This window comes from Roseateles sp., assembly GCF_039595295.1.
Taxonomy (GTDB): Bacteria; Pseudomonadota; Gammaproteobacteria; order Burkholderiales; family Burkholderiaceae_C; genus Roseateles.
This window is the reverse complement of the sequence record NZ_JBCNLU010000006.1, coordinates 57672-115342: the sequence shown is the minus strand read 5'-3', so window position 1 is coordinate 115342 and position 57671 is coordinate 57672. Positions and strand designations below refer to the sequence as shown.

Annotated in this window: 41 protein-coding genes (2 of these 41 cut by a window edge); 20 read left to right on the top strand and 21 right to left on the bottom strand. The window is 69.3% G+C overall.

The window, feature by feature from the left end:
• Positions 1–257 carry the 5' portion of a transglutaminase-like domain-containing protein gene (locus ABDW59_RS06725; RefSeq protein WP_343628783.1) on the bottom strand. Its footprint begins 517 nt before the window's first position, so 257 of the gene's 774 nt are visible here — the first part of the coding sequence; its start codon is at positions 255–257; its stop codon lies beyond the left edge, outside the window.
• 48 nt (positions 258–305) lie between these two features.
• Entirely contained in the window at positions 306–1880 is a 1575-nt protein-coding gene (murJ, locus tag ABDW59_RS06720) for a murein biosynthesis integral membrane protein MurJ (protein WP_343628782.1), read from the bottom strand.
• 127 nt (positions 1881–2007) lie between these two features.
• Between murJ and rpsT the strand changes: the two genes are divergently transcribed.
• Positions 2008–2304 carry a 30S ribosomal protein S20 gene (rpsT, locus tag ABDW59_RS06715; protein WP_067066702.1) on the top strand — a complete coding sequence of 99 codons (297 nt, stop codon included), beginning with the start codon at positions 2008–2010 and terminating at the stop codon, positions 2302–2304.
• Between the two features lie 72 nt (positions 2305–2376).
• Here the strand turns inward: rpsT and ABDW59_RS06710 are convergent, their stop codons facing one another.
• The 3 genes from ABDW59_RS06710 to ABDW59_RS06700 form a co-directional block, all read right to left on the bottom strand.
• Positions 2377–3195 carry an alpha/beta hydrolase gene (locus ABDW59_RS06710; RefSeq protein WP_343628781.1) on the bottom strand — a complete coding sequence of 273 codons (819 nt, stop codon included), beginning with the start codon at positions 3193–3195 and terminating at the stop codon, positions 2377–2379.
• On the bottom strand, positions 3195–4247 hold the full coding sequence (locus ABDW59_RS06705) for a M14 family zinc carboxypeptidase (RefSeq protein ID WP_343628780.1): 1053 nt from the start codon (positions 4245–4247) through the stop codon (positions 3195–3197). The genes ABDW59_RS06710 and ABDW59_RS06705 overlap by 1 nt, the downstream gene beginning before the upstream one ends.
• Before the next feature lie 225 nt (positions 4248–4472).
• Positions 4473–4820: a DUF3579 domain-containing protein gene (locus ABDW59_RS06700; RefSeq protein WP_343628779.1), complete on the bottom strand. Its 348-nt coding sequence runs from the start codon at positions 4818–4820 to the stop codon at positions 4473–4475.
• Between the two features lie 240 nt (positions 4821–5060).
• Here ABDW59_RS06700 and ABDW59_RS06695 point away from each other — a divergent pair, with 240 nt between their 5' ends.
• A complete protein-coding gene (locus ABDW59_RS06695) occupies positions 5061–6278 on the top strand; it encodes an aspartate aminotransferase family protein (RefSeq protein ID WP_343628778.1) in 1218 nt (405 codons plus the stop codon).
• Positions 6275–7237, top strand: a complete 963-nt coding sequence (gene argF / locus ABDW59_RS06690) for an ornithine carbamoyltransferase (protein ID WP_343628777.1) — start codon at positions 6275–6277, stop codon at positions 7235–7237. The genes ABDW59_RS06695 and argF overlap by 4 nt, the downstream gene beginning before the upstream one ends.
• A 118-nt stretch (positions 7238–7355) precedes the next feature.
• Here argF and ABDW59_RS06685 read toward each other — a convergent pair whose 3' ends face one another.
• Complete coding sequence (locus ABDW59_RS06685) at positions 7356–8168, bottom strand: transporter substrate-binding domain-containing protein (RefSeq protein ID WP_343628775.1); 813 nt, start codon at positions 8166–8168, stop codon at positions 7356–7358.
• Between the two features lie 266 nt (positions 8169–8434).
• Between ABDW59_RS06685 and ABDW59_RS06680 the strand changes: the two genes are divergently transcribed.
• The 3 genes from ABDW59_RS06680 to ABDW59_RS06670 are packed head-to-tail and all read left to right on the top strand — an operon-like array spanning position 8435 to position 11149.
• Positions 8435–9193, top strand: coding sequence for a metallophosphoesterase family protein (locus tag ABDW59_RS06680; RefSeq protein WP_343628774.1), 759 nt, complete (start codon positions 8435–8437; stop codon positions 9191–9193).
• 4 nt (positions 9194–9197) lie between these two features.
• Positions 9198–10814: a bifunctional serine/threonine-protein kinase/universal stress protein gene (locus ABDW59_RS06675; RefSeq protein ID WP_343628772.1), complete on the top strand. Its 1617-nt coding sequence runs from the start codon at positions 9198–9200 to the stop codon at positions 10812–10814.
• A complete protein-coding gene (locus ABDW59_RS06670; RefSeq protein WP_343628771.1) occupies positions 10814–11149 on the top strand; it encodes a YkgJ family cysteine cluster protein in 336 nt (111 codons plus the stop codon). The genes ABDW59_RS06675 and ABDW59_RS06670 overlap by 1 nt, the downstream gene beginning before the upstream one ends.
• A gap of 10 nt (positions 11150–11159) precedes the next feature.
• Here ABDW59_RS06670 and ABDW59_RS06665 read toward each other — a convergent pair whose 3' ends face one another.
• Together ABDW59_RS06665 and ABDW59_RS06660 are read right to left on the bottom strand one after the other, a co-directional pair.
• Positions 11160–12404: a tetratricopeptide repeat protein gene (locus ABDW59_RS06665; protein ID WP_343628770.1), complete on the bottom strand. Its 1245-nt coding sequence runs from the start codon at positions 12402–12404 to the stop codon at positions 11160–11162.
• 496 nt (positions 12405–12900) lie between these two features.
• Positions 12901–15861: an alpha-1,6-glucosidase domain-containing protein gene (locus ABDW59_RS06660; protein WP_343628769.1), complete on the bottom strand. Its 2961-nt coding sequence runs from the start codon at positions 15859–15861 to the stop codon at positions 12901–12903.
• A gap of 220 nt (positions 15862–16081) precedes the next feature.
• Between ABDW59_RS06660 and ABDW59_RS06655 the strand changes: the two genes are divergently transcribed.
• From ABDW59_RS06655 to ABDW59_RS06645, 3 genes are all read left to right on the top strand, one after another.
• Positions 16082–17905, top strand: a complete 1824-nt coding sequence (locus ABDW59_RS06655; RefSeq protein ID WP_343628768.1) for an alpha-amylase family glycosyl hydrolase — start codon at positions 16082–16084, stop codon at positions 17903–17905.
• A 166-nt stretch (positions 17906–18071) separates the two neighbouring features.
• Positions 18072–19946 carry a glycoside hydrolase family 13 protein gene (locus ABDW59_RS06650; RefSeq protein WP_343628766.1) on the top strand — a complete coding sequence of 625 codons (1875 nt, stop codon included), beginning with the start codon at positions 18072–18074 and terminating at the stop codon, positions 19944–19946.
• A 58-nt stretch (positions 19947–20004) separates the two neighbouring features.
• Positions 20005–20964: an amidohydrolase family protein gene (locus ABDW59_RS06645; protein WP_343628764.1), complete on the top strand. Its 960-nt coding sequence runs from the start codon at positions 20005–20007 to the stop codon at positions 20962–20964.
• A gap of 25 nt (positions 20965–20989) precedes the next feature.
• Here ABDW59_RS06645 and ABDW59_RS06640 read toward each other — a convergent pair whose 3' ends face one another.
• The 3 genes from ABDW59_RS06640 to ABDW59_RS06630 are packed head-to-tail and all read right to left on the bottom strand — an operon-like array spanning position 20990 to position 24922.
• Positions 20990–22417: a hypothetical protein gene (locus ABDW59_RS06640; RefSeq protein ID WP_343628763.1), complete on the bottom strand. Its 1428-nt coding sequence runs from the start codon at positions 22415–22417 to the stop codon at positions 20990–20992.
• A 25-nt stretch (positions 22418–22442) separates the two neighbouring features.
• Complete coding sequence (locus ABDW59_RS06635) at positions 22443–23765, bottom strand: PEP-CTERM sorting domain-containing protein (protein ID WP_343628762.1); 1323 nt, start codon at positions 23763–23765, stop codon at positions 22443–22445.
• Positions 23766–23818: 53 nt separating this feature from the next.
• Positions 23819–24922: a porin gene (locus ABDW59_RS06630; RefSeq protein ID WP_343628761.1), complete on the bottom strand. Its 1104-nt coding sequence runs from the start codon at positions 24920–24922 to the stop codon at positions 23819–23821.
• A gap of 260 nt (positions 24923–25182) precedes the next feature.
• On the opposite strand from ABDW59_RS06630, the gene ABDW59_RS06625 reads away from it, so the two are divergent.
• Together ABDW59_RS06625 and ABDW59_RS06620 are read left to right on the top strand one after the other, a co-directional pair.
• A complete protein-coding gene (locus ABDW59_RS06625) occupies positions 25183–26103 on the top strand; it encodes a LysR family transcriptional regulator (RefSeq protein ID WP_343628760.1) in 921 nt (306 codons plus the stop codon).
• On the top strand, positions 26096–27127 hold the full coding sequence (locus ABDW59_RS06620; protein ID WP_343628759.1) for a tripartite tricarboxylate transporter substrate binding protein: 1032 nt from the start codon (positions 26096–26098) through the stop codon (positions 27125–27127). Before ABDW59_RS06625 ends, ABDW59_RS06620 begins: the two co-directional genes overlap by 8 nt.
• A gap of 7 nt (positions 27128–27134) precedes the next feature.
• On the opposite strand, the gene ABDW59_RS06615 is transcribed toward ABDW59_RS06620, so the two are convergent.
• The gene (locus tag ABDW59_RS06615) at positions 27135–28112 is read right to left on the bottom strand and encodes a hypothetical protein (protein ID WP_343628757.1); all 978 of its coding nucleotides are present in this window, start codon (positions 28110–28112) and stop codon (positions 27135–27137) included.
• 238 nt (positions 28113–28350) lie between these two features.
• Here ABDW59_RS06615 and ABDW59_RS06610 point away from each other — a divergent pair, with 238 nt between their 5' ends.
• On the top strand, positions 28351–28887 hold the full coding sequence (locus ABDW59_RS06610) for a hypothetical protein (RefSeq protein ID WP_343628755.1): 537 nt from the start codon (positions 28351–28353) through the stop codon (positions 28885–28887).
• 4 nt (positions 28888–28891) lie between these two features.
• Here ABDW59_RS06610 and ABDW59_RS06605 read toward each other — a convergent pair whose 3' ends face one another.
• The 6 genes from ABDW59_RS06605 to ABDW59_RS06580 form a co-directional block, all read right to left on the bottom strand.
• The gene (locus ABDW59_RS06605) at positions 28892–30076 is read right to left on the bottom strand and encodes a hypothetical protein (RefSeq protein WP_343628753.1); all 1185 of its coding nucleotides are present in this window, start codon (positions 30074–30076) and stop codon (positions 28892–28894) included.
• A gap of 404 nt (positions 30077–30480) precedes the next feature.
• The gene (locus ABDW59_RS06600; protein ID WP_343628751.1) at positions 30481–31686 is read right to left on the bottom strand and encodes a cation:proton antiporter; all 1206 of its coding nucleotides are present in this window, start codon (positions 31684–31686) and stop codon (positions 30481–30483) included.
• Positions 31687–31832: 146 nt separating this feature from the next.
• Positions 31833–33356 (bottom strand): 4-alpha-glucanotransferase, encoded by a 1524-nt coding sequence (gene malQ, locus ABDW59_RS06595; protein ID WP_343628750.1) that lies wholly within the window; start codon positions 33354–33356, stop codon positions 31833–31835.
• An 85-nt stretch (positions 33357–33441) separates the two neighbouring features.
• A complete protein-coding gene (gene glgX / locus ABDW59_RS06590; RefSeq protein ID WP_343628749.1) occupies positions 33442–35595 on the bottom strand; it encodes a glycogen debranching protein GlgX in 2154 nt (717 codons plus the stop codon).
• Entirely contained in the window at positions 35595–37520 is a 1926-nt protein-coding gene (gene glgB, locus ABDW59_RS06585) for a 1,4-alpha-glucan branching protein GlgB (RefSeq protein ID WP_343628748.1), read from the bottom strand. The genes glgX and glgB overlap by 1 nt, the downstream gene beginning before the upstream one ends.
• A 16-nt stretch (positions 37521–37536) precedes the next feature.
• Positions 37537–40047 (bottom strand): glycogen/starch/alpha-glucan phosphorylase, encoded by a 2511-nt coding sequence (locus ABDW59_RS06580; RefSeq protein WP_343628747.1) that lies wholly within the window; start codon positions 40045–40047, stop codon positions 37537–37539.
• A gap of 267 nt (positions 40048–40314) precedes the next feature.
• Between ABDW59_RS06580 and ugpC the strand changes: the two genes are divergently transcribed.
• From ugpC to ABDW59_RS06555, 5 genes are all read left to right on the top strand, one after another.
• Complete coding sequence (gene ugpC, locus ABDW59_RS06575; RefSeq protein ID WP_343628745.1) at positions 40315–41415, top strand: sn-glycerol-3-phosphate ABC transporter ATP-binding protein UgpC; 1101 nt, start codon at positions 40315–40317, stop codon at positions 41413–41415.
• Positions 41412–42596, top strand: coding sequence for a maltose/maltodextrin ABC transporter substrate-binding protein MalE (malE, locus tag ABDW59_RS06570; RefSeq protein ID WP_343628744.1), 1185 nt, complete (start codon positions 41412–41414; stop codon positions 42594–42596). Before ugpC ends, malE begins: the two co-directional genes overlap by 4 nt.
• A complete protein-coding gene (malF, locus tag ABDW59_RS06565) occupies positions 42593–44284 on the top strand; it encodes a maltose ABC transporter permease MalF (protein WP_343628743.1) in 1692 nt (563 codons plus the stop codon). The genes malE and malF overlap by 4 nt, the downstream gene beginning before the upstream one ends.
• Positions 44285–44395: 111 nt before the next feature.
• Positions 44396–45286, top strand: a complete 891-nt coding sequence (malG, locus tag ABDW59_RS06560) for a maltose ABC transporter permease MalG (RefSeq protein WP_343628741.1) — start codon at positions 44396–44398, stop codon at positions 45284–45286.
• 100 nt (positions 45287–45386) lie between these two features.
• Positions 45387–46640: a hypothetical protein gene (locus ABDW59_RS06555; RefSeq protein WP_343628740.1), complete on the top strand. Its 1254-nt coding sequence runs from the start codon at positions 45387–45389 to the stop codon at positions 46638–46640.
• Here the strand turns inward: ABDW59_RS06555 and ABDW59_RS06550 are convergent, their stop codons facing one another.
• The 3 genes from ABDW59_RS06550 to glk form a co-directional block, all read right to left on the bottom strand.
• Positions 46641–46781, bottom strand: a complete 141-nt coding sequence (locus ABDW59_RS06550) for a hypothetical protein (protein WP_343628738.1) — start codon at positions 46779–46781, stop codon at positions 46641–46643.
• A 451-nt stretch (positions 46782–47232) separates the two neighbouring features.
• Positions 47233–50040 carry a TonB-dependent receptor gene (locus ABDW59_RS06545; RefSeq protein WP_343628737.1) on the bottom strand — a complete coding sequence of 936 codons (2808 nt, stop codon included), beginning with the start codon at positions 50038–50040 and terminating at the stop codon, positions 47233–47235.
• 356 nt (positions 50041–50396) lie between these two features.
• On the bottom strand, positions 50397–51431 hold the full coding sequence (gene glk, locus ABDW59_RS06540; RefSeq protein WP_343628736.1) for a glucokinase: 1035 nt from the start codon (positions 51429–51431) through the stop codon (positions 50397–50399).
• A gap of 457 nt (positions 51432–51888) precedes the next feature.
• On the opposite strand from glk, the gene ABDW59_RS06535 reads away from it, so the two are divergent.
• The 3 genes from ABDW59_RS06535 to ABDW59_RS06525 all read left to right on the top strand — a co-directional run.
• Positions 51889–53793: a glucokinase gene (locus ABDW59_RS06535; RefSeq protein WP_343628735.1), complete on the top strand. Its 1905-nt coding sequence runs from the start codon at positions 51889–51891 to the stop codon at positions 53791–53793.
• Between the two features lie 134 nt (positions 53794–53927).
• Entirely contained in the window at positions 53928–56180 is a 2253-nt protein-coding gene (locus tag ABDW59_RS06530) for a type I secretion system permease/ATPase (protein ID WP_343628734.1), read from the top strand.
• Positions 56177–57671: the 5' portion of an HlyD family type I secretion periplasmic adaptor subunit gene (locus ABDW59_RS06525; protein ID WP_343628733.1), read on the top strand. 29 nt of this gene lie beyond the right edge of the window; the window shows 1495 of its 1524 coding nt (coding positions 1–1495); the start codon lies at positions 56177–56179; its stop codon lies off the right edge, out of view. The genes ABDW59_RS06530 and ABDW59_RS06525 overlap by 4 nt, the downstream gene beginning before the upstream one ends.

Here is a 57671-nt window from a genome sequence, read left to right as displayed (position 1 = left end):
AAGCCGAGCTCGCCGTGGAAGTACTGGTTGAGCATGCGCAGCCGGTGGCTGGGCGGGGCGTCGGCCGGGAGGCGCTGACGCAGTCGCTCGCCCATCCGGTCCAGCTCCGCCATCACCTGCTGCACATCCAGTCGGGGCACGTCGTCCAGCGCGATCGCGGCGGCGGCTTCGGCGAGATTCAGCGAATCGTCGTCGGCGACCAGGGTCTCGAAATAGTCCAGCGCCGTCGGCACGGACCACTGCAAAGGCGAAGTCATGCGCCCGAGTCTACGCCCGGCAGACGGCCTCGCCGAGCGGTCCCAAGATCACCCGCGGCGGGCGAAGTGGCGCAGCTTCACGCCCAGCAACAGCAGCACGGTGAAGTACAGCAGCGCCGAGCCGCCCAGGCTCAGCGCCATCCAGCCGGCACGAACCAATTCGAAGTGGCCGCCCTTGCCGCCGGTCCAGTCGAAGTAGCTCGCCAGCCACCATTGCAGCGCGCCCATGGCGGCGCTCGCGATCACGACACGCAGCAGGAACATCGGCCAGCCGGCCTCCGGCGTGTAGCTGCCCAGCTTGCGCAGGCCGCGCAGCAGCAGGAAGGCATTCACCATCGCGCCCAGGCCGATGGACAGCGACAGGCCGGCCACGCCGACCTTGAAGCCGAACACGAAGATCGCGTTGCAGACCTGCGTCAGGATCAGCACGCCCACCGCGATGCGCACCGGCGTGCGCATGTCCTGGCGCGCATAGAAGCCGGGCGCGAGCACCTTGATCGACACCAGCCCCATCAGCCCCAGCCCGTAGCCCATCACCGCATAGGCCGTGTGGGCGACGTCCTCGGGCTTGAAGGCGCCGCGGTGGTAGAGCACGGCCACCAGCGGCTCGGCGAAGACCAGCAGCGCCACCGCGCAGGGAAGCGCCAGCAGCAGCGTCAGGCGCAGCCCCCAGTCCAGAAGGCCGGAGTACTTCTCGGACTCGCCCCTGGCGGTGCTCGCCGCCAACTGCGGGGTCAGCACCACGCCCAGCGCCACGCCCAGCAGCGCGATGGGGAACTCCATCAGCCGGTCCGCATAGGTCAGCCAGGAGGCGGCGCCCTCGCCCACCGAGATCGCGATCTGCGTATTGATCAGCAGCGAGAGCTGGGCCACGCCCACGCCCAGCAGCGCCGGGCCCATCTTGCGCAGCACATGGCGCACGCCCTCGTCGGCGCAGGCGCGGCGCAGGCCGGACCAGCCCAGCGAGAAGCGCGGCATCAGCCCGAGCCGGGTCAGCGCCGGAATCTGGATCAGGAGCTGCAGCACGCCGCCGATCATCACGCCGATGGCCAGCGAGTAGATGGGCGGATAGCCGTGCCGCTCCAGCACCGGCACCAGGCCGTAGCCGGCCGCGATCGACGCGACGTTCAGCAGCACCGGCGTGACCGCCGGAACGATGAAGCGCTTCCAGGTATTGAGAATGCCGGCCGACAGCGCCACCAGCGACATGAAGCCGATGTAGGGGAACATCCAGCGCGTCATGACCACCGCGGCCTCGTGGGTGTCTGCCCGCAGGCCGGCGCCCAGCATCCACACCAGCAGCGGCGCACCCACCACGCCCAGCACGCAGGTCGCCAGCAGCGCCCACAGCAGCACCGTGGCGACGGCGTCGATCAGATGGCGGGTGGCGTCGTCGCCGTCGCGGGCCCGGGCGGCGGCCAGCGCCGGCACGAAGGCCTGGGAGAACGCCCCTTCCGCGAACAACCGCCGCAGCATGTTGGGGATGCGGAAGGCGACGTTGTAGGCGTCGGTCATCCCGCTGGCGCCGAACAGCGCCGCGATCATCTGCTCCCGGACCAATCCCGTGATGCGGGACAACAGCGTGAACACCGAGACAACGGAGGCGGTACGCAGCAGATTCATGCGGGAAATTCTTGTGGGCGGGCCCGGGGGCGGTCGCGCATTATGGAGTCTCGGATTCGGGCAACTTGGATATTCGCTTGGCGCCTGCTATACTCGCCGTCTTTGCACCAACTGGATTCAGAACACAATGGCAAGCTCTTCCAAAGCCAAGAAGAAAACCGTGCGTCTGGCCTCGGGCCGCAAGCGCGCACGTCAAGACGTCAAGTTGAACGCCGCCAACTCGGCGCTGCGTTCGAAGTTCCGCACGGTCATCAAGAACGTGCAAAAGGCGATCGTCACGGGTGACAAGGCCAAGGCCGCTGACCTGTTCAAGACCGCCCAGCCCGTCATCGACTCGGTCGCCGACAAGGGCATCTTCCACAAGAACAAGGCGGCTCGTCACAAGAGCCGCCTGTCCGCCAAGATCAAGGCGCTGGCCGCCTGATAAACAAACCAGCTCTGGTGCAAGGAAAGGGCCCGCCTCGGCGGGCCTTTTTCATTTCACCCTCTCAAGAGCTCACAGCGGCATCGGCGCCGTGGTCTGGCCGACGACCTCGCGCACGTGCAGCCAGTCGGCGACATTGCGCGCCACCCATTCCCCATCGTCCAGGGGCAGGTCATGCCCGGCACGGGCATGCAGGCGCAGCGGCGCGCCCCAGGCACGACTGATCGCCTGCGAGCAGCGCCAATCCACCAGCGAATCCCCCTGGCTGCAGAGCAGCAGCATCGGCGGCTCCGGCTTGGCGACGCTGGCGCGGTAACGCGCGGCGGCGAGCAGCTGGCGCAGTGCATTGCGCTTGCGAACCGGATGCCGACGCTGGATGGACACCCAATCCTCGAGCACCCGTTCCGGCTGTTGCTGCAGCCGCGTGGTCATGGACAGCACCTTCGCTTCGCGCTGCCGCAGGCTGAGCCGCGTCAGGCTCAACATCAGCAGCGACCAATAATTCGACGGACGCAGCCGGCGGAAGAAAGCGCTGAACGGGCGCAGGCTGGTATTGATCAGCACGATCGCGGAAAGCTCGCCCGGGTATCGCGACGCCCATTCGCTGGCGACCATCGCGCCCAGCGACATCGCCAGCAATTGATAAGGGGGCGGCACGCCGCGGCGGCGCAACTCCGCACGGCAGTCTTCCATCATGTCCTCGACATGGGTGGGGCTGCTCTGGCGATGCTTGTCGCCGTTGCCCGGCAGATCGAGCAACTCCAGCCGCGCCCGCGGCTGCTGAATGCGCAGCGCCCGCAGCAGGCGGGCCGGGAAGTCACCCCAATGGGCGCTCTCGCGCGTCAACCCGCGCAGCAAGACCCAGGTCTGACCACCACCCTGCCCCTCCATCAATCCCTCCTGCGATACCACCTGATGAGCGCCTGTTCGCCGTGATCCAGACGCGACTCCGGTCCCGGCAGCCATCGGGCCGCACCTTGGGCGGCACGCGTCATGAAGTCCAGCCAGGACATGTGTCGACGCAACACGCGCCGCTGGCGATGCTCGATCAACGGATTGAACATGCCGTGCCGGGAGAGTAGCTGGCGCGGATTTTTCTTGACCCACAGCCATGACCCCATTTCGAGCGTCATCGGCAAAAAGACCCCTCGATCGAGGGTGAGCGATTCGTCGTACAGGTGGTCCCAGAGATCGCCGTGGGTCAGGTAATGCCGGCTCTGCGGCTCCATCAGATAGGGATGCGGGGACAGGCATTGGTCGAGCACCTCGCATAGCGCGTGGACCTCAGCCAGATGCCGCATCGGTTTGCGACTGCGCGCGTAGGGGAACCAGATGCGGTCGTGCAGGCCAAAGCCGGAATGGCAGTCGATGGTCAGCGAGATCGGGCGGCCCAGGAGCTCTTCGCGGACCAGGCGGCACAGGGCATCGCTCTCCGGTTGCAGGGGGGCGCCGACCGCGCCGCGGTACCAGGGCAGACGGCTGGACAGGCGCTGGCCGCCGACGAGGAAAGGGACCGGGTGTTCGGCATCCTGCGGCGCGTTGCGCATCAGGTCAACGCCGGCGGGGTTCGCGCGGGAGGCCATCAGCACGCCGCCTGGGTTGACCACGGGGAGGAAGACCAGCCGAAGCGATTCCAGCTGCTGATGCAGGCTCAAGTCCCAGCGCATGCGCCGCACCAGGCTGCCCAGGAAGGCCAGCACGACTTGCGCGCCGATGCGCTCCAGCCCGTGGACGCCGCCGACGAAGCCGATGCCGGGTACCTTGGGGTCGGGGTTGCCCATGGTCACTGCAACGACGGGGAGGTCGCCGCCGGCGACGCTGATCCGAGTGAGCTCTCGGGCGCGGACCAAGTCCCCGCCTTGGTCGATCAGGCGCCAGAGTTCCTGCAGTTCCGGCAGGACGGGCGCGACGCGAAGCGCAGCGGCGGCGGTGGAGACGGCCATGTCGGCGGCCTTGTCGGGGAGTCGGGGCGAACCGGCAAGGGTAGGCGCGTACGGGCGACTGGGCGATGGCTCGTTCGGGCTGGGCCGTGAGGCTCTGGTGGGCGACGGCCCTCTCCCCTCCCCCTCTCCCGCAAGCGGGCGAGGGAATGCGCTATCGCAAACGGACTGGCGAGGGGAGCGCGCGCTACCGCAAGCGGGCGCGCATGGCGCGAGGGGAACGCAAACTCAGACGGCGGGGCCGGGCTTGGGGCCGGTGCCGCCCTCGGGCAGCAGGCAGGCGTCCACGACCTGCAGCTTGTTGTCGCGGGCGAAGTTCATGACGAAGTCCCAAGCCATGGGCTCCACCGACTTCAGCGCCTCGTTGACGATGACGCACTTGACGCCGTTGACCACGCGCGGGACGCAGTAAGGGCTGTAGCCCAGGTACGCGTCGCGGCCGCTGCGGGTGCCGCCGGGGCGGAAGCAGGACATCGCACCCGCCAGACGCTCGGCCCAGTCGCTCGGACGGAAGGTTCGGCCATCCGTGGTGATGCCCTGGATGAACACTTCTCGCGGCTTGGGCTGCTCAGTCATTGGCTAATCGGCGATCTCACGCGTCCCGGCAAAACCGCTATTGTGCCTTGGATGTGTTGCGCCGCAGCACACATGGACTTCTGCTCGCCCGCTGGTAAGCGTGGCTGACATCACTGTCCAGGACGAATCTCCTCGGCTTCCAGGGTCGACCCGTAGAATCGTCCGCTCACGTCGACCAGGCGCCCGCCCCGCGGGGCACCCGCCGCATTTCCCCCACCCCTCCTCGACTCTGGAGACTTGATGAACGCCCCGGACTCCTCGTTCGCCGCCCCGACCGATCCCCATGTGATGCAGACCTACGGTCGCCTCCCCTTCGCGCTGTCGCACGGCGAAGGCCTCACGGTGTGGGACACGGCCGGCCGACGATACCTGGACGCGCTCTCCGGGATCGCCGTCAACACGCTGGGGCACAACCACCCCCGGCTGGTCGCGGCGCTGCGGGACCAGGTGGGCAAGCTGATCCACACCAGCAACTACTACCACGTCCCGCTGCAGGAGACGCTGGCGGCCAAGCTCTGCGAGCTCTCCGGCCTGACCAACGCGTTCTTCTGCAACTCCGGCCTGGAAGCGAACGAAGCGGCGCTCAAGATCGCCCGCAAGTTCGGCCATGACCGCGGCAACGACAACCCCGCCGTGATCGTGTTCGAGAAGGCCTTCCACGGCCGCTCGATCGCCACGCTGTCGGCCACCGGCAATCCCAAGGTGCAAGCGGGCTTCGGTCCGCTGGTGCCGGGCTTCGTCCGCGTCCCGCTGAACGACGTGGCCGCGATCGAGCAGGCCATCGCGCAGAACCCCAACATCACCGCGATCTTCCTGGAGACCATCCAGGGCGAAGGCGGCATCAACGCCGCGCACATGGAGTTCCTGAAGGAACTGCGCCGCCTGTGCGACCAGCACGACCTGCTGCTGATGCTGGACGAGGTCCAGTGCGGCATCGGCCGTACCGGCAAGTGGTTCGCACACCAATGGGCGGGCATCGTCCCTGACGTGATGCCGCTGGCCAAGGGACTGGGCTCGGGCGTCCCCATTGGGGCGGTGGTCTGCGGTCCGCGCGCGGCCAAGGTGCTGGGCGCCGGCAATCACGGCACGACCTTCGGCGGCAACCCGCTGGCGATGCGCGCCGGCGTCGAGACCCTGGCCGTCATGGAAGCCGACGGCCTGCTGGCCAACGCCACCCAGGTCGGCGCGGAGCTGAAGGCCGCGCTGGAGCAAGGCTTGGCCGGCGTGCCGGGCTTCGTCGAGGTGCGCGGCTACGGCCTGATGATCGGCATCCAGCTGGACCGCCCCTGCGGCGTGCTGCTGGGCCAGGCGGCGGAAGCCGGCCTGCTGATCAGCGTGACCGCGGACTCCGTCGTGCGTCTGCTGCCGGCATTGATCGTCAGCAGCGCCGAGGCCGCCGAGATCGCCGCGCGTCTGGTGCCGCTGATCAAGGCCTTCCTCACGGCGCCCGCGCCATGAAGCCGGGGGACAGCCTGATGCGCCACTATCTGCAGTTCAAGGACCTGCGCGCGGAGGAGTACGCCCATCTCTTCGAGCGGGCGTCGACGATCAAGCGTCGCTTCAAGAACTACGAGAAGTACCAGCCGCTGCAGGACCGCACGCTGGCGATGATCTTCGAGAAGGCCTCGACGCGCACGCGAGTGAGCTTCGAGGCGGGCATGTACCAGATGGGCGGCTCGGTGGTGCATCTGACCACCGGCGACAGCCAGCTGGGCCGAGCCGAGCCCATCGAGGACAGCGCCCGCGTGATCAGCCGCATGGTCGACATCGTGATGATCCGCACCTATGAGCAGACCAAGCTGGAGCGCTTCGCGGCGCACTCGCGGGTGCCGGTCATCAACGGTCTGACCAACGAGTACCACCCGTGCCAGATTCTGGCGGACCTGTTCACCTTCATCGAGCAGCGCGGCATGGACCGTCGCGGCGCGATCGACATGGACTGCCTGAAGGGTCGCGTGGTGGCCTGGGTCGGCGATGGCAACAACATGGCCAACACCTGGCTGCAGGCGGCGGAGATCCTGGGCTTCACGGTGCACGTGAGCACGCCCAGCGGCTACGAGATCGACCCGGCGGTGGCGGGCATCAAGAACACCGCTTGCTACAAGGTCTTCGCCGATCCGAAGGAAGCCTGCCGCGACGCGGATCTGGTGACGACGGACGTCTGGACCAGCATGGGCTACGAGGCCGAGAACGAGGCGCGCCGCGCCGCCTTCGCGGACTGGTGCGTCGATGCGGACATGATGGCCTTGGCCAAGCCGGATGCGCTGTTCATGCACTGCCTGCCGGCACACCGCGGTGAAGAGGTTGCAGCCGAGGTCATCGACGGTCCGCAGTCGGTGGTCTGGGACGAGGCCGAGAACCGCATGCACGTGCAGAAAGCGCTGATGGAGTACCTGCTGCTGGGCCGCATCGGCTGATGCGCCCTGCCCGCATGCGGGCATCGCGAGGATCGCGAACGAAAGACAAGGCCCGCCTCGAGCGGGCCTTGTCGCTTGGAGTCTGTGGAGGGCACCGAGGCGCCCAGCTTGAGCCCAGTTACTTCTGCGTCACCAGCGGCTTCAACCCCTCTTCATACGTCCCCGGCGGGTAGTGCTTCTGCACCGCCCTCCACACCGCGCCGGAGCGCGCGCTGCGTTCCAGCGCATCGCCCAGGATCTCTCTATCCTTGGACGACAGGTGCCGCGACAGATACACCCCGCTGTCACCCCAGCCCAGCTCCGCCAGCGGCTCGAAGCGCAAGCGCTCCAGCAGGCCCTTGATCCGCGAGTCCTGCAGCAGCGTGCCCGAGAAGATCGACGGCGCCATCACCGTCACGTCCGCCAGACTGCGGTCCAGCGCGCGCGCCACCGCCAGCACGTCGGCCTCCAGCACCAGCCGCTTCTGCTCCTTCAGCGTCTGCAGCAGACGCTGGTAGGACTCGCCATAGTCAAAGCCCCGCACCACCGCCACGCGCAGCTCGCGCCGTTCGGCCAGCTCCGCCAGGCTCTCGATGGGCGCGCGGTCCGACGCCAGCGAGATCAGCATCGGACGCGCCTTCATCATCGGAATGAAGTCGCCCCGCGCGTCCCGTACCGAGGTGCGCGTCGCCGGGACCAGCAGATCCGCGTTGCCGCCAGTGAACATCGCTTCCAGCCGTGCCCGCGGTACCACGACGAACTCGAAGCGGCAACCCGTCTCCGTGCCGATCTTGCGCAGCAGGTCGGGATAGACGCCGGCCACCTCGCCGCCCGAGGACATCACGCTCAACCCGATGGGCGATACCGGCACCCGCATGGCCCGTGTGCACTCCGCCCGGGCGGACGCCCCCATCAGGGGCAGCGCGAGCCCCAGCAAGAGGATCGCGCGCATGCGGCCACGCCGCCCGCCGCCGCGTCCGCGGGCATCGCCGCCTTGCCGCCGTCCCGATGCAAACATCTTGTTTTCTCCCGTGCCGGTTCTTGCCGGCATCGTGTGTCCGGCGGCCAGATTAGCAAACACCCGCGGCCTCGCCGCGCTGGAATCCCCTCTCCCCGCCCATTTGGAGGACACCCCCTTCGCCCGAGGGGGAAGAAGACGGCCGGACTCGCGCGACCGATCAGCGGCGCGTCAGCCGCTCGTGGCATGCTTGACGGCTCATGAAAACCGCTCTGATCTCCGACCTGCATGCCAATCGCCAGGCGCTCGAGGCCGTGCTCGAGAACGCCCGGCAGCAGGGCGCCGGGCACTTCGCGTTCCTGGGCGATTACGTCGGCTACGGCAGCGACCCGGGCTGGGTGGTCGATCGCGTGCGCGAGCTGCGCGAGGACGGCGCCATCGTCGTGGCCGGCAACCATGACCTGGCCGTCGCCAACGGACCGCGCCCGACCATGAACGACGACGCCCGCGCCGCCATCGAGTGGACGCGCTCGCATCTGGACGCGGCCCAGCTGCGCTTCCTCGCGACGCTGCCCATGTCCGACGAGGAGGACGACTGCCTCTACGTCCACGCCAATGCCTTCGACCCCTCGGGCTTCGCCTACGTGCAGGGGCGGCTGGAGGCGATGCGGAGCCTGCATGCGACCGAGTGCCGCTACACCTTCTGCGGCCACATGCATGAGCCCATGCTGTATCACCTGTCGGGCACCGGCAAGGCGGGCGACTTCAAGCCCCAGCCGGGCATGCCGATTCCGCTGCTGCCCAACCGCCAATGGCTGGTCATCCCCGGCGCCTGCGGCCAGCCGCGCGACGGCAACCCCGCCGCCGCCTACGCGCTGTTCGACCACGACAGCGAGGAACTGACCTTCCAGCGCGTCCCCTACGATGTCGACGCCGCCGCCGCGGCCCTGCGCCGCGCACAGGGTCTCCCGGCGGACCTGGCCGAGCGCCTCGCGCAGCGGCTGATCGCCGGCCGCTGAAGCGATGAACGACCACTCCCCGCCCTCCTCCACCCCGCCTTCGAAGCCGTCGCCGCAGTCGTCGACGCAGGCGCCGCTGTCGCCTTCGACGTCGCCGTTGTCGGAGGCCGCGCAGGCCGGTGCTCAGGCCGCCGCGGCGCCCGTCACCCCCATCACCACACCGCTGCAGCCGGGTCAGGTGCTGGACGGGTTCGTGCTGGAGGCGCGGCTGCACCAGGGCGGCATGGCCAACCTCTGGCAGGTGCGCCGCGAGCAGCCCCTGCCCGGCGAGGACTTCCCGCTGATGATGAAGGTCCCCCGCATCAAGGGCGGCGAGGACCCGGCCAGCATCGTCGGCTTCGAGGTCGAGCAGATGATCATGCCGGCGCTCAAGGGCCCGCATGTCCCGCGTTTCGTCGCACGCGGCGACTGGCGGCGTCAGGCCTACATCGTCATGGAGCGCATCGAGGGCGACAGCCTGCGCCCCCGCCTGGACCAGGCGCCGCTGCCGCTGGTCGAGGTGGTCGAGCTCGGGATCCAGATCGCGCACGCGCTGACCGATCTGCATCGCCAGCACCTGGTCCATCTCGACATCAAGCCCAGCAACATCCTGCTGCGCGCCGACGGCAGCGTGGTGCTGGTGGATTTCGGCTTGTCGCGCCACGACTTCCTGCCCGACCTGCTGGAGGAGGAGTTCTCGCTGCCCATGGGCACCGGCCCCTACATGTCGCCGGAGCAGGTCCAGTTCGTCCGCAACGATCCACGCAGCGACCTCTTCGCGCTGGGCGTGATGCTCTACCACCTGGCCACTGGCGAGCGCCCTTTCGGTCAGCCAACCTCGGTGCGCCAGCTGCGGCGTCGGCTCTACGTCGATCCGATTCCGCCGCGCGCCATCCGGCCGGAACTCCCGCCCTGGTTCCAGGAGGTGGTGCTGCACTGCCTGGAGGTGCACGCCGAGCGCCGCTACCAGAGCGCCGCCCAGCTCGCGCTGGACCTGCAGCGGCCTGACGCCGTTCCCTTGACCGCGCGCGCCCACAAGCTGCAGCGCAGCGGCCTGGTGCGGCGTTTCAAGCGCTGGTTCCTCGCGATGGGCGAGGAACCGCGCGCGCCCGCGTCGGCCGGTGCGCAGCTGGCGCGCAGCCCGGTGATCATGGCCGCCGTCGACGTGCAGGGCGCCACGCCCGCGCTGCTGGACGAGCTGCGCGAGGTCGTGCGCCGCCTGATGCAGACCGAGCCCGGCGCACGCCTGGCCTGCGTCGGCGTGATGAAGACCAACCGCATCGGCATGGACGAACTCACCGACGCGCAGGGCCGCAGCCACCACGTGCAGCAGCTGATCGCGCTGAAGAACTGGGCTCATCCGATGACGCGCGAGCTTGCGCTGGAGGACGGCCGGCTGACCTTCCACGTCCTGGAGGCGCCCGACACGGCGGACGCGCTGATCGAGTTCGCCGCCAAGACCGGCGTGGACCACGTCGTGATGGGCGCGCGGGCGAGCTCGGCGCTGCGGCGCTATCTCGGTAGCGTGTCGACGCAGGTCGTGACGCAGTGCGCCTGCACGGTGACCGTCGTGCGCGAGCCGCCGCTCCCCGATGCGCCCGCCGGCGATGATGTGCAGATCAGCCCTTCGGCCTCGAATTGATGAGCTCCGCCCAAGACAACCCCTGCACCCGATGCGGCGCCTGCTGCGCCAGCTTCCGGGTCGACTTCGCCCGGCAAGAGCTGCTCAGCGAGGGCGGCACGGTGCCGGACGGCTTGACGGTGGACGTCACCGACGCGACCTGCCGCATGCGCGGCACCGACCATGCACGGCCGCGCTGCGCGGCGCTGCAGGGCACGGTCGGGGAGCGCGCCGGCTGCGGCATCTACGAGTGGCGCCCGTCCCCCTGTCGCGAATTCGGAATGCGTGCGCCGCTGGGCCTGGGCGACGAGGCCTGCAACCGGGCACGCGCCCGGCATGGTCTGACGCCGCTTTGAGCGGCGCCGCTCACTGCGAGACGGTTCGCCCGCGCGCCGACATCTTGGCCTTCAGCGAGTCCAGCTTGGCGGTGTAGAGCTGCCGCTGCTTGATCGTGGTGCTGTACTCCTCGGCCAGCACCAGCTCCTTGCGCACGACGTCCCAGTTGCCCAGACCGACGTTGGCCAGTGCCATCCAGAAATGGAACTCGTGGTAGTAGGCCGAGCGCGAAATCTCCTTCGCGAACAGGTCGCGCGCCTCGGCGTATCGGCCGGCTTTCATCTCCGCCACGCCCAGGTCGAAGAACTTGAACGGGGGATACGGCTGCAGTTGCGCGAGGCGCTCTTCGTATTGCTTGGCCTCCGCGAGGCGGCCGTTCACGCGCAGCAGCGACGCGAGATTGGACATGGCCTGCGTGTTGGCGGTCTCGCGCTGGAGCACCGCGCGGAAGGCCGCCTCGGCCGCGGCGGCATTGCCGTGGCGGCGATAGATCACGCCCATCGTGTTGAGCGCGTTCAGCAGCTTGGGCTCATGCAGCCAGGCGGCACGGGCCCACCAGTAGGCGCGATCGAGCTGCCCTTGCGTCATGAGCTCGGCGGCGCGGTTGTTCAGGTACATCGCGACGATGGTGCGCTCGTCCAGCAGCATCGCGCGCTGCGAGCGGATCTTCACGCCGGGCAGGAAGTCCACCACCAGATTGGGATCGTCGTCGGCCATGACGCGGAAGTCATTGGGCCGTCGGCCCAGTGCGACGTTCACGTGGCCGGACACCACTTGCAGGTCGCCGACACGGGCCCATTGCTCCTCGTCGTAGACTTGGCGGTAGAGCACCGGCAAGCCGACCTCGCGCGCGAAGACCGCGGTCATCATCGCCAGCGACAGGCAGTTGCCCGCCTTGGCCTCGAAGGCCTCGGCGGCGGTGCGTGTCTGCTCGGCGTCGTACTCGAGCTGCAGCTCGCCCTTGGCGTAGAGCGCGTCCAGCAGCTGATGGCGGGCGTCGCGCAGCTCCAGGAAGCGCGCGCTGGACGGGCGCGGGATGCGGTTGTGGATGAACTCCCGCATCTTGGGCGTCATCGTCAGCACCTGATCCGGATCGATGCGCTCGGTGCTGGGCGGGAAGAGGTCGTCGCGGAGCAGGGCTTGCTGCTCGGGGGGCTGGACCGGGGGCGCGGAGGCGCATGCGGTGAGCCCCATCAACACGGCGGCCGAGACGGTCAGCGTCGCGCCTCGGCTGGCGGTGAGGATGCGCACCCAGGATCGGAACGGTCGCGGCACGGTGGGGGTGCCGGGTGGGGCGAACCCTGTGGGGGGCTGCGGAACAGGCGTCCTGGCCGACGCGACGGGGGCGAGAGCATCCATGACCATCTCCGATGCGGCCTCTGACAGGGCCGCTGAGGAGGGATGCTAGTCCTGTCGGGCGCGGTGCGCACCGGCGTGCGACGGGCGGGGCTTTCGCGGGAGTGAATTCACCTCGACTGATTGCAAGAGGGCTCGCTGTGGGCACCGGCCCTCACCCCAACCCCTCTCCCGCAAGCGGGCGAGGGGCCAAGAGAGCCCCTCTCCATGAATCGTGCGAGGGGCAAAGAAGGAGCCCCTCTCCCATGAAGTGGGAGAGGGGTTGGGGTGAGGGCCGTCGCACACCAGAGCCTCCGCAGAGCCTCCCGCAGAGCCCGAAGACCCTCTCCCCTGCCCTCTCCCGCAAGCGGGCGAGGGAGTGCCTCCTGCATCGTCCGAGGCTATCGGCCACGATGCTCGGTGCCACGCCCACGCATCAACGCTCCACGACAAACACCGTCACGCTCCGCGCCGGCACCTGGAAGCGTCCACTTGCCCGATCCACCGAAGCCTCCTTGCGCAGCCTGCCGTCGCCGGCACCCGCCGCTCGCTGCACCGGATGCAGCCGCCAAGCAAAGCCCGCCTCGGCCGGCAGCTCCAGCGTCGCGGGCCCAGCCCCCGCGTTCACGACATAAAGCAGCCGCTCAAACCCCGCATCCGCGCGCCCTGCCCCATCCAGCCGTCCCACGATCACCCCCGGCTGCTGCCCCGGCCCGGTGTTGTGGAAGACCAATCGCCGCCCGATCTCCACCGGATCCGACAGCCGCAGCAGCGGCGTGCTCGCGCGAATCCGCAGCAGATCCAGGAACGCCCGATTCGTCCACGCGATCGCCGCCGGCCGCGGCTTCGCCGACAGCCCCAGGTACTGCCGCAGCACCGGGTAATGATCCGAATGCGCCGCCGCGTTCTCCGCCGTCGGCGGCAGGCCGATGCCGAAGCCGTTGTCGGTCTGGCTCCAGTCCAAGCGGTTGAACCAGTCGCCCGAGTCATAGCTGTTGCCGTCCATGGACTTGGAACGCAGCAACTCGCCGCCGGCGTGGAAATACGCCACCCCCTGGCTCAACGCATTGATCCCCAGCGCCACGATCTGCGTGCGCGCCCGGTCCTCGTCGCTGGCGTTCATCGGCAGCTTCAACACCAGCGCGTCGAACAGCGTCATGTTGTCGTGGTTCTCGACGTAGTTGACGACCTCCGCCGGCACCGACGCATAGCCCCCGGGCTGGTCGCCATAGGGCAGCTGCTCACCCCTGACGCGCCGTCCATCGCGTGTCTCCAGCGTGTAGCCGCGCAGCGTGCCGGCCATCGCCAGCTTGAGCAGATCCCCTTGCTGAAGCAGCTCCTCGCGACGCTTCGTCAGCGCCGGATCCGCAAGATCGCCCGCCGGCATCGGCACGATGAATCCCGGACGTCGCGCGGCCTCGGCCGGACCGTCTCCCGCCGCGCCCCCACGCACCGCGTCGCGACCCCGATCGCTGAAAGTCCCGATGCCGGTCCCGTTCAGCGACAGCTGCGAGGCCTGCACGAAGCGCTTCCCATCGGCGACCTCGCCGAAGTTCCACCCCTCGCCGATCAGCTGCACCTCGCGGCCCAGCTCGCGCTTGAGGCGCGCCTGCAGCTGCTCCATCACCGCGCGCGGCTGATGCCCCATCAGGTCGAAGCGGAAGGACGCGATCTTGTACTCGCGCGCCCACATCACCACCGAGTCGACAAGCAGCTTGCCCATCATGCGGTGCTCGGTGGCGGTGTTGTCGCAGCAGGTGGAGTTCTCGACCTTGCCGGTCGCGTCCAGGCGCTGGTAGTACCCCGGGACGATGCGGTCCAGCACCGACTGCGCCGCCTGACCGGAGGTGCTGGTGTGGTTGTAGACCACGTCCATGCCCACGCGCAGCCCGGCCGCGTGCAGGCCCATGACCATGGCGCGCAGCTCGCGCACGCGGGTGGCGCCGTCGTTGGCATCGCTGGCGTAGCTGCCTTCGGGCGCGCTGTAGTGGAAGGGGTCGTAGCCCCAGTTGAAGCAGTCCGTCGCCGCGCCCGCGCGGGCGGCCCGCGCGAGCGCCTCGGGACCTGCATCCTTCGGTGGCAGCGGCGGCGCCTTGCAGCCGCGCTCGGGGACGGAAGCGATGTCGAAGATCGGCAGCAGATGGACGTCGGTCAGCCCGGCGCGCGCGAGCTCGCGCAGATGCTTCATGCCCTGCGACTGGCGCTGCGTGAAGGCCAGGTACTTGCCCCGCATGGCGGCCGGCACGCTCGCATCGTCGCGGGAGAAGTCGCGCACGTGCAGCTCGTAGACCACCATGTCGGTGGGCGTCTTGACGCGGTCGGGGATGCGGCTGGCCGACCAGCCCGCGGGCTTGAGGCGGGCTTCGGACAGATCGGCGACATAGCTGCGCGCCGAGTCGGCCGACAGGCTCACCGAGTACGGATCCGTCACCAGATTGCGGACGCGGCCCAGGCCGGGGACGAACACCTCGACGAGGTAGCGGTAGTAGGCGCCCGGGCGGACGGCCGGCGCGGTCGCGGACCAGATGCCGGTGCGGTCGTCGCGGGTCAGCGGCAGGCGCGCGTGGGCGGGCGTGTCGGGACCGGGATAGGTGCAGAGCTCGACACGATCGGCCGTGGGCGCCCAGAGCTTGAAAGCGGCGCCCTTGCCGCTCAGCGAGGCGCCGAGCGCGGGCTCGTTCTCGGCGGCGGCGTAGAGCGCGTCCAGCGCGCGGGCGGATTGAGCGGGGCTCCAGCGGAGCACCCGGCCTTGGGCGTCCTCGACGGTGAGCAAGACCTGACCCCGGTGGAGCGACTGGGCGTCGAGGGACGCCTCCGGCGCGTCGGGCAGCGCGAGCTGGACGTCGGTCTGGAGATAGGCCGTCTGGGCGACGAACTCGGTGGAGAGCGGCTCGGTCGAGGGGGTCAGCGTGAGGGTGCTGTCGGCACCGGTCATGCGGCCGTCGGTCAGCGACAAGGCGCCGGGGGTCGAGCGGTGCAGGCGGACCACCTGGCCGGCTTCCAGCATCAGGCCGGGCCAAAGCAGGCGGCGGGCGTCGATCCAGACGGGTTGCTGCCGGCCATCGGGCTTGGCGAGGCTGGGCGAGATCGGCGCGAGGACCGTCGAGAGAGGGCCGGCGCAGGCGGCATCGTCAGAGCCAGCGTTGCGGGAGCTCCCACCCTCTCCCCCGCCCTCTCCCGCCCCGCGGGAGAGGGAGTGAAGAGCGGCGGCGCGCGCAACGTGCTCGACGTGCTCGACGTGCGCGGCGGGAGCGGCGGGAGCGGCATGCGCTGTGCGGGCGTTCTGCGCGGTTGGCGCGGTTGGCGCGGTTGAGGCTACTGGCGTCGTGTGGGCGGTGAAGCCGGCCATCGCCGCGAGCAGCGGCAAGATGCGCAGCGGATGCGATCGCGATCCCATCAGGTCTCCATGTTCTTGTACGCCGCCCCATGGTCCGGAACGGATCGCGAATGATGGTAGCAAAACTACATACCGGGAGTATCAGGACTTCCCTTCAACCGCCAATCCTTCTATGCTGCGCCGCGCCTGTCGCCCATAGATGCATCATTGGATGGCGTTTCTCGGCAGGATCAGAATTCGTACTTTTGCTACAAACAACAAGATCCCGGAGACCCGCCGCATGAAGCGTGCCCCACTTGCCGCCTCGCTCGCCGTCCTGATGTCCGCCGCCGGTCTCGCGGCGGGAACGACGGTCGCGTTGGCCGCCGATCATCCTCTCGCGACGACGGCATCCGCCGCCGCGATCGCCGCACTGACCTCGCCCCCGACCTCGGTCTCACCCTCCGCCACGGCGAAGCCGGCCGCGCCGGTGGATCTCTCCGCGGTGAAGGAGCGGCTGGGCCGCAGCACGCTGCCCGAGGGCTGGCAGCACGGCGCCTTCATCGAGATCTTCGTGCGCGGCTATCAGGACAGCGATGGCGACGGCATCGGCGACCTGCGTGGGCTGATCAGCCGGCTGGACTATCTGAAGGACCTCGGCATCAAGGGCATCTGGCTGATGCCCATCACCGTCAGCGCCGATCACGACCACGGCTACGCCATCGCCGACGACCGCGCAATCGAGCCGCAGTACGGCACACTCGCCGACTTCGACGAACTACTGCGCCAGGCCCACCAGCGCGGCATCGGCGTGGTCATGGACTACGTGCTCAACCACGCGGCGCGCGAGCATCCGCTGTTCCAGGCCGCGGCCGCCGATCCGAAGAGCCCGTGGCGCGATTGGTTCGTGTGGTCGGACGCGCCCTTGTCCACCCTCAAGGACTGGGACATCTGGGGCCACACGCCCTGGTACCTGCCGGGCGAGGAAGTCCCGCAGGTCGCCGAAGGCGCCAGCGCACCGCCCAAGCCGGATGCGCCGGTCGGCACCTCGCGCTACTTCGCCGTCTTCGGGCCGCACATGCCCGACTTCAACATGCGCAATCCGGCGGTGGTGAAGTACCACGCCGACAGCCTGCGCTTCTGGCTCAACCGCGGGCTGGACGGCTTCCGGCTCGACGCCGTGCCACATCTGATCGAGAACAGCGCCAAGGACTGGAACGACCAGCCCGAGAGCCGCCAGCTGACCGGCTGGTACACGCAGCAGATCAAGCGCTATCCGCGCCGCTTCGTCGTCTGCGAGGCGACGGCCGAGCCGCGCGTCTACACCCGTGAGGACGTCTGCGGCAGCGCCTTCGCCTTCGGGCTGGAGCGCGCCGTCATCGACGCGGCCAAGGGCGGCGACGCCGCGCCCGAGGCGGTCGCCAAGGTGGCCGACTTCTTCAAGACCGCGCCGCTGAGCATGGCCACCATGCTCAGCAATCACGACATCTTCGCGGGCAAGCGGGCCTGGGACCGGTTCGGCGGCGACGAGTCGCGCTACAAACTGGCCGCCGCGACTTATCTGCTGCTGCCGGGTACGCCCTTCATCTATTACGGCGAGGAGATCGGCCAAGCCGGTGTCGACGGACTGCCCGGCGACGAGCCGCTGCGCGCGCCGATGAGCTGGAATGCCGATGGCAGCGGATTCAGCGCGGCACGGCCCGGCGCGGGCGCTCAGCCCGCCGATCCGGCGACGCCGGTGAAGCCGTTCAGGCCGGTGTCGCCGAACGCGGCCACGCACAATGCGCAGGCGCAGGCGGCGGATCCGGGCTCGCTGCTCAACTTCTACAAGGCCATGCTGGCGCTGCGCAACAGCCAGCCCGCCATCGCGCGCGGCAGCTACGAGGCGCCGCTCGCCCAAGGCCGCGTGCTGAGCTTCCAGCGCGCTTGGCGGGGCCAGCGCGTGCTGGTCGTCATCAACTATGGGGACGAGGCCGCGACCGCGACGCCGACGCTCCCCGCCAAGGCGCGCCTGGCCACGCTGTTCCCGAGAGGCACGCGGATGGCCGAGCCGGTCGCCGACGCCCGCGGCGCGATCGCGCTCCCCATGGGCGCGCGCTCGGTCCGCGTTTTCCGTCTACGCTGAGGCCCGCGCGATGCATTCGTCGTCCGATTCGCCGCTTGATTCATCGCCAGATTCGTCGTCCGTCTCGTCGTCCGTCTCGTCGCTGCGTCCGCCGCTTGCCCCGTCCCCGTTCGCGATCTCGCGTCGGTCCGCCCTCTTCCTTCCTCTCGTCCTGAGCCTCACCGCCATGACCCAGCCACCGGTCGCCGTCGCCGCGACGGCCGCTCCCTCCTCCGGCCTCGTGCCGGCCGCCGCCTCGCCGCGCTTCGCTCACGTCGAGCCCCCGCACTGGTGGGTGGGCATGGCCCGCCCCGAGCTGCAAGTGATGCTGCATGGCGCCGGCATCGGCGCGCTGTCGCTGGAGATCGCGCCCATGGCCGGCGTGACCCTGGTCGGCACGCGCCGCGGCGACAGCCCCAACTACCTGTTCGTCGACCTGCGCATCGATCCGTCGACGCGACCCGGCACGCTGACGCTGCGGCTCAAGCGCGAGGGTCAGGTCGTGCTCGAGCACCCTTATCCGCTGCTGGCACGCGCCACCGGCTCCGCGCAGCGCGAGAGTTTCGGTCCCAAGGACGCGATCTATCTGGTCGTCCCCGACCGCTTCGCCAACGGCGATCCGCGCAATGACGAGGTCGCCGGCATGGCCGAGGGCGTCCACCGCGCCGACCCGGGCGGCCGCCACGGCGGCGACCTCGCGGGTCTGACGGCGCATCTGGACTACATCGCCGGCATGGGCTTCACCATGCTGTGGCCCACGCCGCTGTCGGTGAACGACAGCCCCAAGTGGAGCTATCACGGCTATGCCGCGACCGACTTCTACCGCGTCGATCCGCGCTTCGGCAGCAACGAGGACTACGTGCGCCTGAGCGCCGAGGCCAAGCGCCGCGGCGTCGGCCTGATCCAGGACATCGTGTTGAACCACATCGGCGGTCATCACTGGTGGATGGCGGACCTGCCGACGGCGGACTGGGTCAACACCTGGCCCCAGTACACCGAGACGCATCACGCGCGCATGACGCTGCAGGATCCCTACGCCTCGCCCAGCGATCGCAAGCGCTTCAGCGACGGCTGGTTCAGCCCCGGCATGCCCGATCTCAACCAGCGCCAGCCGCTGCTGGCGACCTACCTCACGCAGATGAGCCTGTGGTGGATCGAGCAGGCCGGCCTGGCGGGCGTGCGCACCGACACCTACAGCTACTCCGACAAGGACTTCCTGGCGGCGTGGTCCGCGCGCCTGAAGCAGGAGTACCCGAAGCTCAACATCGTCGGCGAGGAATGGAGCTCGCATCCGGCGGTGGTGTCGTACTGGCAGGCGGGCAAGCGCAACCACGACGGCTATGTCTCGTCGCTGCCCAGCCTGATGGACTTCCCGCTGCAGGAGGCGCTGCTGGCCGGCCTGAACGTGAAGGACGCGCACGACGGCGGCTTCACCCGCGTCTACGAGGCGCTGGCGCACGACTTCCTCTATCCGGACCCGGGCAATCTGGTGCTGTTCGAGGGCAACCACGACACGCCGCGCGTCTACAGCGTGCTGCATGAGGACCTGGCGCTGACGAAGATGGCCTGGGCCTATCTCAGCGTGGTCAAGCGCATTCCGCAGTTCTTCTACGGGACCGAGATCCTGATGGAGAGCCCGCGTCATCGCGACGACGGCGTGGTGCGCTCGGATTTCCCCGGCGGCTGGGCGGGCGACAAGATCAACGCCTTCACCGGGACAGGCCTGAGCGAACGCCAGCGCGACGCGCAGACCTATCTGCGCCAGCTGCTGAACTGGCGCAAGTCCGAGCGGCTGGTGCACGAGGGCGCGCTGATGCAGTACGCGCCGCTGGGCGGCAGCTACGTGCTGTTCCGCTACGACGCGGCCAAGGGCTTGAACGGCCGTCGCGTGATGCTGGTGCTGAACAAGACCGACGGCCCGCATGAGCTGGACCTGACGCGCTTCGTCGAGATGATCAAGGCTGGCGACACGGCCACCGACGTGATCACCGGAGAGCGGCGCGCGCTGGGCAACACGCTCACGGTGCCGGGGCGGTCGGTGACGGTGCTGGCGATCGAGTGACGCCGCGGCGAGGCGTGAGCGCAGAATCCGGCGCAGCCCTTCCAAGCCGGAGCTGCCCATGCGTCTCGCCCTGCCCGCGCCCCTGCAACCGTGGCGGCCGACGCTTCCGCGCCGCCTGCGTTTCCTGTCGAGACTGATCGCCCTGCTGGCGATCTCCTCCTGCGCCGCGGTCGGCCCCCATGCCGCCGACCAGAGCCCTGGCTACGCCGGCCCGATCTTCGACGCCCACCTGCATTACAACGAGGAAGCCTGGAACGGGCGCGAGGGCCCGCACCCACCGGCCGACGTCCTCGCGCGGATGAAGCGCAGCGGCGTGAAGGCCGTGCTGTCCAACTCGCGACCCAACGACGGCACGCGCACGCTCGCCTCGCTGCCGCAGACACGCGCTGCCGGCGTGACGGTCGTGCCTTTCATCCGGCTCTATCGGACCCGCGCCGACTACGACAACTGGTTCCGGGACGAGAGCATCTATCGCATGGTCCAGGACGAGCTTGCGCGCGACACAGGGGCCGGTCCGTATCGAGGCATCGGCGAGTTCCACCTCTACGACAGCGCGAACGCGCGCGGCCCGGTCGCGCGCAAGCTGATGGCGCTGGCCGAAGAGAAATCGCTGGTGGTACTGGCGCACGTCGACGACGTCGCGATTGACTTGTTGATGGAGGCCACGCCCACCCAGGGCCGGGAGGCCAGGCTGATCTGGGCGCACACGGGCATCAACGGCGCGCCGGTGGAGCGCGTCGAGGCTCTGCTCAAGAAGTACCCGCGGCTGATGGGCGAGCTGTCGTACCGGCCGGGGCTGACCTGCGACGACGGGCAGCTCTGCCCGGCCTGGCGGGCGCTGATCCTGAAGTATCCGGAGCGTTTCCTGATCGGCTCGGACACCTGGGTCAATCAGCGCTGGCAGTACTACGGCGCCACCATGGCTGCTTACCGGACCTGGCTCGGCGGTCTGCCGGCGGAGACCGCCAAGCGCATCGCGTGGGGCAATGCGGCGGGGTTGTTTGGAGTGGCGGAGTGAGGGACGGGCTCTCCTCCGCCGCTGCTCAAGGCCTGCCCCTCACCGGCACCCGCGTCTCCAGCGCCTTGGGCTGATACCCCGGCTCGAATCGGCAGGTCGAGCCCAGCTTCTCCTTCGCTTTCTCGCAGCCCGCCGCGATACCCTGCGGCGTCGGCTTGCGGCCCTGCTCCACCCACGCGGTCAGCGCCTCCATCAGCGCCGCATACGTGGGATCGCTGAGGTAGCTGTGGTCGCGGTCGCCCGTGTAGGTCTGCACCAGCGCATCCCCCCGGCCCGCCGCCGCCATCGTCTTCCCGAACACGTCCTGCAGCTCCACCATGGCCGTCGGATCGTGGATCGCATGCACCGTCAGCACCGGCACCGGGATCTTCCCGCCCAGGTCCGCATCGGCGGACAAGGTCGCCACCGCCCGCGCATCCGCCTTGAAGCGTGGCACGCCCGCGTTCAACGCCGCGTCGTCCGCCGAGCCCGCATACACCACGCCCTCGTTGCCGAAGGGGCTCGCGCCGCCGGTGCGCTTGAAGGTCACGTCCTGGAAGTGCCAGGTCGCCCAGTTCAGATGCGACAGGATGCTGCGCTCCTGGATGTGCACCACGTCCACGAGGGTCTTGAGCTTGCGCGCCTGCTCCGCCGTCCGCTCCGCCGCCGGCTTGTTCAGGCCCAGGCAATCGTCGACGCGCTTGGCGAGCTCATGCTGCTTCAAGGTGGAATCGAGCGGAAGCCCGATGTTGAGCGGGTACTGCGGCTCGCTGGGCAGCGGATGGTTGCGGCACAGGTACTGATAGACCGCCCGCAGATCCATCCGGAAGTCGTAGCTCTTGGTGGCCCCGCCCAGCACGCCCGAGCTCAGCAGCACGCCGTCATACGGCTTGCCCTGCGCGAAGTTCTCAGCCTCCTTGGCCGCCACGCTCGCGCCCCAGGACTGGCCGTGGAGCCACACGTGCTTGGGCTTGGCGACCTTGGCGATGAAGAGCTTGCGCAGCCGCTCGGTGTCCTCGCCCGCCGCGGTGACCGCGACGCCGCCCTGCCGGTAGCTCGACGCCGCCCAGGCATAGCCCAGCCTGGGCATGATGGACCAGCGCTCCAGATCCTCCGCCACCCGCTTGGCGGTCGGCGCCCCCAGGAAGGGCCCGCCATGGGCGTGCAGCACCAGGTCGCCGTTCCACTGCCTGGGCATCGCGATCAGGTAGAACGCGCCCGCCCGGTCCTGGCCGGAGAGACAGGTCGTGCCCTCCCCCACGCCCGACGGGCAGGCCGTCGGCACCGGCGCGGCCTCGGCCGACACGTCGGTCGCGGCCTCGCCCTTGAGCTCGACCACCGCATCGGGCGCGGCGGCCTTGACCACGTCCTTCGCGAAGGCGCCGGACATGCTGGCGCCGGACACGCCCATCACCAGCGCCAACACGGTCCACGCCGCCCCCACGCCCGGTCGCGCGATTGCCTTCATCGTCATCCTGATCTCCGTTCCCTGATCGAGTTCAAACCGCCATCGCGGCCGTCGGCGCTGCAGGCGTCATCGGCGTCGATGGCAACGTCGATGCCGCCTCGCCGACGCCCCCGCGCACGGCCCCGCCACGACGTCGCCGCAGCCACAGCAGTCCCACGCCCAGTGCCGCCAGCGCGAGGGTCCCCGGCTCCGGCACCGCGGCGAAGCCGAGCTGCTCGCTCGCGACCCGTTGCAGCAGCAGCGCGTCCTTGGCGCTGATGCCCAGATCGCGCGCGGCGATCTCGTTCAGGCCCAGCGTCGTCGGATTCAAGCCGGTGATCGTGCCGAACAGCGTCAGCGCGCTCAAATATGAGCCGTACTTGCTCGCATGGGTGCCGTCGTCGAACCACAGGTCGATCAGTCCGTCGGTCTTCGCGCCCGGCGCATACATGTCCGGCGAGGCCACGCCGTCCGCGATCGCGCGCATGAAGGCGTCGCCTACCGGCGCGATGCCGGAGAACCCGCCCGAACCGTCCGCGCCCGCCGCCAGCGCCGCGGCCTGGTAGGCGTTGCGCAGGTCCTCGGTCATCGCCTGCAGGCTCGTGTAATACGAGGCCGCCGGCTCGCCGGTCGGAATGATCTCGCCGGTCACCGGATCCGTCGTGGTCTGGCTGGGCGCGTTGACCAGGTTGGGCCGCGCCCAGGTCTGGTACAGGTAGACCTGCGCATCCGGATTGGCGTTCGCATTGACCGGGATGTTGCGCACGGTGCCGCAGGTGCCCGTCGAGGCGCCGGTGATCTCCGCGCACTTGGCGTTCGTGCCGCCGATCAAATCGCGCTCGCGGTAGCTCAGCGCGTTGCCCTGATGGATCCAGTTCTCGATCAGGTTGGCGTAGGTGCTGAAGTAGGACGGATTCGACGCCAGTCCCGCTTGCTTGGTCAGCGGCTCGTCGCTCTGCTCCTGCAGCACGACCTTGTCCCAGACCTGCGAGCCGATGTTGCCGCGCAGGTCCCAGCCGGCGCTGTTGCTGTTGAGGAACTGCCCCCGCAGCGAAGCCGCGTTGCGGGCCGAGATGGACACGTCGTAATCGAGTCCGACCTCCACCGTGAACTGTTTGAAGATGCCCGCGACGCCGCCCCAGGGATGAGGCTCGAAGCTGTTGGCGCCGCTGGGGTTGGCGGCGTACATCGCGGCCGTGAGGTCGTGGACGTTGGCGGCGTTGTAGCTCATCACCGGATCGATCCGGCCGAAGGTGTAGCTGTTGCCGACGAAGAGGATCTTGGTCGCCTCGGCATGGGCGTCGACGGACGCCAGCGCCGCGGCCGCGAGCGCGACCGCGCCGGCCAGGCGCAGGGGGAAGGACATGAGGGTCATGGTGGGACTCCTGCGTTGCCGCTTGTTGTCGGAAAGGTGCGAGTCGGGAGGGATCAGAAGCTGTGGCGCACGCCGGCCTCGACGCCGCCGCTGTCGCCGCCGGGCAGCGTCGACGCGACGCCCACGTTGAAGCGCATCGCCGGGCCCTTGTTGTCGATGCGGGCGACGTTCCCGTACAGCGCGGTGCGCTTGGACAGGTCGTAGACATAGCCCATCGCGATGTGCGTCGCATCGCTGGCCACGCCCTTGGCGCTGAGCCAGGTGTAGGCCAAGCGCAGCTCGCCCGGTCCGAGCCGCCATTGCGTGCCCAGCATGCGCGCGACGGTCTTGGTCACGCCGACCTTGTTCTCGCCCCACAGCGCCATCAGCTTGGCAGGGCCGAACTGATACGTGGCGCCGACGTTGCTCTGCGTGTAGTCGCCGGTGGCGTAGCGGGTCCGGGACATCGCGCCGGAGACGTTGAAGTCCTCGTTGCGCCAGCCCAGCCGCGCGCCCTGCAGGTTGCCGTCACGGTGCGTGGGGCCGGCGCCCTGCTCGCCCAGCGCGACCATCACGTGCGCATAGAACCCGTTGATGCCCGAGGGCGTGAAGTAGCCGATCGAGTTCGATGCCCGCACGTTGGTGCGGGCCGTCGTGCCGCCGGCCGCGACCGGATAGAACATCAGGCCCGAGCTGCCCACGCCGTTGGTCCCGAAGGGATGCATGGAGGTGGTCAGGTTGCCGAACGAGGGCACGTAGTCGCGCCCCAGGCGCAGCTCGCCCCAGGGGCCGGAAATCTGCACCGTGGCGCGCCGTCCCCAGGTCAGGCCGCCGCTGACCGAGTCCTTGTTGTTGCTGCTGGTGGCGCCGCTGGTGCCGTCGTCGACCGACACGGCGGACTCCAGCCAGAAGCCGACCTTCTGTCCGCCGCCGAGGTCCTCGGTGCCGCGCACGCCGAACCGGCTGGAGGTGTTGCCGTCGCTGTTGACGAAGTAGCGCGTGTCGGCGCCGCTGGCCTTGATCGCCTGCACGCCGATGTCCATCAGGCCGAAGACCTGCACCCCGCTCTCCTGCGCCCAGGCCGCCGGCGCGCCGGCCGCGGTCACGGCCGCGAGGAGACCGCCCCCCATCGCGCGGGCAGCCAGGGACTTCGTCGTCTTGCTCGATTCGTTCTTCACCGTCTTGTCTCCATCGGGTTGTTGTCGTGTTCTTGCCGGTCCTCGTCGGGACCGTGATCGGCCGGCCGGCCCCCTCGGCGTGGATCCGCCGGAGCCGTTCGCGCTATCCGGGGCGGACCTTAGTGACCCCGCGCCATAGCGTCAAATACACTGATCCGCAGAGTCCGAGACGTTTTGAATATGGCGAAGACACCCTGCCCATCGGTCATCGCGGCCGGTCGCCGGCCGTGCGTCACGCCCGAAGGACCAGGAGACAAGCGATGGATCTACGACATCTGCGCTACTTCGTGACGGTCGCGGAGACCGGCCACATGACGCGCGCGGCGGCGCTGCTCGGCATGCAGCAGCCGCCGCTGAGCCAGCAGATCAAGACGCTGGAGCAGGAGCTCGGCATGTCGCTGCTGCACCGGCATCCCAAGGGCGTCAGCCTGACCGATGCGGGGCGCCAGTTCCTCGACGAGGCCCGCCGCCTGCTGCGCGACTTCACCGACATGCGCGAGCGCATGGACAGGCTCGCCGGCGGGCAGCACGGCTTGCTGTCGGTGGGCTTCACCAGCTCGGCGGCGGCGCATGCCTTCACGCCGGCGGTGCTGCGCGCCTGCCGCGGCGAGCACCCCGGCATCGCGCTCTCGATGACCGAGAACAACGCCGCCGAGTTGATCGACGCGATCGCCAAGGCGCGGCTGCATTGCGGCTTCCTGCGCGTGCCGGTCGCGCGTCCCGAGGGCCTGAGCTTCGAGACCCTGCTCAGCGAGCCCGCGCTGCTGGCGCTGCCGCTGGATCACCGGCTGGCCGATGTGCCGCGCGCGGCCAGCACGCCGGTCCCGCTGGGCGAGCTCGAGGGCGAGGATCTGATCCTCGTGCGCCGCCCCGGCGCGCCCGGGCTCTACGCCAACCTGCTGGCGCTGTGTGAACGCGAGGGCGTGCGCCCGCGCAGCTTCGTCGAGGTCGACCGGATGATGATGAATCTGAACCTGGTGGCGGCGGGCGCGGGCATCTCGGTGGTGCCGGCGTCGATGCGCGGCGTGCACGGGCACTCGATCGTGTTCCGGCCGCTGCCCCGCCACGCGCGTCTGGAGGCGCCGCTCACGCTGGCCTATCGGACCCACGATCAGGAGGGACCGACGGCGACCTTCCTCGAGCTCGCCCGCCGCATCGCGCGGGAGCATCGCGATGCGTAGGCGCGCGGTGATCGGTCTGGCTGGCGCGCACCTGCCGGGCGTGTTCGTGACGAGCTCCCGTCTGAGCGCGGCGGCCATGGCGCTCGGCACTGCCACCGCGCGGGCCGCCGAGAAAGCGCCTGCGGTCGAGCCCTGGCCGACGCGGCCGCTGCATCTGCTGGTCGCCTATCCGCCGGGCGGCGTCAGCGACGACACGGCGCGCGCGCTGGCGCAGTTCATGAGCACGCGACTGAAGGTGCCCGTCATCGTCGAGAACCGCGCCGGCGCGGGCGGCCTGACGGCGCTGGAGTCGCTCGCCCGCGCCGCGCCCGACGGGCAGACCCTGGCCTACTGCGCGATCAGCCCGCTGGTCTTCGCGCCGCCGGGATCGGGCGCCTCGCCGCGCCCGGTCTTCGACGGCCAGCGCGACATCGTCCCGGTGGTCAGCATCATGGACACCCCGGTGCTGGTGCTGGCCCATCCGTCCTTCAAGGCGGACAGTTTCGCGGCCATGATCGCCGCGGCTCGCGCCGGGCCGGGCCAGCTGCGCTGGGCCACCTCGGGCCATGCGACGGTCGGCCACATGGTGCTGGCGCAGATCCGCGCCGCGGCCGGTGTCGACATCATCCACGTGCCCTACAAGGGCGGCGGCCAGCAACTCACCGACGCGATCGGCGGGCAGTTCGAGCTGCTGTCCTCCAACGTCGCCTCGACGCAGCTGCAGGTCGTGCGCCAGGGCCGGCTCAAGGCGCTGGCGATCGGCTCGCCGGTACGGCTGCCGGTGCTGCCCGAAGTGCCGACGCTGGCCGAGCTCGGCTATCCCGAGGCCAACCTGGTGTCGACCTTCGGCCTGTTCGCGCCGCGCGGCGTGCCGCCGGCGCGGCTGCGGCTGATCAACGCCGTCGTGAACGAGGCGCTGCGCCAGCCCGAGCTCCGCGCCCGCATCCTGGATGTGAGCAACCTGCCCACCGGCGGCAGCTCGGCGGCCTTCGCGGCGCGCATCACCAGGGAGCGGGAACGGGCGCTGCGGGTGCCGGTGGATTGAGCGCGCCTCAAACCGGCGTCACATGCTCCAGGCGCAGCAGCCCGGCCAACCGGGCCGCCATCGTGACGCAGTTGTCCCGCAGCTCGGTGGGATCGAGAGGGTCACACGCGGCCATCTCGCTCCAGGCGGCGTCGAACCCGTGCTGGATCTTGCTGGCTCGACGGGAGGAATAGATCGCCTCCACCTCCGCCGTGACGGGCTTCAGATCGTTCAGGCGCAACATCGCCAGGCAGGCCAGGGCCCCTTGCAGATTCAGCGGCGCCTGCCAATGCGCCAGCAACTTGCCGTCCCGTGCGAGTCGCCCGTAGAAGTCGATGTACTTGTCGTGCTCGCTCAGGCCGTGCGGGCTGGCCAGCGCCAGCAGTTGCGTCCGGAAGCGCGAAAGAGCGGCTTGTTCGTGCGGCGCCATCGCGATGACCAGACGGGCCAGGGTGAGCCCCTGCCGGGCGGACCCACGCGACATGGTCGCCAGTTGCAACAACAAGGGAGGACGGAGGTCCGGTCTTCTGGCCTGCGTCAGGGCGGCCAACGTGGCGCCTTTGGGCAACACCTGATCCCTCAGCAGCAGCCAGAGCAGTTTGGCGTACTGGCCTGCGACCCCACGCGCGTCCCGCTCCATCAGCAACCGGGTCACCATGTCGACCACGGCCGGGTGGAGCAGACGCGCTGAGCGCTCCTGAAACGCCTGATCCGTACCGCGTTCGGCCAACGCCTCGGCCATGCGCGTGAGCAGCTTCTTCGCCACCGGAAACTCCTCGGGTGTGCCCAGCGCGCGCTCAAGGTGTCGCGCCAGATCATCCGCCAGGCACAGCGCGTAGGACGGCGGCAAGTCGCGCACCGGAGGTGGCCCCGCGGCCGCGTCGCCGCCGTCCCGCAGCGACGCGTCGTCCGGCGTCGCGTCCTCCGAGCCAGAGGTCTGGTCGTCGGTCGAGTCCCAGGAAGCCGACAGCGGCGATGGCGACGGGGGGGGTAAAGAAGAGAACATGCCGGCTCCTCGCCGAGGGTGCGCCAACGCGCGGAGCGCCCTAGTCCATGGACGAGCCGGCGCTGGTTCCGGACCCGCCGCGCAGCGCTCGCCGCTGCCTGCTGACAGGCGATGGCAGCTTCCCCCCATTCCCCTCACAAGTCGGATTGAATACTGTATTTGCATCCAGTATTCTCCATCCTCCCCCAGCCACAACGACAGGCGGCGCTCCGACAGCGACGCCAAGGAAGGAACCGTCATGCGACGCTATGAAGTCATTCTTGAGCAGGTCATGGTCCCGTATCACCAGCACGATCTGGCCCGCACCATCGCGACCCAGGTACTGGACGCACGACTGGGCGGCCCGCAGGGCGTGGTCGAGTCCTTCCGGGCCTGCTTGGCAGTGACCGGCGGCGATCCGCGCTGGCCGGTGCCCGACACCGCCTCGCGCTCGGAGGTCGCCGCGGTCAAGCGCTGGCGCCGCGCGACCGAGGCCGCGCTCGACGCGATCGAGCGCGGCTTCGCGCATGTCTTCGTCGGCATGGCGCCGGAGGACATCGAGCTCGCCCGCTCGGACGAGTACCTGACCATCGTCCCGCACGTCCATGAGGAGCCCGTCCCCGCGCGGCTGCTGGCGGAGGCGCGCATTGGCCTGCCCTGGACCGCCACGGCCGCCATGGTCGTCAGCGCGGCGACGCAGGCGGCGATGCTGGCGCCGACGGTGGCGGTGTCCTCCGCCACGCTGATTGCGCAGGCGCATGCGGCGCAGGCCCGCACGGTGGCCTACGCGCGTTGATCGCTCAATCCAATCCAGACTTTGGCAGGCAGTAGTCGTCCACCGCGAAGTCCTCCGGCAACACCTTCACGAGCTTCTGCTTCTGGCGTTGATCCAGCAACGCCTCCACGTGGCGGGTCGCCAACGGCTCGAGCAACTCCAACACCTTCGCATCGGCACATGGGCCCATGCCCTTGCGCGCGCCAGCCTCGTGTTGCGGCTCTGGCGCCAGAGCCTGCGGCAGCGCGGGGTCGCGCAGCACCTCGGCCAGCACGCGCTCGAACACTCGGGGCGGCGCTTGCTTCGACATCCGCGTCAGATGGCCGCAGGCAGCGTCGAGCAGCTTCGTGGTCAGTCGGTCGCTCAAACCGCTCTCCACCAGCGCGACGTCACTGGTCAGCTTGCCAGTCACCTGCCTGTGGCTGGCCCAGCCTTTCTGAAGCGCCTTAGCGACCGCTTGCCGGATCAGTTGCTCATGGTGCCGGGCGATGCCTTCGCCGGCCCCTTGCCGAGTAGCGCCCACGGCGCCAGACGCCACACCGGTCCGTCCCGACGCTGCCGAAAGCAGCTCCCCCAGCCGCCGCTCCGACTCCTCCAAGGACATCGCGCTCGGCGGATCCGCCCAGGGAGCTACCTTGCGCAGCAGCATGCTGGCGTCAACGAAGTTGCTCAATTTCTGCCACCGGCACGACGAGTACGCGGCCTTCACCTGCGACCGCTCCGGCAACAGCTTCGCCTCCTTCAGGCGTCCGAGGGCATGCACCGCGCCGTCGTCATCCCATTCCCCCTGGCCGTCGCCCATCAGCCGCCCAAGGAAATCGGTGTACTTCGGGCTCAAGCCTTCAGGGAGCGACGCCGCGGTGCGCAGCTGCGCCGGACTCTCCAGCCTCAGCAGCTTGTCCACCACCGACTTGCGGCCCGCTGCGTCGCCCAGGGCCTCGATCAGGTTGCACATGGCCTCGGCCATCGGTCGATCGTGCACGGAATGCGTCGCCAGCCTCAGGAGGAACGGCGCTCGCTCCTCCATGCCCGGCGCGATGAGAGCCTCCAGCGTGGCAGCGCCATCGAGGCGCTTCTCCTTCACCAGCGCTGCGGCCAGATTGACGAAGCCTCGCGCGATGTCGCGCGCCTGCTGCCGCGCCTCGATTCGGGCGAGTTCCCCGTCTCTGCATACGCGCACGTCGAGCATGTCATTGACAGCAGCGAGCATGGTCGGCTCCATCAGATCCTCAGGCCTCGGCCTCGACGACGGTGACGGTGACGGTGACGGTGACGGTGACGGCGGACTGAGGAACGCGCGGAGCTGGTTCAACGCCTTCGCATGCGCGGCCCCGAACAGGGGCGCTTCAGACGGCTCCTTGACCTGACCGGCGCGCGTCAGCAAGGGAGATCGGTCGAGCGTGTCTCCCGAGTCGGGTATCGCGGCGTGGAAGAGGGACGCAAGGGGGTTAGACGAAGTCACGGGCATGAACGGATCCAAAGGCGGCTCGATGAACAGACCCGTCTAGTCCCGCCCGCGAGGCCTTGCGACTGCGGCTCACGCGAAGGCGGCCGCAGGTCCGTCCAGCCCGTGGGCGAGAACTGCGCGCCCTGTCCAGCCCGGCGCCGGTCCGTTCAGCTCGCTCGGAAGACCAGCTCCCGGATCCGCGCCAGCCGCGGCGCGACGATGGGCACGGTCAGCATGGTGGAGCCCACCGCCATCAGCAGCAGCGCGGTGAAGGTCGACGGCGTGATCAGCTGTTTGTCCAGCAGCACGTTGCTGAACACGATCATGATCAGCGCCTTGGTCTGCAGCAGCCAGCCGATGATGCCGGCCTCGCCTGGCTTCCAGCCCAGCACGCGGCCCGCCAGGTGCACCCCGATCAGCTTGCCGCTGACCGATGCCGCCAGCAGGATCGCCGCCGCCAGCACGATCACCGCCCCGCCGTCCGTGCCCCACTGCGTGCGCAGCCCCGTGCTCAGGAAGTAGACCGGCATCATCACCAGCAGCACGTTGTGCCGCAGACCGTCCATCTGCTGCTGATCGAACCAGTCCGCGTCCATCACGACGCCGGCCAGGAAGGCGCCGACCATGAAGTGCAGGCCCGACCAGTCCGCCCCCAGCCCGCACAGCGCCAGCCAGACCAGCCCCAGGTACCAGCGGTCCTTCTGCGGGATCCTCGCCATCAGCCGGCGGAACAGCGCAGTCAGCACCGCGAAAGCGGCCAGGAAGACCGCCTGCTTCCCGATGCGCGACCAGTCCATCAGGATCACCGCCAGCACCGCCCAGATCGCGATGTCGTCCAGGCTGGCATAGCGCAGGATGCGCTGGCCGATGGGCTGGCGCAGGATGTCCAGCTTCTCCATCAGCAGGATCAGGATGGGCAGCGCCGTCACCGCGCAGGACATGCCCACGCCGACGATGAACTGCCAGGTGTGGGCCTTCGCCCCTATCCATTGCGGCCCCAGCGACATCAGCGCCACCGCCGCCACCGCGCCTAAGGCCATCGGCACGCCCAGCGCCAGGCCGGCGGTGATGCCGCTCTCCACGCGGTGGGCCCAGGCCTTCTTGAGATCCAGCTCGATCCCCGCGATCCACACGAACAGCATCACCGACCACCAGGCGATGCCATTCAGCGACCCGACCACCTGCGGGTTGAAGACGAACTGGTAGTACTCGGGAAAGGCCCGGCCCAGGATGCCGGGGCCCAGCACGATGCCCGAGAGGATCTGCACGATCACCAGCGGCGCGACATAGTCCGTCGCCCCCAATCGCCACACCAGATACGGCAGGCTGAAGGTGATCGCCATCGCGATCAGGAAGATCTCGGTCGTGCTCATGGGCGGCTCCTTCGCGTAGTCACGCCGCCGGTGCGCGTCCGCGCCCGGCCGGTCGATGACAACGTTGTCTCCGGATCAGGATTGTGGGGACGACGCCCCACGATCACCGCCCTCGCTTACCCTTATGAAAGCGGTTTCAGCGAGTCTCACTCCGGCAGACGGGCCAGGGCAATAGGGGCTCTCCCGCTGGTGGCGGCGATCAGGCCCAGCACCCGGCCGGGCTCGGTGCCCACCATGTCCCAGGTGAAACGCCAGCCCCAGTTGCCGCCCAGCACGCCCGGCACGTTCATGCGGTGCGCGCTGCCCAGGCCCAGCACGTCCTGCATCGGATAGACCGACAGATTGGCCACCGAGTTGGCGCAGGCGCGGATCATGGCCCAGTGGATGTCGTGGTCACCGCAGGCCAGATAGCTGCCGACGTAAGCGCGCTCATGGGCGCTGGCGTGGTCCCACCAGCCGCGCACCGTGTCGTTGTCGTGCGTGCCGGTGTAGGCCACCGCCGCCTGCGGCCAGTTGTGCGGCAGGAACTCATGGCCGCCGTCGCCCCCGAAGCCGAACTGCAGGATCTTCATGCCCGGGTAGTCCAGCGCGTTGCGCAGCTCATGGACGTCCGGCGTGATGAAGCCCAGATCCTCGGCGACGATGGGCAGCTCGCCCAGCGACTTGGCGATCGCGTCGAACAGCGCCTTGCCCGGGCCGGTCTTCCACTGGCCGCGCGTGGCGTCGGGGCTGTCGCCGGGGATCTCGTAGTAGGCCGCGAAGCCGCGGAAATGGTCGATGCGGAAGACATCGGCCGAGCTCAGCATGCGCTTGACCCGGGCGGTCCACCAGGCGTAATGCTCGTGGGCCATCTTGTCCCAGCGGTACAGCGGATTGCCCCAGCGCTGACCGGTCGCCGACAGCGCGTCCGGCGGCACGCCCGCGACCACCGTCGTCTGGAAATGCTCGTCCAGCTCGTAAAGGTCGGGGCGGGCCCAGCAGTCGGCGCTGTCATGCGCGACGAAGATGGGCAGGTCGCCCATGATGTGGACACCGCGCTCATTCGCGTAGGCCTTCAGCGCGCCGACCTGCACGTCGAAGCACCATTGCACGAACTGCCAGAACGCGATCTCGTCGGCGTACTGCTCGCGCGCGGTGGCGAGGGCCTGCGGCACGCGCGCGGCCAGGTCGCGCGGCCATTCCCACCAGGGCTGGCCGTTGCGCGGCGAACGAATCGCCATGAACAGCGCGTAGTCCGGCAGCCAGTGCTGCTGCGACTCGCACCACAGCTCGTAGGCGGCGCGCTCCTGTGCGGACGCCTTCGCGAAGAAGCCGGCCGCGGCGGCGCGCAGCTGTTGCTCGCGCCAGGGCAACACCTGGCCGAAGTCCACGGCCGCCGCGTCGAAGCCGCCCGCAGGCGTCGCCGGCTGGGCCAACCAGCCTTTGGCCACCAGCGGCTCCAGCGCCACCATCCACTGGCTGCCGGCGAAGGCCGACACGCCTTGATAGGGGCTCTCGCCCGGGCCGATGGGGGTGCTGGGCAGCCACTGCCAGATCGCTTGGCCGCTGGCCTGCAGCCAGTCGACGAAGTGATAGGCCTCAGGGCCGAAATCGCCCATGCCGTGCGGGCCGGGCAGCGAGGTGATGTGCAGCAGCACGCCGGATTGGCGCTTGTTGAGATCGATCGTCATGGGGGTCGTCGCTCGAAGGTGATCGGTGGGATCGGTGGGATCGGTGGGATCGGTGGGATCGGTGGGAATGATCGTTGGCGGATTCTCAGCCGCCTGCGCGGCAAAGCACCAGCCCGCGCGCGGGCACGAGGAAGGTGTCGCCGCTCAGCGGGCTGGGCGAGGTCTCGCCCGTGCTGTCCAGCAGCAGCTGCCAGCGCGCGGTGCCGGCGCCCTGCCCCGCGATGGGCGCGGGCAGGCGCACGCGCAGCGCGTGCTCGCTCGGGTTCGCCATCAGGAGCAGCGATTCGGCCGGTCGAGCGGCGCCGGGCTCGCCCGCATCCTGCAGCAACGCGCTCAGCGCGTGGCCGTCCGCGTCGCTCCAGTCCTCGGCCCGCATCTCGTGGCCCTCCGGGTGGAACCAGCGCAGCGACACGGGATCGTCCGCGGTGAACCATCGCGCATGGCGCAGCAAGCCGTGGGCCTGGCGCAGCCGCACCAGCTCGGCGGTGAAGGCGATCAGCCCGTCATCGGCGCTCGGCCAGTCCAGCCAGCCGATCTCGTTGTCCTGGCAATAGGCGTTGTTGTTGCCGCCCTGCCCGTTGCCGAACTCGTCACCCGAGTACAGCATCGGCGTCCCCTGCGACAGCAGCAGCGTCGCGAGCATGCCGCGCCGCGCGCGCTCGCGGGCCAGGCGGATGGCGGGATCGTCGGTCGGCCCCTCCACACCGAAGTTGCCGCAGAGCTCGCCATCGCGGCCGTCGCGGTTGTCCTCGCCGTTGGCCTCGTTGTGCTTGCCCGCGTAGCTGACCAGGTCGGCCAGCGTGTAGCCGTCGTGCACCGCCAGGAAGTTGATCGACGCCAGCGGCGAGCGCGCCCCGCCGCCGTTGGTCGGCGTGGCCGGATCGAAGACGTCGCTGGAGGCGCTGAAGCGGCGCGCGAACTCGCCGCGGCCGATCGTCGTGCCTTCGGGTCCATGACCCAGCCAGAAGCCGCGCGCCGCATCGCGGAACTTGTCGTTCCATTCCATGAAGCGGCCCGGGAAACGGCCCAGCTGATAGCCGCCGGGCGCGGCGTCCCAGGGCTCGGCGATCAGGTGGACCTGCGCCAGCAGCGGGTCCTGCCGCAGCGCGGTGTAGAACGGCGCCGCCGCGTCGTGGCCTTGCGCGGTGCGACCCAGCACCGGCGCCAGGTCGAAGCGGAAGCCGTCCACGCCCATCTCGCCGACCCAGAAGCGCAGGGAATCCAGCACCAACTGCGTCACCCGCGGATGCTCGACGTTGACCGTGTTGCCACAGGCGGTGAAGTTCTGCAGCTTGGACGGATCCTCCGGATCGAGGCGGTAATAGCTCTTCTGATCCAGCCCGCGCAGCGACAGCGTCGGCCCCCACTCGTTACCCTCGGGCGTGTGGTTGTAGACGACGTCGAGCACCACCTCCAGGCCGGCCTCATGCAGCGCATGGACCATGGCGCGGAACTCCGCCGCCACCGCCGCCGGATCGTGGCGCACCGCGCCGGACGCCAGCCGCGGATCGGGCGCGAAGAAGCCCAGCGTGTTGTAGCCCCAGTAGTTGCGCAGGCCGGTGCCGAAGAGATGCGGCTCGTCGACCGCGTGCTGCACCGGCAGCAGCGAGAGCGTGGTCACCCCCAGGCGCTTGAAATGGGCGATCGCGGCCGGATGCGCCAGGCCCGCGTAGCTGCCGCGCAGCGCCTCCGGGATCTCGGGATGCCGCATCGAGAAGCCCTTCACATGGACCTCGTAGAGCACCACGTCGGCCGGCGCATGGCGCGGCGCGTTGGCGCGCGGGCTGACACCCGCGAGCGGCGCGGCCACGCGCGCCTTCAGCGCGGTCGCGCCGTTGTCGCGCTCGTCCAGCGCCAGCGGGCCGTCGGGATGGCCCAGCGGATAGCCGTGGTCCTCGGGCAGGCAGCGGAACTCGCCGACGATCTCGCGCGCATACGGATCCAGCAGCAGCTTGCTCGCGTTGAAGCGATGGCCCTCGCGCGGAGCGTGCGGGCCATGTGCGCGCAGGCCGTAGACCTGTCCCGGACGCAGCCCCGGCACGAAGCCGGTCCACAGGCCGTCGACGGGCCCCTGAAGCGCAAGGCGCTTGAGCTCGGTCGTGCCGGCGTCGTCGTAGAGGCAAAGCTCGACGCGCGTCGCATGCGCGGAGAAGACCGCGAAGTTGACGCCGCCGTCGCGGGCGGTCGCGCCCAGCGGCTCATGGCGGCCGGGCAGCAGAACATCGGAAAAGGCGTTCATCAGAGAGGCACCAGATAGATCGTCGCCATCGGCGGCACGGTGATCGTGATCATCGGATCTTCCGCGCGGGCGAGCGCGGAATGCGCGGCATCATGCGCCCCGCTGTGCACGCCGCTGCCGCCATAGACGGCGGCGTCGGTGTTGAGGATCTCGCGCCACTCGCCGCCGTGCGGGAGCCGCAGCACATAGCCCTCATGCGGAACGGCCGCGAAGTTGCAGACGGCGACCACGCTGCCGCCCTCCCCGTCGCTGCGCGTCCAGGCGAAGACCGATCGCTCGCTGTCGCGCTCGTCGATCCAGGCGAAGCCGTCCGCATCGCCGTCCTTGCGATGCAGCGCGGCGCGCGAGCGATACAGCCGGTTCAGATCGCCGACCAGACGCAGCACGCCGGCGTGGCGCGGGTCCTCGAGCAGCTCCCAGGGCAGCGCGCGCTCGAAGTCCCACTCGCCGCGTTGCGCGAACTCCTGGCCCATGAACAGCAGCTTCTTGCCCGGATGCGCCCACATGAAGCCGTAATACGCGCGCAGGTTGGCGAAGCGGCGCCATTCGGCGGGGTCGTGGTCCTCGCCCGGCATCTTGCCCAGCAGCGAGCCCTTGGCATGCACCACCTCGTCATGCGACAGCGGCAGCAGGAAGTTCTCGCTGAACGCGTAGACCAGGCCGAAGCTCATCTTCTCGTGATGCCAGGGCCGATGAACAGGCTGCTCGCGCTGGTAGGCCAGCGTGTCGTTCATCCAGCCCATGTTCCACTTGTAGTGGAAGCCCAGCCCGCCGACATCGGTCGGCGCGGACACCCGCGGGAAGGCGGTCGACTCCTCGGCGATCGTGATCACGCCGGGCGCTTCGCGACCCAGCAGCTCGTTCATGCGACGCAGCAGCGCGATGGCCTCGAGGTTCTCGTGGCCGCCGTGGACGTTGGGGACCCATTCGCCCTCGGGCCGCGAGTAGTCGCGATACAGCATCGAGGCCACCGCGTCCACGCGCAGGCCGTCGATGCCGTGGCGCTCGGCCCAGTACAGCGCCGCGCCGCACAGGAACTGCCGCACCTGCGGCTTGCCGAAGTCGTAGATCAGCGTGTGCCAGTCGCGATGGAAGCCCTCGCGCGGATCGGCGTACTCGTAGAGCGCCGTCCCGTCGAATTGCGCCAGGCCATGCGGGTCGGCGGGGAAATGCGCCGGCACGAAGTCCAGCAGCACACCCAGCCCCTGCGCATGGCAGGCGCGCACGAAGCGGCGCAGGCCGTCGGGGTCGCCCAGCCGCGCGGTCGGCGCATGCAGGCCCAGGGTCTGATAACCCCAGGAGCCGTCGAAGGGGTACTCGCTGACGGGCATCAGCTCCACATGGGTGAAGCCCAGGCCCGCGGCGTAGGCCGGCAGCTCATGGGCGAGCTGCTCCCAGCTCGGGAAGGCGTGACCGTCTCCAGGCCGTCGCCACGAGGTCGGGTGGACCTCGTAGATGCTGAGCGGCGCGTCGCGGCGGTTGAGCGCGGCGCGGCTCGCCGGCAGCGGCATGGGCTCGGGCAGCGCGTCGATGACGCTGGCGTTGTCCGGCCGCAGCTGGCCGCGGAAGGCGTAGGGATCGGCCTTGAGCGGCAGCACCGTGCCGTCGGCGGCGGTGATCTCGTACTTGTAGAACTGACCGCGCGCGGCGCCGGGGATGAAGAGCTCCCAGATGCCGGCGCCGTGCTGGTCGCGCTTGCGCATGGGATGTGCCGCGCCGTCCCAGCCGTTGAAGTCGCCGACCACCGCGACCCGCGACGCCGACGGCGCCCACACGGCGAAGCGCACGCCGTCGACCGGCGTGCCGTGCGCGCGCGCCGGCCCCGATGCCATCGGATGCGCGCCCAGCCACAGCCACGGGCGCGGATGCTCGCCCCGTGCGAGCAGCGCGAGGTCGGCATCGGGCAGCAGCAGCTTGGCGCTCATCGACTCGTCGACTCCCTCAGCTCGGGCGCTGGTCCAGACTCTTGGCGGACCAGACGCGATCGACGTACTCGGCGATCGTGCGGTCCGACGAGAAGAAGCCCATGCCCGCGATGTTCAGCGCCACGCGCTCGGACCACGCCGTGGGGTCGCGGAACAGCGCGTCGACGCGTTCCTGCGCGCGCAGGTAGTCGTCGAAGTCGGCGGTCAGCAGATAGACGTCGTCGCCCAGCAGCTTGTCGACCAGCGCGCGGTAGCGGCCCGCGTCGCCCTGCGAGAAGTCGCCGCGCGCGATCGCGTCGATCACCGCGCGCAGCCGCGCGTTGCCGGCCACCGCGGCGCGGGCGTCATGGCCCTCGCGCTTGAGCGACTCGACCTGCTCGGTCTTCAGACCGAACGTGAACATGTTGTCCTCGCCGAAAGCCTGCGCCATCTCGATGTTGGCGCCGTCCCAGGTGCCGATGGTGAGCGCGCCGTTGAGCGCGAACTTCATGTTGCCGGTGCCCGAGGCCTCGGTGCCCGCGGTGGAGATCTGCTCCGACAGGTCGGCCGCCGGGATGATGGTCTCGGCCAGCGACACGCCGTAGTTGGGCAGATAGACCAGCTTGAGCTTGTCGCCCACGCGCGGATCGCTGTTGATCACGCGGCCCACGTCATGCGCCAGCTGAATGACGGACTTGGCCGCCACGTAGGCCGAGGCCGCCTTGCCCGCGATCACCACGGTGCGCGGCACCCAGTCGGCCTGCGGATTCGCGACGATGGCCTGGTAGCGCGCGATGACATGCAGCACGTTGAGCAGCTGCCGCTTGTATTCGTGGATGCGCTTGATCTGGACGTCGAAGAGGCTGTCGACGTTCACCGTCAGGCCCAGCTCGCGCTGGATGCGGGCGGCCAGGCGCTGCTTGTTCTCGCGCTTGACGGCGCGCAGGCGCTCGCCCAGCGCGACGTCGGCGGCCAGGGGCTTGAGCTTGACGAGCTCGCCCAGGTCGCGGCGCCAGCCCTCGCCGATGCGCTCGTCGAGCAGCGCCGAGAGGCCGGGGTTGGCCTGCTGCAGCCAGCGGCGCGGCGTCACGCCGTTGGTGACGTTGTGGAAGCGGTCCGGGAAGAGGCGCGCGTAGTCCGCGAAGATGGTCTGCACCATCAACTCGGAATGCAGCGCCGCCACGCCGTTGACGCGGTGCGAGGCGACGATGCTCAGCGCGGCCATGCGCACGCGGCGCTCGCCGTGGCCGTGCTCGCCGCCCTCGTCGATCAGCGAGACGCGACGCTGCAGCGCGTCGTCGCCGGGGAAGCGCGCTTTCACCTCCTCGAGGAAGCGATGGTTGATCTCGTACACGATCTCCAGATGACGCGGCAGCAGCTGCTCGAAGAGCCGCACCGGCCAGGTCTCCAGCGCCTCGGGCATCAGCGTGTGGTTGGTGTAGCTGACCGCCTGGCGCGTGATCGCCCAGGCCGCCTCCCAGCCCAGACCGTGCTCGTCGAGCAGCAGCCGCATCAGCTCGGCCGGCGCCAGCGCGGGGTGGGTGTCGTTCAAATGGATGGCGTTGTCGCGGCCCAGCGCGGACAGCGGACGCCCCTCGCGCAGATGGCGCGCGATCAGGTCCTGCAGCGACGCGCTGACCAGGAAGGCTTCCTGCTTCAACCGCAGCACGCGGCCGGCCTCGGTGCTGTCGTCGGGATACAGCACCCAGTTGAGCGCGTCCGCCGCGACGCGATGCGCGGCCGCGCCGTGGTGGTCGCCGCGGCAGAAGGCGGCGAAGTCGATCGGCGCCTCGGCCTGCGCGTGCCATTGGCGCAGCGTGGAGACCCGCGCGCCGTGATGCGCCGGGACGATGAAGTCGTAGGCCTGCGCGATCAGGCGCTCGGCCGGGATCCAGCGGCGCGCACCGTCGGCGCCGACCTCGACATGACCGCCGAAGCCCACCGGATAGCGCAGCTCGGGCCGCGCCGTCTCCCAGGGATTGCCCAGCGCCATCCAGTCATCGGGCGCCTCGACCTGACGGCCGTCCTGGATGCCTTGCGCGAACATCCCATATTGGTAGCGCAGCCCGTAGCCGAAGGACGGCAGGCCCAGTTCCGCGAAGGAGTCGAGGAAGCAAGCGGCCAGGCGGCCCAGGCCACCGTTGCCCAGCGCGGCGTCGTTCTCGCGCTCCAGCACGTCGGGCAAGGCCTGACCCTGGGCCTCGAAGGCGGCGCGCAGCGTGTCGTCCAGCTTCAGCGCGGCCAGCGCATTGCCCAGCGCCCGGCCCATCAGGAACTCCATCGACAGGTAATGCACGCGACGCACCTCGGCGTCCGGACCGCGCGCCGCGTCGGCGGCTTGCGTGTCAGCCCAGCGGCGGCCAAGCGGCTCGCGGCAGGCTTGCGCGGCGGCGCGCACTAGCGCGCGGCGCGCGGCGGCCGGGTCAACCGGCGCCTGGACGTCGGCGCCGGCGGCGCTCGCGAGGGTGGCGGAGGCGCCAGCGAGCTCGAGCTCGCGACGCAGCGCCTCGGTGAAGGCGGCGCTCAGGTCGTGGGGGACGGTCGTCATGGAGCGAAGTATCCATCAAGCGACCTGAATTTCTGTAGTTTCACTACATCGGGTAATCCCCGAATGCGATTCAAGCCATTGATTTCATTGAATTCACTGGTGTTGATGCGGGTGTGACGGCGTTGTGAATCGCCAATCAGGCATGTATATTCTCTACAAACTTCGCCCGACGGCACGCGGTCTTTCGCGTCGCACGGCCGGGCGGCCGATCGACAGCAACGAGCGAGACAAGCGGCGCCTTCTGCAGGCGCGCGCGGAGGTACCCAAGTGGCGGACGTGAAGCTGGAAGGGGTGGTCAAGGCCTATGGCGAGACCAGGATCCTGCATGGCATCGACCTGGAGATCCGGGACGGCGAGTTCATGGTCTTCGTGGGCCCGTCGGGCTGCGGCAAGTCGACGCTGCTGCGCACGATCGCGGGCCTGGAGGACATCACCGGCGGCGAGATGCGCATCGGCGGTCGGCTGGTCAACGACGTCCCGCCCGCGGAGCGCGGCATCGCGATGGTGTTCCAGAGCTACGCGCTCTACCCCCACATGAACCTGTACGACAACATGGCGTTCGGGTTGAAGCTGGCCAAGGTGCCCAAGGACGAGATCGAGCGCGCGGTGCGCTACGCCGCGCGCATCCTGCACATCGAGCATCTGCTCGAGCGCAAGCCCAAGGACCTGTCCGGCGGCCAGCGCCAGCGCGTAGCGATCGGCCGCGCCATCGTGCGCAAGCCCGAGGTCTTCCTCTTCGACGAGCCGCTGTCCAACCTGGACGCGGCGCTGCGCGTGCGCATGCGCTATGAGTTCGCGAAGCTGCATGAGGACCTGAAGACCACCATGGTCTACGTCACTCACGACCAGGTCGAGGCGATGACCCTGGCCGACCGCATCGTGGTGTTGAGCGCCGGCAAGATCGAGCAGGTCGGCACCCCGCTGGAGCTCTACGAGCATCCCGACAAGCTCTTCGTCGCCGGCTTCATCGGCAGCCCCAAGATGAACTTCATCGAGGCCGAGATCGTCACCGCCTCCGCCGAGCACGCCACCGTGCGTCTGAGCGACGGCGCCATCATCCGCACCCTGGTGGACGCCTCGCGCGCCCAGGTCGGCGACAAGGTCACGCTGGGCGTGCGGCCGGAACACTTTGCCGTCGGCGGCGACGCCAACCTGATCGCCAGCACGGTGACCTTCGTCGAGTCGCTGGGCGGCGCCACGCACGCCTACTGCGCCTACCCCGGCGTCGAGGACGCGCTGACCTGCGAATTCGACGGCAGGACCCGGGTGCGCGCCGGCGACACGCTGCAGCTGCATGCGCCCGCGGAGCTCTGCTATCTCTTCGATGCCGAGGGCCTGGCCTTCAAGCGGCTCGGGGCAGCGGCATGAGGGCCGCGGCGGCCTTCACGGCGCTGGGCCTGCTGGCGGCCGGCGTGCCGGCGGCGGCGCAGACCGCGCCCAAGCTGCTGGTCTGGATCAACGGCGACAAGGCCTACAACGGCCTGCAGAAAGTCGGGGATGCCTTCGAGCGCATCTCCGGCGTCAAGGTCGTGGTCGAGCATCCGGTCGACGCGCCCGAGAAGTTCACGCAGGCGGCCGGCGCCGGCAAGGGGCCGGACGTGTTCTGCTGGCCGCATGACCGCACCGGCGAATGGGCCAAGGCCGGCCTGCTGTCCCCTGTGCAGCCGCGCAAGGCGCTCTTCGACGAGCTGGAGCCCTCGACCTGGCAGGCCTTCCGCTACCAGGGTCGCTACTGGGGCTATCCGATCGCGATCGAGACCACCGGCCTGATCTACAACAAGGCGCTGGTGGGCAAACCGCCCGCGACCTGGGACGCGCTGTTCGCGCTGGACAAGGACCTGCAGCAGCGCGGCAAGCACGCGGTGCTGTGGGACTACAACAAGAGCTTCTTCACCTGGCCGATGTTCGCGGGTGCGGGCGGTGTGATCTTCGGCCGCGACGCGCAGGGCGATTTCGATCCGCGCCAGGTCGCGGTGAACAACGAAGGCGCGCTGGCCGCGGGCCGGACGCTGGAGCGCCTGATCAAGGACGGCGCGATGCCGCGCGGCGCGCGCTACTCGGAGATGGAATCCTCCTTCGCGCGCGGCGAGATCGCGATGATGGTCTCCGGCCCCTGGGCCTGGGACAACGCGCGCAAGGCCGGCATCGACATCGGCGTGGCGCCGATTCCCGCGGTGATCCCGGGCAAGCCCTCCAAGTCCTTCGTCGGCGTGCTGGGCTGCATGATCTCGGCGCCCTCCAAGAACAAGGACATCGCGCGCGAGTTCATCGAGCAGCATCTGATGCGGCCCGCCTCGCTGAAGGTGCTGGACGCCGACGTGCCCATCGGCGTGCCGGCCAACAAGGCCTTCTACGCGGAGCTGTCGGTGAATCCGCTGATCCGCGCCAGCATGGAGAACGCCCGCGCCGGCGAGCCCATTCCCAACATCCCCGAGGTGGGCCGTTTCTGGACCGCGATGGACGCGGCGCTGGAGGCCATCACCAACGGACTGCAAAGCCCGAAGGACGCGCTGGACGGCGCCGCCGCCCGCATGCTGCTCAAGCAATGAACGCCACCACCGCATCGACCTCGGCGCTCGCCGCCTCCCTGCCCGGCTCCCCGCTGGCCGAGGCCTACTCGCAGCGGCCGCCCGGCGCGCTGGAGAAGCTGGGCCGGCTGCTCTACTGGCCGGTCATCGCGCTGATCGCGATCGCGGCGCTCTACCTGGTCTTCACGCTCCACGTCGCCGGCCAGACCTGGTGGGCGGTGGGCGCGCTGATGCTGTTCGGCTCGGGCTTCGCGATCTACTTGTCCAAGGCCGGCTTCGCGTATCGCTACCTCTTCCCCGGCGTGGCCGGGATGCTGCTGTTCATCGCGTTCCCGCTCGCCTACACGACGCAGATCGGCTTCACCAACTACTCCTCGGCCCACTTGCTGAGCCAGGAACGCGTGCGCGAGTTCCTGCTCGATCAGCGCGATGCGGTGCTCGACGAGGTGCGTGAGTTCAGCGTCCATGCGGACGGCCGCGAGTTCCGGCTCGCGCTGCGCGATCCGGCCAGCGGCGCGCTGCAGTTCGTGTCGCCGGCACTGGGCCTGCGCGATGCGCGGGGGCCGCTGGAGGTGAACCTGCAGACGCCGACCGACGCGCGCATCGCCCCGGCGCCGACCTCCGCGTCCGCCGCCGCCTCGCCGCCGTCGGCCGGCGACACGCCCTGGGGTCCGGCGCTCAGCCTGCGCGAGCTGATCGCGCATCGCGCCGCGCTGTCGCAGCTGCGGCTGCGCCTGCCGGGCGCCGAGAAGGCCGATGCCCTGCACTACCTCGGCCTGCGCGAGTTCGGCCCCATCCGCCCGCATTACGAGGAGCAGTCCGACGGCGCGCTCAAGCGGCTGTCCGACGGGGCGCTGTTCAAGCCCGACGAGGCGACCGGCTACTACGAAGGCCAGGGCGCGGCGGCGGGCACGCATCTGGCGCCGGGCTACAAGGTCATGGTGGGTGGCCACAACTACGCCCGCATGATCCTGGACCCGGAGTTCCGCGGCCCCTTCCTGTCGATCTTCGGCTGGACGGTGACCTTCTCGCTGCTGACGGTGCTGTGCGCGACCGCGATCGGCATGACGCTGGCGGTGCTGCTGAACTGGGAGGACCTGCGCTTCCGCACAACCTACCGCACGCTGCTCTTCCTGCCCTATGCGGTGCCGGGCTTCATCTCGATCCTGGTGTTCAAGGGCCTGTTCAACCAGAACTTCGGCGAGATCAACGCCATCCTGGACGCGCTCTTCGGCGTGCGGCCGGCGTGGTTCGCGGACCCGGGGCTGGCGCGGACCATGCTGCTGATCGTCAACGTGTGGCTGGGCTATCCCTACATCATGATCCTGTGCACGGGGCTGCTGAAAGCCATTCCATCGGATCTGTACGAGGCCTCAGCGCTGGCGGGCGCGGGTCCGCTGACCAACTTCTTCAAGATCACCGCGCCGCTGATCATCAAGCCGCTGTCGCCGCTGCTGGTGTCGGCCTTCGCGTTCAACTTCAACAACTTCGTGCTGATCGCGTTGCTGACCGACGGCCGGCCGGACTACCTGTCGACCAAGATCCCGGCGGGGCAGACCGACATCCTGGTCAGCTACACCTACCGCATCGCCTTCCGCGACTCGGGCACGGACTTCGGGCTCGCCGCGGCGATCTCGACGCTGATCTTCATCCTGGTGGCGGCGATGTCGCTGCTGAACCTGCGCCTCATGCGCAAGGCCGATCAATGACCCACCCCCTACGCGCTGCGCGCGCCCCCTCAAGGGGGCAAGCCCCGAGGCCCGGCAAAGCCGGATCCTCGTGCTTCGCTTGGACACCTCCTCACACCCGAGCTCATCGCCATGGCAATCGTTAGAGGCAAGCAGGCGCGTTGGCGCGTCTTCGCGGCGCATGCGCTGCTGTGGGGATTCCTGGCGATCACGCTGTTCCCGCTGCTGGCGGTGGTGTCGATCTCGCTGCGGCCGGGCAACTTCGCCACCGGCAGCCTGATCCCGTCGACCATCAGCCTGGAGCACTGGCAGCTCGCGCTGGGCATCCCGTATCAGGCGGCGGACGGCTCGCTGGTGCAGCCGCCCTTCCCGGTGCTGACCTGGCTGTGGAACTCGATCAAGGTGGCGACGATCTCGGCGCTGCTGATCGTCGCGTTCTCGACGACGGCGGCCTACGGCTTCGCGCGGCTGCGGTTCCGTTTCAAGGGCGGGATCCTGAACGGCATGCTGCTGCTGCAGATGTTCCCGCCGGTGCTGGCGCTGGTGGCGATCTACGCGATCTTCGAGACCATCGGGACCTTCGTGCCCTGGCTGGGCATCGAGACGCATGCGGGCGTGATCGTGGCCTACCTGGGCGGCGTGGCGACGCACATCTGGACCATCAAGGGCTACTTCGAGACCATCCCGGTGGAGATCGAGGAGAACGCCAAGGTGGACGGGGCCTCGCACTGGCAGGCCTTCCGGCTCGTGCTGCTGCCGATGGCGGTGCCGATCCTGATGGTGGTCTTCGTGCTGGCCTTCATCGGTTGCATCATCGAATACCCCGTGGCATCGGTGCTGCTGCGCGAGGAGTCGCACCTCACGCTGGCGGTGGGCTCCAAGTACTACCTGCACGACCAGCGCTTCCTGTGGGGCGACTTCGCCGCCGCGGCGGTGCTGTCGGGACTGCCCATCACGGCGGTGTTCCTGCTGGCACAGCGCTGGATCGTGTCGGGGCTGACGGCGGGCGGGGTGAAGGGCTGAGGCGCGACGGGTTTGAGCCCGTCATCGGCTCACCAGGTGGCGAACCCGGTCGAAGAAGCGAACAACTAGCCCGAGGTTCGCTTCTCCAAGCCGCCGCCTCATGCACATCAGCCGCCTGTTCCATGGTCTGTTCACGTCGGGAGACAGAACAGACAAGACGGAGTCCTCCACCTCCGACGCGCCAAGGGCCACGCCCGAACTCCCCCCGCAGGCGCTTGCCAAAGCACATCGGCACGGCCCGGCTCCACGCGGGCACCTGTCGCGGCATCAGCTGGTCCAGGCTGCCCACGCGCCTGCCACGGTGCAGATCGCTGATCAGGAGGAGCAACTGAGGCGCTTGGCCGCGCGGCCCGATGCGCACTGCTTCGACGGCGAACTGCGCGAGATTCGCGCTCGGATCGAGCAGGCGCGTGCGATGGGCATGTCGACGAATGACGGCTGGCCACGCGCGCAGATCCTCTTGTTCGGCGCTCAGACCTGGATGGCTCGCCTGGCTGCGGAGATCAAACAGGTCGACGCCTTGCCCGGCGGTTGGAGAGCGCTCGTCAACGATCATCGCGCGCTCTCGCCCGCAACGCGCGCCATCGTGGAACGACGCGCCTTCCGCGCGGCCCGTCTGATGTGCGCGGAGCGCTGCGAGCCTCGCGAGGCAATGGTCATGGCGCGCCGCGCGCAGACGCTGATCGAAAACGGATGTCCCGAGACGTCCGCGCTGATGAGCGAGCGCGTTCGCCGCGCGTTGATGCGGCGCCACCCCGAAGGCATCGTGACTCCGCTGACGCGCATGTTGAGGATGGACGGACCGGCGGTCTATTCGGACGCGATGGCCGTGCTGCGAGTGATGACCCGCTTGCCTGCACAAATGGCCGCCCAGTTGGCCGATGCAGGGGTGACCATCGTCCCTGCGCCCGGACGGCTCGCCAATGTCCGCCCCGAGGAACTGGGGAACGAGGCCAGTCAGGGTTGCGCCGGCTTTTACGTCGGCAATCGCAAGCAGTTGCTGGTCGTTACCCGTCACCAGAAGGGCAGCAAGGCCCCTCGCCTGCTCACCCACGTGTCGCCACTTCACGAGGCCGCCCATGCCTATGAGCATCTGGTCGGCAAACACACCCACTCCGATCGCGAATTTCAGGCCGCCCGTGAACATGACCTCGCCAGCGGCCACATTCGCCCGGGGCGCGACGACAACTTCCGCGATGTCCATGCAGAGCTCGACTCGCACCCCAAGGCGGAGACCTTTGCGGAGAGCCTCGCGCATTACCTGCTCGGCGACAGGCGCTGGCCGGCGCTGCATGCCTATTGGGACAAGCAGTTCAGAGGGGCGGCGAGCGGCGATCCGTCATCGCGCGCCTGATCATCCGAAGAAGGCCTGGCGCTGAGCCGCGAGCGCCGGTCGATCGATCTGCTCGGCCAGCGATGCGATGTCACGCGATGACACGCCCGCCTTCGCGAAATGCGTCTTCCACTCGGCCAGGACGCGCGCCAGCGCCGCCAAAGGTGACCGTAGCTCAGCGAGACGCCCTTGAGACTACGGGCGATGCGCAGTTCCGCGACAAGCCGAGGATCGGCGGGATTCGCCAGCCACCACAGCCACAGCGAGTCGGGCAGCTCCAGAGGAGAGAGGTCGTTGGTCATTGCTTCTTGTCCTCTCTGGCTTCGACTTGCCCTTGCGACCCCGCCGCGAGCCTCTCCTCGAAGTTCGCGCAGATGCGACAGCACCGCAATGGGCATCTGCTCAACGCCATTGGATCGCTTGTTGGCCCGCGCTCCATGCGTATTGGGGCAAGCACCTGAGCGGTCGCAACAAGCGCTGACCCCGCTCCCGATCACCATGAACAAAGCCCCGCCCGGCTCGCGCCGGACGGGGCTTTGTGTTGACAGGTCGGCGGCGCTCGGCCGCCGACGCCCGGCGCCTCAGCGCTTCAACGCTTCAACGCTTCAACGCTTCAGAACTTGTAGGTCGCGCCGACCAGGAAGGTGCGGCCCCACTTGATGTATTCCAGCGGGCGATCCTTCGTGACCGCGTAGGTGCGATAGGCCTCGTTGGTCAGGTTGTTGACCTGGGCCAGCAGCCCCAGTCCCTTGAGCGGACCTTCGGTGAAGTTGTAGCCGATCTGCGCGTCGACGATGCTCTCGCCCACGACGTAACGCAGGGTGCGCGCGCCGTTGAAGTTGCCGATCTCGCCGATGAAGTCCGAGCGCTTGCGCTGGCTGATGCGGGCCTCGAAGCCGTCGCGCTCGTAGTAGGCGGTCAGGTTGTAGACCTGCTTGGACAGACCCGGCAGCGAGATGTTGCCCGAGCCCACGCTGCTCGCGCTCTCCGGATCCTTCACCGAGATGTTGCTGTGGTTGAAACTGGCGCTGGCGATGATGCCGAAACCGTTGAGCGCCGGCGTGAGCAGGTTCAGCGGCAGGGAGGCCGTCAGCTCCAGACCCTGCAGCTTGCCGCCCGAGCCGTTGTACGGCGCGGTGTAGGTGCCGCTGGTCAGCACGGGCGGGCATTGCGTGGTGCCTCCGACGCCGCAGGTCGCGGGCGGCACGTAGCCGGCGACGAACTTCGAGAAGTCGTAGCTGTCGAAGGACTGCGTGTAGATGTAGCTGCGCAGGTCCTTGTAGTAGCCGGCCGCCGAGACGTAGGCCTTGGAACCGAAGTACTTCTCGTACGAGATGTCCAGCGCGTTGGCGCGCCACGGGTCCAGCTTGGCGTTGCCGCCGCTGGCGCCGGGCTTGCCGGTGGCGTTGTCGACGCCGAAGTCCAGCGCCGAGCGCAGCTGGTCCACCTTCGGACGCGCGACCTGCTTGGCGAGCGCGAAGCGCACCGTCTGGTCGTTGCCCAGCGACCAAGCCAGGTTCAGGCTGGGCAGGAAGTCCGTGACCGTCTTGCCGTCGTCGATGGGCTTGACCTGCTGGCCCGCGGGCGCGGTGCCGTCGTAGTAGTTCGAATGCGAGGACTGCTTGACGTTCACGACCTGCAGCCCGATGTTGCCGCGCATCGGGATGCCGAAGGTCGTCGTGTCGATGTTGCCCTTGAAGAAGGCGGTGGTCGTCTTCTCCTCGACGTCCCAGGCCTTGGAGATCAGGAAGTTGGCCGTGTCGCTGGGATTGAAGACCATGTAGCGCGCGACCGCGGCCGGCACGTTCCAGGCGGGAATGGTGCCCAGGCCCGCGAAGCCCAGGTTCACCGGGCTGTACTGGAGGTCGGCGCCGATGGTGGTGGGGCCTTGCGCGCCGACGTCGATGTTTCCTTCCGGCTGACGCTTCTTTTTGGAACGGTCGGCGTAGTTCAGGCCGACGTCGAAATCGCTGAACAGCGACGAGGCCATGGCCGGCGCCGGGATGTTGGTCACCAGCTTGAAGCCGGTCAACTCGTCCTTGACGCTGGGCACCTTGCCGTAGCCCGATCCGTACACGGTGCCGCGCAGGTACAGGTTGGCCGGGTTGGAGTAGTCCAGCGTGGGCACGATCTGCGAGAAGCCGCCGCTGGCGAAGGCCAGCTTGGCCGTATCGAAGAGATTCTGCGACGCGCTCAGCTGGGTGTTGTTCTCCAGGTTCAACTCATTGCGCGTGGCGCGCGAGTAGTTGACGTCGGCCATCACCGAGATGCCGCTGTCGAACTTGAGCTTGTTGTTCCAACCGGTCGCGACGATCTTGTCCTCGCGCTTGTTGTACATGCCGCGGATCAGCGGAACCACGTTCGTGATCGTGCCGCCAGTCTGCGAGTTGTTGCCGTTGACGGTGGTCGAGGTCCAGTTGCAAGCCGGGCTGCAGGGGAAGTTCCCGTTGTACTGGAGGTTCATCTCGAACTGGTTGGCCGTGTCTTCCTGCTTGGCCTTGGTCCAGAAGCCGTCCAGGACGCTGGTCCAGTTCTTGGTGGGGCGGAACTCGATCGTGCCCATGACGGCGTCGCGCTCGTTCTTTCCGGTGCGGCGCAGCGCCTTGATGCCGTCGGAGACGAAGGTGCCGGTCGGCACGCCCGGGCGCGCGTTCACGGCCCAGGGTTCGTACAGGCCGACCTGCTCTTCCTGCACCGGGGTCTCCTGGTGCGCGAAACCGATGGACACGCCGATGGTCCGGTCGGCGAACTGGTCGATGTAGCTGGCGCTCAGGCGGTTGCCGTTGGCGCTGGCGTTGGCGGCGGAGCCCAGCGAGTTGTGCTGGCCGCGCGCGCTCAGGGTGACGACGCGGTTGCTGAAGTTGAGCGGGCGCACCGTCAGCATGTCGATGGTGCCCGACAGGCCCTGGCCGACCAGGCCGGCATCCGGCGTCTTGTAGATGGTCACGCCGCTGAGCAGCTCGGACGGGTACTGGTCGAACTCGACCGTGCGGTTGTCGCCGGTGGACACCAGCTCGCGGCCGTTGAGCAGCGTGGTGGCGAAGTCGGGCGACAGGCCGCGCACCGAGATCACCTGCGCGCGACCGGCCACGCGCTGAGCGGACAGGCCAGGCAGACGCGCGATCGATTCGGCGATGGAGACGTCCGGCAGCTTGCCGATGTCTTCGGCGGAGATCGCCTCGACGATGGCGTCGGAGTTCTTCTTGACCGAGATGGCCGCCTCGATGCCGCGGCGGATGCCCGTGACGGTCACCGTCTCCAGCGTCTTGTCGGCGGCGGCCTTCTCGGCCGCCTGACGGTCGGCTTCGGTCTGGGCTTGCTGCGCGTGCGCGACGCCGGCCATCAGGGCCAGGGTCATCAGGCAGCCGGCGGCCACCGGCTGAACACGGAACAGCTCGCGGGAAGCGTGCGTGGTCTTCATCTCTTGTCTCCTGTCGCTCTCGTAGCGCTTTGTCTGAGGCTCGCCCTGCGGGGAACTGCAACCAGAAGGTTCACGTTGCAGGGAGTACGGAACCCAACGTTTGAGAGAATTCTGTACTAAAACTAGATATGCAACCAAGCCCTCGCAAACCCTGGACTACATAAATCCGCTGGCCTTTTGTATGAAAACCACGGATCAAGTCGTCAAGTTACCTCGGGTTTCTACTGAAAAAGCGCTGAATCACGACCTCTTCACGACGCAGAAAGCAAAACGGCGACCTCGAGGGTCGCCGTTTTCAGAACCGGTATGTAGCTGGACTACAGACTCAAGCAGCGTTCACGATGCGGGTGGGTAGATCAGCGCACCGATTGCTGCAGCGCAAAGGCCGCACCGTCCAGCGCGGTCAGGGTGTCGGTGATGAGCACGCAAGGCACGGCGGCCAGATAGCCGGCGAAACGCCCCTTGGCCTCGAAGCGTGCGCGGAACTCCGACTCGAAGAAGCGCGCGCCCAGGCGCGGCACGATGCCGCCGCCGATGTAGACCCCGCCCCGCGCGCCCAGCGTCAGCGCCACGCTGCCGGCGAAGCCGCCCAGGAAGGCGCAGAACTGGTCCATGGTCTTGCCGCAGAGCGCGTCCCCGCCCAGCGCCCGCTCGACGATCTGCTCGGCGCTGAGCCGAGGCTCGCTCGCCTGTCCCGCCACCGTCGCCACCGCCGCATGCAGCGTAGGCAGGCCGATGCCGGAGAGGAAGCGCTCGGCGGACACATGAGGAAACTCGCGGCGCGCGACCGACAGCAGCTGAGCCTCGTAGTCGTTGGCCGCCGCGAGCGTCATGTGACCGCCCTCGCCCGGCAGCGCGATCCAGCCGCCGGAGGTCTCGATCACCCCACCCACACCCAGACCGGTGCCCGGGCCGATGACTGCCAGCGTGCCGCGCGGCGCACCGCGGACCGGCCCCGGCACGGCGGCGACCTGGTCGGGCCGCAAGCCCGGCAGCGACAGCGCCAGCGCCTCGAAGTCGTTGAGCAAACGCAGCTCGTCCAGACCCAGATCGGTCTGCAACTGGCTGCGCGAAAAGGTCCAGTGGCTGTTGGTCAGCTCGATCCGATCGCCGTCGATGGCGGTGGCCAGCGCGAGCGAGGCCCGGCGCGGACGCGCCGTCAGCCCCAGGCCGGCGAGTTCCTTCAAATAGGATTGCGCCGCGGCGCTGAGCGACTCGTACTGCGCCACCGGCAGCTTGCGCACGTGCTGCACCGGCTGCCCCGGGCTGTCGACCCAGGCGAAGCGGGCGTTGCTGCCGCCGATGTCCGCCACCAGCCACGGATAGCCTTTGTCCTGCGCGCGTCCGGTTGTCTCGTTCCGGCTCGCGGCCACACCCTGTTCTGCTTGCACTGTTCTTGTCCTGATGTCTGAGGACCGCCGAAACCGGCGGATCCACACAAGGTAGCAAAACTACATCATTCACACAAGAGCAGTCTCCCTGCTCGCACGGAAACCGGTTCTCACGTCAATCACCGAGTTCCAGCAATCCTCTGCAGATGATTGTTTTCAATGGATTTTCCATTCCACCCCAGGCAGGATAGCGGCGTCAAGATCGCTGTAGTCACACTACAACCAAATCCATCGAGTCGCTCGGGGAGGCGGCAATCGGCATGCCTTCGCTGAGCCCGACGCCCGGCCCGCGCGGCCCGGGCTCCCGCTAGGGCGAACCCTTCCAGTGCGGCCGGGGGGGCGGGCCATAATCGCCTCCGGTCCTCCAAGGGCCGCCCCGCCGCAATCGAGCCTCCGTCTCGATCCGGCGCCAACCGGTCCTCAACCGGTGCCGTCGCGGGCGCATCCGACCTGATTCATGCGAGATTTCGACAGTCCCCGGCTGATCGCCGACATCGGCGGCACCTTCGCCCGCTTCGCCCTGGAGACCGCCCCGGGGGAATTCGAGCACATCGCGCTGCTGCGCTGCGCCGAGCATCCTGACTTCCACGCCGCCGTGCGCTCCTACATCGACCGCCTGCCCCGACATCTGCGCGTGGCGCATGCGGCGATCGCCATCGCCAACCCGGTCGAGGGTGACCTGGTGCGCATGACCAACTACCACTGGCAGTTCTCGATCGAGGAAGCGCGGCAGCGCCTCGGGCTGGACACGCTGGTGGTGGTGAACGACTTCACCGCGCTGGCCATGGCCCTGCCCCGGCTGCGCGGCAGCGAGATCCGCCAGATCGGCGGCGGCGAGGCCCGCCCCGACAGCGTCATCGGCCTGCTGGGCTCAGGCTCAGGCCTGGGCGTGTCGGGCCTGATCCCGGCCGGCGAGGGGTGGATCTCGCTGGGCTCGGAAGGCGGTCACACGAATTTCGCACCGCGCGACGAGCGGGAGATCGCGCTGCTGCGCTTCGCCTGGAACGAATACGAGCATGTCTCCTTCGAGCGTCTGCTCTCCGGCCCCGGCCTGGAGCTGATGCATCGCGCGATGGCCGACTATCTGAAGCGTCCGTCCGAAGCGCTGAGCGCGCCCGAGATCACCGCCCGCGCGCTCGAGGCCGCGGACCCGGTCTGCGAGGAGACGCTGGAGCTGTTCTGCACGCTGCTGGGCACGGCCGCGGCCAACCTGGCGGTGACGTTGGGCGCGCTGGGCGGCATCTACATCGGCGGCGGCATCGTGCCGCGCCTGGGCGAGTACTTCGACCGCTCGCGCTTCCGCGCCCGCTTCGAGGACAAGGGGCGCTTCTCGCAGTACGTGGCGGCCATCCCGACCTTCGTCATCACCGCCGAACACGCGACCTTCAAGGGCGCGTCCGCCATTCTGGAGGCGCAGCTGCGCAGCCTGCAGGCCAGCGGCGGCTCGTCGGCCATCGTGGGCCAGATCCGGCGCGCGCGCGACAGCCTGTCGCCGGCCGAGCAGCGCGTGGCGGACCACGTGCTGGCGCATTCGCGCAAGGTGCTCAACGACCCGATCGCGGAGATCGCCAAGGCGGCCAGCGTCAGCCAGCCCACGGTGATCCGCTTCTGCCGCTCGCTGGGCTGCGAGGGCCTGTCCGACTTCAAGCTGCGGCTGGCCTCGGGCCTGACGGGCACGGTCCCGGTCAGCCACACGCAGGTGACGCAGGACGACTCCATGGTCGAGCTGGGCGAGAAGGTGCTGGGCAACACCGCGTCCGCCATCCTGCAGGTCCGCAGCCAGCTCAACCGCGACATGATCGACCGCAGCATCGAGCTGCTGCTGGGCGCCTCCCGCATCGAGTTCTTCGCCATCGGCCATTACGGCGTGGTGGCGCAGGACGCGCAGTTCAAGTTCCTGCGACTGGGCGTGGCCTGCAATGCCTACACCGAGCCGCGTCTGCAGCTGCTGGCGGCGCAGACGCTCAAGGCCGGCGACGTGGCCGTGCTGATCAGCAGCAGCGGCAAGCTGCCCGAGCTGATCGCCGTCGCCGACGCGGCGCGCGAGCGCGGCGCCCATGTGCTGGCGATCACCGCCAGCCAGTCGCCGCTGGCGAAGAAGGCCGATGCGGCGCTGATCGTGGACCACGTCGAGGATGTCGCCACGCACCTGCCGATGATCAGCCGCATCCTGCATCTGCTGGTCATCGACATGCTGGCGGTGGGCGTGGCCATGCGCCGCGATCCGGACGCGCCGGCGCTGCGCGCCTCGCACCCCGATCTGGACGAGGTCGACGAGGACGGCCGCCCCAGCGCGCGCCGCGCCGCGCCCGGCATCAGCCTGGCCTCGCCGCTGGCCAAGCTGACCGCGCACAGTCGCTGAAGCCGCCGCAGATGCCGTAGATGCCGCGGCCGGCGGCATCGTCGATGTCGAGGGGGCGGCACGTCTGCCCAGGCTGTCAAACCGCGCATGCGAGGCCGCTACTCACGGGCCCTTCCCGGCTCCCGTGAGGCCCGATGGCCGACTCCGCATCCTCTTCTCGCGACGCGTCCTCCGCGTCGCCCTTCGCCGCGCTGTGTCTGGTCGCGGCCTTCCACGAGATCGCCGCCGAGCCGGCCGCCCTCGCCCACCAGCTGGGCCTCGGTCCCCACGATCCGGTCACGCCTGAGGACCTGCTGCGCGCCGCGCGCCTGCTCGGCCTGAAGGCCAGGCTGCTGCGCGCCGATCCGGCTCGGCTGTCGCGCTTTCCGCTGCCCGCGCTGATCTGGCTGAGACCCGGCACCTCATCCGATGAGGTCAACGCCGTCGTCGACGCCGTCCCCACCGATGACGCCGATCGCGCCGATGACGCCCCCGCACCGCTCGCGCCAGCCCGCGCGGCGGTCCTCGGCCGCATCACCGACGAGGAGGCGCTCATCGTCGAGCCGAGCACCGGCGGCGCGCCGGCCCGGGTGCCGCGCGACGCGCTGCTGGCGCGCTGGACCGGCGAGCTGCTGCTGGTCGCCAGCCGCGCCAGCCTGATCGGCGATGCGGCGCGCTTCGACTTCAGCTGGTTCATCCCCGCGCTGGTCAAGCATCGCCGGCTGCTGGCCGAGGTGCTGCTGATCTCCTTCGTGCTGCAGGGTTTCGCGCTGGCGCATCCGCTGTTCTTCCAGGTCGTGATGGACAAGGTGCTGGTGCACAAGGGCCTGTCGACGCTGCACGTGGTCGTCATCGGCCTGGTGGTGGTGATGCTCTTCGAAAGCCTGCTCAGCGGCCTGCGCCAGTACATCCTCAGCCACACGACCAGCCGCATCGACGTGGAGCTCGGCGCCCGGCTCTTCCGCCATCTGGCCGCGCTGCCGCTGGCCTACTTCCAGGCGCGGCGGGTGGGCGATTCGGTGGCGCGCGTGCGCGAGCTGGAGAACATCCGCGCCTTTCTCACCGGTCAGGCGCTGACGGTGGTGCTGGACCTGTTCTTCTCGGTCGTCTTCATCGCGGTGATGTTCGTCTACAGCGTGCCGTTGACGCTGATCGTGCTGGCGGGTCTGCCGGGCTACGTGCTGCTGAGCGTGCTCATCGTGCCGGTGCTGCGGCGCCGGCTGGACGAGAAATTCGCGCGCGGCGCGGAGAACCAGGCCATGCTGGTCGAATCCGTCACCGCGATCCAGACCGTCAAGGCCGGCGCGATGGAGCCGGTCTTCGCGCGGCGCTGGGACCGCCAGCTGGCGGCCTATGTCTCGGCCAGCTTCCGCACGCAGAACCTCGCGGCCTGGGGCCACGAGGGCATCGGCCTGATCGGCAAGCTGACGCAGGCGGCGACGCTGTGGTGGGGCGCGCAGGAGGTCATGGACGGCGCGCTGACGGTGGGCCAGTTCGTCGCCTTCAACATGTTCGCGCAGCATGTGGCGCAGCCGGTGATGCGCATGGCCAACCTGTGGACCGACTTCCAGCAGACCGGCCTGTCGATGGCGCGGCTGGGCGACATCCTGAACACGCGCACCGAGGCGGCGCCCACCAGCGCCGCTCAGCTGCCCGCGCTGCGCGGCGCGATCGAGCTGCGCGACGTCAGCTTCCGCTACCGACCCGAGGCGACGCCCGCGCTGCGCGGTGTCGACCTGGCGGTGAGCGCGGGCGAGGTGGTGGGCATCGTCGGTCGCTCGGGCAGCGGCAAGAGCACGCTGACCACGCTGGTGCAACGGCTGCACCTGCCGCAGGAGGGCCGCGTGCTGATAGACGGCGTGGACACCGGACTCTTGGACGCGGCGCAGCTGCGGCGTCAGATCGGCGTGGTATTGCAGGACAACCAGCTGTTCAACCGCACGCTGCGCGAGAACATCGCCATCGCCGATCCCGGCGCGCCGATCGAGGACGTCGTGCGCGTGGCGCGACTGGCCGGGGCACACGACTTCATCAGCGAACTGCCGCAGGGTTACGACACGATGGTGGGCGAGCAAGGCAGCTCGCTGTCCGGCGGTCAGCGCCAGCGGGTGGCCATCGCGCGGGCGCTGTTCACCGACCCGCGCATCCTGATCCTGGACGAGGCCACCAGCGCGCTCGATTACGAGAGCGAGGCCGTGCTGCACCGGAACATGGCCCAGATCTGCCGCGGGCGGACAGTGCTGATCATTGCCCACCGGCTCAGCGCGGTGAGAGGGGCCGACCGCATCGTGGTGCTGGAGCGCGGCCGCGTGGCGGAGCAAGGCTCGCACGACGCGCTGCTGCGGCGTCCGGACGGGATCTATCGGCGGCTGTGGGCCATGCAGGACGGACGAGGGGCGCAGCCATGACCGAGGACACGACAAAAGACACCGCGAACGACGCGAGGACGGCGCCGGCCGCGCGTGCCGGCAGCGTGGCGGGGGCGCTGCTGGCCCGGTATCTGGACGTCCTGGCGGCGGCCTGGACCGCGCGGCGCGAGCTCGCCGGCCCGGCGCGGCTGGCCGACGAGACGGCCTTCCTCCCCGCCGCCCTGGCGCTGCGGGACACGCCGATGCATCCCGCGCCGCGGCGCACGGCTTTCTCGCTGATGGGACTCGCCTCCATCGCGCTGGGCTGGAGCATCGTGGGCGAGGTCGACATCGTCGCGGTCGCCGATGGCAAGCTGGTCGTCAGCGATCGCAGCAAGGTGGTGCAGCCGCTGGAGCGCGCGGTGGTCAGCCGCGTGCTGGTGCGGGACGGCGACCGCGTCCAGGCCGGACAGACCTTGGTGGAGCTGGATCCCACCGCGCCGGCGGCGGATCGCGAGAACTTCGATGAACAGCGCCTCGGCGCGCGGGCGGACCGCTGGCGGGCGCAGTCGCTGATCGACGCGCTGGCGCGGGCGGAGCGCCGATCGCCGTCCACCTCCACGTCGGACGCGGGCGCGCTGCCGACGCCGCCCGTCGACTGGCCCGACTCGCAGCGCGACGAGGCCGCATCGATGCTGCGCGCCGAGTGGTCCGATCTGCAGGCGCGGCTGGGCCGGCTCGACGCCGAGGCGGCGCGACGGCAGGCGGAGCACGCGACCGCAGCGTCGGCGGTGGCGCGCCTGGAGGCGGCCTTGCCGCAGGCGACGCGGCGCGAATCCGATCTGCATGCGCTCGTCGGCGAGGGCTTCGCGTCGGCGCATGCCTGGGAGGACCGGCGGCGCGAGCGCATCGATCTGGAGGGCGAGCTCGACACCCAGCGCGGCCGGCTGCGCGAATCGGAGGCCGCGCTGGCCGAGACGCGCGCCGCGCGAGCCGCGCTGATCGCCGAGCTGCGTCAGCGCTGGCACGCCGCGCGTGACGACGCGGGGACCCGGCTGTCGCAGATCGAGGCGGAGTACCGCAAGGCCGGCCGGCGCGAGCAGCTGACGCGGCTGACCGCGCCGGTAGCCGGCACGGTGCAGCAACTGGCGGTGCACACGCCGGGCGGCATCGTCACCGAAGCGCAGCCGCTGATGGTCATCGTCCCTGACGACGCGCCGGTGACGGCCGAGGTGATGCTCCAGAACAAGGACATCGGCTTCGTGCGGGCCGGCGACGAGGCGGCGATCAAGCTGGAGGCCTTCCCCTTCACGCGTCACGGCACGCTGCCCGCGACGGTGACGCGCGTCAGCCCCGATGCGATCGAGCATGAGCAGCTGGGGCCGCGCTTCGCGGTGACGCTGACGCTGCGGGTCAGGGAGGTCGGCGTCGACGGCGTGGACGGCGCTGAGGGCCAACGCGTGCCGCTGCGGCCGGGCATGGCCCTGAGCGCCGAGGTCCGGACCGGCAGCCGGAGCGTGATCAGCTTTCTGTTGAGCCCGCTGGAGAAGA

What these genes read in the sequence shown, in the direction of transcription:
- murJ (WP_343628782.1), bottom strand. Translation starts at nt 1,880, where the DNA reads ATGAATCTGCTGCGTACCGCCTCCGTTGTCTCGGTGTTCACGCTGTTG.
- rpsT (WP_067066702.1), top strand. Translation starts at nt 2,008, where the DNA reads ATGGCAAGCTCTTCCAAAGCCAAGAAGAAAACCGTGCGTCTGGCCTCG.
- ABDW59_RS06710 (WP_343628781.1), bottom strand. Translation starts at nt 3,195, where the DNA reads ATGGAGGGGCAGGGTGGTGGTCAGACCTGGGTCTTGCTGCGCGGGTTG.
- ABDW59_RS06705 (WP_343628780.1), bottom strand. Translation starts at nt 4,247, where the DNA reads ATGGCCGTCTCCACCGCCGCCGCTGCGCTTCGCGTCGCGCCCGTCCTG.
- ABDW59_RS06700 (WP_343628779.1), bottom strand. Translation starts at nt 4,820, where the DNA reads ATGACTGAGCAGCCCAAGCCGCGAGAAGTGTTCATCCAGGGCATCACC.
- ABDW59_RS06695 (WP_343628778.1), top strand. Translation starts at nt 5,061, where the DNA reads ATGAACGCCCCGGACTCCTCGTTCGCCGCCCCGACCGATCCCCATGTG.
- argF (WP_343628777.1), top strand. Translation starts at nt 6,275, where the DNA reads ATGAAGCCGGGGGACAGCCTGATGCGCCACTATCTGCAGTTCAAGGAC.
- ABDW59_RS06685 (WP_343628775.1), bottom strand. Translation starts at nt 8,168, where the DNA reads ATGCGCGCGATCCTCTTGCTGGGGCTCGCGCTGCCCCTGATGGGGGCG.
- ABDW59_RS06680 (WP_343628774.1), top strand. Translation starts at nt 8,435, where the DNA reads ATGAAAACCGCTCTGATCTCCGACCTGCATGCCAATCGCCAGGCGCTC.
- ABDW59_RS06675 (WP_343628772.1), top strand. Translation starts at nt 9,198, where the DNA reads ATGAACGACCACTCCCCGCCCTCCTCCACCCCGCCTTCGAAGCCGTCG.
- ABDW59_RS06670 (WP_343628771.1), top strand. Translation starts at nt 10,814, where the DNA reads ATGAGCTCCGCCCAAGACAACCCCTGCACCCGATGCGGCGCCTGCTGC.
- ABDW59_RS06660 (WP_343628769.1), bottom strand. Translation starts at nt 15,861, where the DNA reads ATGGGATCGCGATCGCATCCGCTGCGCATCTTGCCGCTGCTCGCGGCG.
- ABDW59_RS06655 (WP_343628768.1), top strand. Translation starts at nt 16,082, where the DNA reads ATGAAGCGTGCCCCACTTGCCGCCTCGCTCGCCGTCCTGATGTCCGCC.
- ABDW59_RS06650 (WP_343628766.1), top strand. Translation starts at nt 18,072, where the DNA reads ATGACCCAGCCACCGGTCGCCGTCGCCGCGACGGCCGCTCCCTCCTCC.
- ABDW59_RS06645 (WP_343628764.1), top strand. Translation starts at nt 20,005, where the DNA reads ATGCGTCTCGCCCTGCCCGCGCCCCTGCAACCGTGGCGGCCGACGCTT.
- ABDW59_RS06640 (WP_343628763.1), bottom strand. Translation starts at nt 22,417, where the DNA reads ATGACGATGAAGGCAATCGCGCGACCGGGCGTGGGGGCGGCGTGGACC.
- ABDW59_RS06635 (WP_343628762.1), bottom strand. Translation starts at nt 23,765, where the DNA reads ATGACCCTCATGTCCTTCCCCCTGCGCCTGGCCGGCGCGGTCGCGCTC.
- ABDW59_RS06625 (WP_343628760.1), top strand. Translation starts at nt 25,183, where the DNA reads ATGGATCTACGACATCTGCGCTACTTCGTGACGGTCGCGGAGACCGGC.
- ABDW59_RS06620 (WP_343628759.1), top strand. Translation starts at nt 26,096, where the DNA reads ATGCGTAGGCGCGCGGTGATCGGTCTGGCTGGCGCGCACCTGCCGGGC.
- ABDW59_RS06615 (WP_343628757.1), bottom strand. Translation starts at nt 28,112, where the DNA reads ATGTTCTCTTCTTTACCCCCCCCGTCGCCATCGCCGCTGTCGGCTTCC.
- ABDW59_RS06610 (WP_343628755.1), top strand. Translation starts at nt 28,351, where the DNA reads ATGCGACGCTATGAAGTCATTCTTGAGCAGGTCATGGTCCCGTATCAC.
- ABDW59_RS06605 (WP_343628753.1), bottom strand. Translation starts at nt 30,076, where the DNA reads ATGCTCGCTGCTGTCAATGACATGCTCGACGTGCGCGTATGCAGAGAC.
- ABDW59_RS06600 (WP_343628751.1), bottom strand. Translation starts at nt 31,686, where the DNA reads ATGAGCACGACCGAGATCTTCCTGATCGCGATGGCGATCACCTTCAGC.
- malQ (WP_343628750.1), bottom strand. Translation starts at nt 33,356, where the DNA reads ATGACGATCGATCTCAACAAGCGCCAATCCGGCGTGCTGCTGCACATC.
- glgX (WP_343628749.1), bottom strand. Translation starts at nt 35,595, where the DNA reads ATGAACGCCTTTTCCGATGTTCTGCTGCCCGGCCGCCATGAGCCGCTG.
- glgB (WP_343628748.1), bottom strand. Translation starts at nt 37,520, where the DNA reads ATGAGCGCCAAGCTGCTGCTGCCCGATGCCGACCTCGCGCTGCTCGCA.
- ABDW59_RS06580 (WP_343628747.1), bottom strand. Translation starts at nt 40,047, where the DNA reads ATGACGACCGTCCCCCACGACCTGAGCGCCGCCTTCACCGAGGCGCTG.
- malE (WP_343628744.1), top strand. Translation starts at nt 41,412, where the DNA reads ATGAGGGCCGCGGCGGCCTTCACGGCGCTGGGCCTGCTGGCGGCCGGC.
- malF (WP_343628743.1), top strand. Translation starts at nt 42,593, where the DNA reads ATGAACGCCACCACCGCATCGACCTCGGCGCTCGCCGCCTCCCTGCCC.
- malG (WP_343628741.1), top strand. Translation starts at nt 44,396, where the DNA reads ATGGCAATCGTTAGAGGCAAGCAGGCGCGTTGGCGCGTCTTCGCGGCG.
- ABDW59_RS06555 (WP_343628740.1), top strand. Translation starts at nt 45,387, where the DNA reads ATGCACATCAGCCGCCTGTTCCATGGTCTGTTCACGTCGGGAGACAGA.
- ABDW59_RS06545 (WP_343628737.1), bottom strand. Translation starts at nt 50,040, where the DNA reads ATGAAGACCACGCACGCTTCCCGCGAGCTGTTCCGTGTTCAGCCGGTG.
- ABDW59_RS06535 (WP_343628735.1), top strand. Translation starts at nt 51,889, where the DNA reads ATGCGAGATTTCGACAGTCCCCGGCTGATCGCCGACATCGGCGGCACC.
- ABDW59_RS06530 (WP_343628734.1), top strand. Translation starts at nt 53,928, where the DNA reads ATGGCCGACTCCGCATCCTCTTCTCGCGACGCGTCCTCCGCGTCGCCC.